Annotated in this window: 51 protein-coding genes (1 of these 51 running past the window's edge); 17 read left to right on the top strand and 34 right to left on the bottom strand. The window is 28.9% G+C overall.

The genetic code is table 11. The annotated features are described in order from the left end of the window. A protein-coding gene (locus ACY2RW_RS13565) for an AIR synthase related protein (RefSeq protein ID WP_490123273.1) crosses the window boundary here: on the top strand, window positions 1-341 show its end. It extends 838 nt beyond the left edge of the window; 341 of the gene's 1,179 nt are visible here — the last part of the coding sequence; the start codon falls outside the window, past its left edge; the stop codon is at window positions 339-341. A gap of 141 nt (window positions 342-482) precedes the next feature. Here ACY2RW_RS13565 and ACY2RW_RS13560 read toward each other — a convergent pair whose 3' ends face one another. The 3 genes from ACY2RW_RS13560 to ACY2RW_RS13550 all read right to left on the bottom strand — a co-directional run bounded on the left by ACY2RW_RS13560 (window position 483) and on the right by ACY2RW_RS13550 (window position 4,162). Then, window positions 483-1,655, bottom strand: coding sequence for a DUF2059 domain-containing protein (locus ACY2RW_RS13560; RefSeq protein WP_490123272.1), 1,173 nt, complete (start codon window positions 1,653-1,655; stop codon window positions 483-485). Window positions 1,656-1,796: 141 nt separating this feature from the next. Next, a complete protein-coding gene (locus ACY2RW_RS13555) occupies window positions 1,797-3,059 on the bottom strand; it encodes a T9SS type A sorting domain-containing protein (RefSeq protein WP_490123271.1) in 1,263 nt (420 codons plus the stop codon). Window positions 3,060-3,229: 170 nt separating this feature from the next. Beyond that, window positions 3,230-4,162, bottom strand: coding sequence for a hypothetical protein (locus ACY2RW_RS13550; RefSeq protein WP_490123270.1), 933 nt, complete (start codon window positions 4,160-4,162; stop codon window positions 3,230-3,232). A gap of 249 nt (window positions 4,163-4,411) precedes the next feature. Between ACY2RW_RS13550 and ACY2RW_RS13545 the strand changes: the two genes are divergently transcribed. The 3 genes from ACY2RW_RS13545 (at window position 4,412) to ACY2RW_RS13535 (ending at window position 8,839) form a co-directional block, all read left to right on the top strand. Then, window positions 4,412-4,918 carry a DinB family protein gene (locus tag ACY2RW_RS13545; RefSeq protein WP_490123269.1) on the top strand — a complete coding sequence of 169 codons (507 nt, stop codon included), beginning with the start codon at window positions 4,412-4,414 and terminating at the stop codon, window positions 4,916-4,918. Window positions 4,919-5,039: 121 nt separating this feature from the next. Further along, window positions 5,040-5,990 carry a serine hydrolase gene (locus ACY2RW_RS13540; protein WP_490123321.1) on the top strand — a complete coding sequence of 317 codons (951 nt, stop codon included), beginning with the start codon at window positions 5,040-5,042 and terminating at the stop codon, window positions 5,988-5,990. A 20-nt stretch (window positions 5,991-6,010) separates the two neighbouring features. Beyond that, complete coding sequence (locus ACY2RW_RS13535; protein WP_490123268.1) at window positions 6,011-8,839, top strand: NTP/NDP exchange transporter; 2,829 nt, start codon at window positions 6,011-6,013, stop codon at window positions 8,837-8,839. Here ACY2RW_RS13535 and ACY2RW_RS13530 read toward each other — a convergent pair. From ACY2RW_RS13530 to ACY2RW_RS13415, 24 genes are all read right to left on the bottom strand, one after another. Continuing rightward, window positions 8,836-10,149 (bottom strand): serine hydrolase, encoded by a 1,314-nt coding sequence (locus ACY2RW_RS13530; protein ID WP_490123267.1) that lies wholly within the window; start codon window positions 10,147-10,149, stop codon window positions 8,836-8,838. The two genes, ACY2RW_RS13535 and ACY2RW_RS13530, sit on opposite strands and share 4 nt — an antisense overlap. A gap of 3 nt (window positions 10,150-10,152) precedes the next feature. After that, entirely contained in the window at window positions 10,153-13,062 is a 2,910-nt protein-coding gene (locus ACY2RW_RS13525) for a PEP/pyruvate-binding domain-containing protein (protein ID WP_490123266.1), read from the bottom strand. 106 nt (window positions 13,063-13,168) lie between these two features. Next, window positions 13,169-14,188 carry a DUF6695 family protein gene (locus ACY2RW_RS13520; RefSeq protein WP_490123265.1) on the bottom strand — a complete coding sequence of 340 codons (1,020 nt, stop codon included), beginning with the start codon at window positions 14,186-14,188 and terminating at the stop codon, window positions 13,169-13,171. Window positions 14,189-14,193: 5 nt separating this feature from the next. Beyond that, window positions 14,194-14,436, bottom strand: a complete 243-nt coding sequence (locus ACY2RW_RS13515; protein WP_490123264.1) for a DUF6095 family protein — start codon at window positions 14,434-14,436, stop codon at window positions 14,194-14,196. Continuing rightward, on the bottom strand, window positions 14,433-15,245 hold the full coding sequence (murQ, locus tag ACY2RW_RS13510) for an N-acetylmuramic acid 6-phosphate etherase (protein ID WP_490123263.1): 813 nt from the start codon (window positions 15,243-15,245) through the stop codon (window positions 14,433-14,435). Before murQ ends, ACY2RW_RS13515 begins: the two co-directional genes overlap by 4 nt. Window positions 15,246-15,347: 102 nt before the next feature. Further along, window positions 15,348-16,178: a DUF4249 family protein gene (locus tag ACY2RW_RS13505; RefSeq protein WP_490123262.1), complete on the bottom strand. Its 831-nt coding sequence runs from the start codon at window positions 16,176-16,178 to the stop codon at window positions 15,348-15,350. A gap of 4 nt (window positions 16,179-16,182) precedes the next feature. Continuing rightward, window positions 16,183-18,561, bottom strand: a complete 2,379-nt coding sequence (locus tag ACY2RW_RS13500) for a TonB-dependent receptor (protein WP_490123261.1) — start codon at window positions 18,559-18,561, stop codon at window positions 16,183-16,185. Window positions 18,562-18,638: 77 nt separating this feature from the next. Next, window positions 18,639-20,096: a TolC family protein gene (locus ACY2RW_RS13495; RefSeq protein ID WP_490123260.1), complete on the bottom strand. Its 1,458-nt coding sequence runs from the start codon at window positions 20,094-20,096 to the stop codon at window positions 18,639-18,641. Window positions 20,097-20,099: 3 nt separating this feature from the next. Next, window positions 20,100-21,470 carry an ABC transporter permease gene (locus ACY2RW_RS13490; protein WP_490123259.1) on the bottom strand — a complete coding sequence of 457 codons (1,371 nt, stop codon included), beginning with the start codon at window positions 21,468-21,470 and terminating at the stop codon, window positions 20,100-20,102. An 8-nt stretch (window positions 21,471-21,478) separates the two neighbouring features. After that, entirely contained in the window at window positions 21,479-22,726 is a 1,248-nt protein-coding gene (locus ACY2RW_RS13485) for an efflux RND transporter periplasmic adaptor subunit (RefSeq protein WP_490123258.1), read from the bottom strand. Window positions 22,727-22,812: 86 nt separating this feature from the next. Next, entirely contained in the window at window positions 22,813-25,032 is a 2,220-nt protein-coding gene (locus tag ACY2RW_RS13480) for an NADP-dependent isocitrate dehydrogenase (protein ID WP_490123257.1), read from the bottom strand. 711 nt (window positions 25,033-25,743) lie between these two features. Further along, a complete protein-coding gene (gene rplS / locus ACY2RW_RS13475; RefSeq protein WP_490123256.1) occupies window positions 25,744-26,094 on the bottom strand; it encodes a 50S ribosomal protein L19 in 351 nt (116 codons plus the stop codon). A gap of 112 nt (window positions 26,095-26,206) precedes the next feature. Then, entirely contained in the window at window positions 26,207-27,685 is a 1,479-nt protein-coding gene (locus tag ACY2RW_RS13470; protein ID WP_490123255.1) for a glycosyltransferase family 39 protein, read from the bottom strand. Beyond that, on the bottom strand, window positions 27,678-28,358 hold the full coding sequence (trmD, locus tag ACY2RW_RS13465; protein WP_490123254.1) for a tRNA (guanosine(37)-N1)-methyltransferase TrmD: 681 nt from the start codon (window positions 28,356-28,358) through the stop codon (window positions 27,678-27,680). Before trmD ends, ACY2RW_RS13470 begins: the two co-directional genes overlap by 8 nt. A 32-nt stretch (window positions 28,359-28,390) precedes the next feature. Further along, window positions 28,391-29,839, bottom strand: coding sequence for an energy transducer TonB (locus ACY2RW_RS13460; protein ID WP_490123253.1), 1,449 nt, complete (start codon window positions 29,837-29,839; stop codon window positions 28,391-28,393). Window positions 29,840-29,844: 5 nt separating this feature from the next. Then, window positions 29,845-30,795: a succinylglutamate desuccinylase/aspartoacylase family protein gene (locus ACY2RW_RS13455; RefSeq protein WP_490123252.1), complete on the bottom strand. Its 951-nt coding sequence runs from the start codon at window positions 30,793-30,795 to the stop codon at window positions 29,845-29,847. Next, window positions 30,785-31,660, bottom strand: coding sequence for a 30S ribosomal protein S6--L-glutamate ligase (gene rimK, locus ACY2RW_RS13450; protein WP_490123251.1), 876 nt, complete (start codon window positions 31,658-31,660; stop codon window positions 30,785-30,787). The genes ACY2RW_RS13455 and rimK overlap by 11 nt, the downstream gene beginning before the upstream one ends. Beyond that, window positions 31,660-32,097, bottom strand: a complete 438-nt coding sequence (locus tag ACY2RW_RS13445) for an ATP-dependent zinc protease family protein (protein WP_490123250.1) — start codon at window positions 32,095-32,097, stop codon at window positions 31,660-31,662. Before ACY2RW_RS13445 ends, rimK begins: the two co-directional genes overlap by 1 nt. A gap of 56 nt (window positions 32,098-32,153) precedes the next feature. Further along, window positions 32,154-33,710: an NAD(P)/FAD-dependent oxidoreductase gene (locus tag ACY2RW_RS13440; RefSeq protein WP_490123249.1), complete on the bottom strand. Its 1,557-nt coding sequence runs from the start codon at window positions 33,708-33,710 to the stop codon at window positions 32,154-32,156. Window positions 33,711-33,918: 208 nt separating this feature from the next. Then, window positions 33,919-34,299 carry a lipocalin family protein gene (locus ACY2RW_RS13435; RefSeq protein WP_490123248.1) on the bottom strand — a complete coding sequence of 127 codons (381 nt, stop codon included), beginning with the start codon at window positions 34,297-34,299 and terminating at the stop codon, window positions 33,919-33,921. A 7-nt stretch (window positions 34,300-34,306) separates the two neighbouring features. After that, complete coding sequence (locus tag ACY2RW_RS13430; protein WP_490123247.1) at window positions 34,307-34,804, bottom strand: hypothetical protein; 498 nt, start codon at window positions 34,802-34,804, stop codon at window positions 34,307-34,309. 117 nt (window positions 34,805-34,921) lie between these two features. After that, on the bottom strand, window positions 34,922-35,893 hold the full coding sequence (gene prmC / locus ACY2RW_RS13425) for a peptide chain release factor N(5)-glutamine methyltransferase (RefSeq protein WP_490123246.1): 972 nt from the start codon (window positions 35,891-35,893) through the stop codon (window positions 34,922-34,924). 4 nt (window positions 35,894-35,897) lie between these two features. Next, window positions 35,898-37,322 carry a cardiolipin synthase gene (gene cls, locus ACY2RW_RS13420; RefSeq protein ID WP_490123245.1) on the bottom strand — a complete coding sequence of 475 codons (1,425 nt, stop codon included), beginning with the start codon at window positions 37,320-37,322 and terminating at the stop codon, window positions 35,898-35,900. 2 nt (window positions 37,323-37,324) lie between these two features. Continuing rightward, complete coding sequence (locus ACY2RW_RS13415; RefSeq protein WP_490123244.1) at window positions 37,325-37,819, bottom strand: GNAT family N-acetyltransferase; 495 nt, start codon at window positions 37,817-37,819, stop codon at window positions 37,325-37,327. Between the two features lie 52 nt (window positions 37,820-37,871). Here ACY2RW_RS13415 and ACY2RW_RS13410 point away from each other — a divergent pair, with 52 nt between their 5' ends. Genes ACY2RW_RS13410 through ACY2RW_RS13390 form a run of 5 tightly spaced genes read left to right on the top strand, consistent with a single transcriptional unit; the run spans window position 37,872 to window position 41,524 of the window. Then, window positions 37,872-38,330, top strand: a complete 459-nt coding sequence (locus tag ACY2RW_RS13410; protein WP_490123243.1) for an LEA type 2 family protein — start codon at window positions 37,872-37,874, stop codon at window positions 38,328-38,330. Continuing rightward, window positions 38,331-39,452, top strand: a complete 1,122-nt coding sequence (gene ribD / locus ACY2RW_RS13405; protein WP_490123242.1) for a bifunctional diaminohydroxyphosphoribosylaminopyrimidine deaminase/5-amino-6-(5-phosphoribosylamino)uracil reductase RibD — start codon at window positions 38,331-38,333, stop codon at window positions 39,450-39,452. Then, a complete protein-coding gene (locus tag ACY2RW_RS13400; RefSeq protein WP_490123241.1) occupies window positions 39,445-40,056 on the top strand; it encodes an HAD family hydrolase in 612 nt (203 codons plus the stop codon). Before ribD ends, ACY2RW_RS13400 begins: the two co-directional genes overlap by 8 nt. After that, window positions 40,053-40,916 (top strand): EamA family transporter, encoded by an 864-nt coding sequence (locus tag ACY2RW_RS13395; RefSeq protein WP_490123240.1) that lies wholly within the window; start codon window positions 40,053-40,055, stop codon window positions 40,914-40,916. Before ACY2RW_RS13400 ends, ACY2RW_RS13395 begins: the two co-directional genes overlap by 4 nt. Continuing rightward, window positions 40,916-41,524 (top strand): IMPACT family protein, encoded by a 609-nt coding sequence (locus tag ACY2RW_RS13390; protein ID WP_490123239.1) that lies wholly within the window; start codon window positions 40,916-40,918, stop codon window positions 41,522-41,524. The genes ACY2RW_RS13395 and ACY2RW_RS13390 overlap by 1 nt, the downstream gene beginning before the upstream one ends. An 86-nt stretch (window positions 41,525-41,610) precedes the next feature. On the opposite strand, the gene ACY2RW_RS13385 is transcribed toward ACY2RW_RS13390, so the two are convergent. Beyond that, the gene (locus tag ACY2RW_RS13385; protein ID WP_490123238.1) at window positions 41,611-42,009 is read right to left on the bottom strand and encodes an acyl-CoA thioesterase; all 399 of its coding nucleotides are present in this window, start codon (window positions 42,007-42,009) and stop codon (window positions 41,611-41,613) included. A 171-nt stretch (window positions 42,010-42,180) separates the two neighbouring features. Between ACY2RW_RS13385 and dnaA the strand changes: the two genes are divergently transcribed. From dnaA to ACY2RW_RS13370, 3 genes are all read left to right on the top strand, one after another. Beyond that, window positions 42,181-43,608 carry a chromosomal replication initiator protein DnaA gene (gene dnaA, locus ACY2RW_RS13380; RefSeq protein ID WP_490123237.1) on the top strand — a complete coding sequence of 476 codons (1,428 nt, stop codon included), beginning with the start codon at window positions 42,181-42,183 and terminating at the stop codon, window positions 43,606-43,608. Window positions 43,609-43,758: 150 nt separating this feature from the next. After that, complete coding sequence (locus ACY2RW_RS13375; protein ID WP_490123236.1) at window positions 43,759-44,208, top strand: low molecular weight protein-tyrosine-phosphatase; 450 nt, start codon at window positions 43,759-43,761, stop codon at window positions 44,206-44,208. 2 nt (window positions 44,209-44,210) lie between these two features. Then, complete coding sequence (locus ACY2RW_RS13370; RefSeq protein WP_490123235.1) at window positions 44,211-44,915, top strand: SAM-dependent methyltransferase; 705 nt, start codon at window positions 44,211-44,213, stop codon at window positions 44,913-44,915. Window positions 44,916-44,920: 5 nt separating this feature from the next. On the opposite strand, the gene ACY2RW_RS13365 is transcribed toward ACY2RW_RS13370, so the two are convergent. From ACY2RW_RS13365 to dapF, 5 genes are all read right to left on the bottom strand, one after another. Continuing rightward, window positions 44,921-45,463: a peptidoglycan-binding protein LysM gene (locus tag ACY2RW_RS13365; protein WP_490123320.1), complete on the bottom strand. Its 543-nt coding sequence runs from the start codon at window positions 45,461-45,463 to the stop codon at window positions 44,921-44,923. Between the two features lie 136 nt (window positions 45,464-45,599). After that, complete coding sequence (locus ACY2RW_RS13360) at window positions 45,600-46,502, bottom strand: DUF2279 domain-containing protein (RefSeq protein ID WP_490123234.1); 903 nt, start codon at window positions 46,500-46,502, stop codon at window positions 45,600-45,602. A 28-nt stretch (window positions 46,503-46,530) separates the two neighbouring features. Continuing rightward, complete coding sequence (mltG, locus tag ACY2RW_RS13355) at window positions 46,531-47,556, bottom strand: endolytic transglycosylase MltG (RefSeq protein WP_490123233.1); 1,026 nt, start codon at window positions 47,554-47,556, stop codon at window positions 46,531-46,533. A 27-nt stretch (window positions 47,557-47,583) separates the two neighbouring features. After that, on the bottom strand, window positions 47,584-48,108 hold the full coding sequence (locus ACY2RW_RS13350) for a GNAT family N-acetyltransferase (RefSeq protein WP_490123232.1): 525 nt from the start codon (window positions 48,106-48,108) through the stop codon (window positions 47,584-47,586). Next, entirely contained in the window at window positions 48,108-48,878 is a 771-nt protein-coding gene (dapF, locus tag ACY2RW_RS13345; protein WP_490123231.1) for a diaminopimelate epimerase, read from the bottom strand. The genes ACY2RW_RS13350 and dapF overlap by 1 nt, the downstream gene beginning before the upstream one ends. 130 nt (window positions 48,879-49,008) lie before the next feature. On the opposite strand from dapF, the gene ACY2RW_RS13340 reads away from it, so the two are divergent. Next, complete coding sequence (locus ACY2RW_RS13340) at window positions 49,009-50,397, top strand: S1C family serine protease (RefSeq protein ID WP_490123230.1); 1,389 nt, start codon at window positions 49,009-49,011, stop codon at window positions 50,395-50,397. A gap of 243 nt (window positions 50,398-50,640) precedes the next feature. Further along, window positions 50,641-52,083: a glyceraldehyde-3-phosphate dehydrogenase gene (locus ACY2RW_RS13335; protein ID WP_490123229.1), complete on the top strand. Its 1,443-nt coding sequence runs from the start codon at window positions 50,641-50,643 to the stop codon at window positions 52,081-52,083. A 257-nt stretch (window positions 52,084-52,340) separates the two neighbouring features. On the opposite strand, the gene ACY2RW_RS13330 is transcribed toward ACY2RW_RS13335, so the two are convergent. Next, entirely contained in the window at window positions 52,341-53,669 is a 1,329-nt protein-coding gene (locus ACY2RW_RS13330) for a glycoside hydrolase family 113 (protein WP_490123228.1), read from the bottom strand. A gap of 115 nt (window positions 53,670-53,784) precedes the next feature. Between ACY2RW_RS13330 and ACY2RW_RS13325 the strand changes: the two genes are divergently transcribed. From ACY2RW_RS13325 to ACY2RW_RS13315, 3 genes are all read left to right on the top strand, one after another. Further along, window positions 53,785-54,342, top strand: coding sequence for a hypothetical protein (locus ACY2RW_RS13325; protein ID WP_490123227.1), 558 nt, complete (start codon window positions 53,785-53,787; stop codon window positions 54,340-54,342). 16 nt (window positions 54,343-54,358) lie between these two features. Continuing rightward, on the top strand, window positions 54,359-56,359 hold the full coding sequence (gene ligA / locus ACY2RW_RS13320; protein WP_490123226.1) for an NAD-dependent DNA ligase LigA: 2,001 nt from the start codon (window positions 54,359-54,361) through the stop codon (window positions 56,357-56,359). A gap of 100 nt (window positions 56,360-56,459) precedes the next feature. Then, a complete protein-coding gene (locus ACY2RW_RS13315; RefSeq protein WP_490123225.1) occupies window positions 56,460-57,200 on the top strand; it encodes a DUF4294 domain-containing protein in 741 nt (246 codons plus the stop codon). The last annotated feature ends 471 nt before the right edge of the window (window positions 57,201-57,671 follow it).

Below are 57,671 nucleotides of genomic sequence, written 5' to 3'. Positions count from 1 at the left end.
ATGCTGCAGATAATGTTCATGGAATGATACATTGTAGTGGAGGTGCACAAACAAAAATCTTACATTTTGTTGATGATTTGCATATTGTTAAAGACAATCTATTTCCAATTCCGCCTTTATTTAAATTAATACAAGAGCAATCTAAAACCGATTGGAAAGAAATGTACCAAGTTTTTAATTGTGGGCACAGAATGGAGTTATATGTTTCTCCAGAAATTGCACAAGATATTATTGCAATTTCAAAATCTTATAATGTAGCAGCACAAATTGTGGGTAGAGTAGAGGCTTCTGATAGTAAAAAATTGACTATTAAAAGTGAGTTTGGAGTTTTTGAGTATTAGATAATTTTTGAATTTCTTTATCGTTTTTTGTTTTTAAAAAACTTCGATTTTGTATGAGAAAATTCAAAAGTATCAAAATATGCAACAACCTTTATTTAAGATAATATTACTATTTTTTTAGATACTATAAATGCATAGTTTTTATTCAATTTTTAATTCTATTGTTTCATTGGAATAATTCCTAAAATTACTTTTACTTCCTTTCGCTAAATTAACTTTCAAATTTATTTTCAAATCTTTAATATTTTGTTTCTTTAATAGCTCCTTTGAAATAATAACTCTAATTTCTATGATTTGATTTGGCTTAATTGTTTCCCTACTATAATTTAAATAAGCAACTTTTTTGTCAATTTCTATATTAGAAATGTGAAAGTCCTTTGTTCCAACATTCTTTAAAATAAATATATATGGATTTGATAATTTATTTTTTAGTTTTTTTAACTTTAATTTATTAGTAGAAATCTCATAACTTAACTTTTTTTCAGGGGCATTATATTTAACTCCTATAGGAATATTGTTTCCTTCACTAGATATTATAGTAAAAGAAGAATAGCTTTGATTTTCTGCTTGTTCTGCAATTAGAGTAATTTTTAAATCTCTTGTTTCTCCAACTTTTACAGGTTTATTACCCCAATCAAATTGGAAATCGTCATTTATTAAAAATAAAGGTTTATCAAATGTTATTTCTTTGTTTGAGTTATTCTTTACTTTTATAATTTTAGTAATATCTCTTTTTCCGTCTGTTTTACCAAAATCAACTAATAATGAACCAAAATTGTATTCTTGGTCTATAGCAAGTTCGTTTAAATTAAGTATTTGTAATCCATATTTCGATTTAAAATCATTTTTGAATTTTTCTATTTCGTCTGAACTTGATTTGTTCTTTCCTTTATTCTCAATTTCTTCTATTATGTATGAGCTTAAATTTTGTGACCACTGCATTAATGGTAGACTTAAATTTTCTAATATAATAGGTTGCTTTTCAGAAATTAATTTTCCAGTTTTTGAGTTATAAAAATTTATAAGGTTATCAATTTCAGTTTCTGAGTAGATTTTAGAATATATTGGTGTAACTATTGCTTTAAATTCAGTAAGCGATTTTGTATTAATTTTGTTAGACAAACCTTTCCAATAATGATCTGAAATTCCAGAATTACTTTGTTTTTGATATTTAATAGTTTTAGTTATTAGATTTTCTATATTGCTAATACTTCCATCTAGTTCTAACAATTTTTCAATTTTTTTGTTAAGAGTCTGAGCATTAATTTGAAAAGCAAATAGTGTAATAACAGCAAAAATTAAATTCTTTCTCATAGTTTTTTTGAATGTTTGATAATCTAATTTTGGTATCGAGTTTTAATTAACTAATTAACTAATTAAAACAAAAACGAAATTAGCTTTTTTCAAAGCTAAAAACAAACCCAATTATTACACTCTCTGTATAATTAGCCTAAATTATTTGTCAATCAAAACCTTATAAGTGTTGCTCCCCAATCTATTTGTTATTTTTAAAAACAAAATAGTGCCATTATACTCGGGTATTTTTATAGATACTTTTTGCTCATTAACGTTTATGCTTTTTTTAAACAGTTCTTTTCCATTTATATCATAAAAGAACAGTGTAGAAGCAACATTCATTTTTTCTAAAAAACGAATGTTTAAAATATCTTTAGCAGGAATAGGAAACACATTTGCAGTAACTGGTTGAGATGTTTTTTCTATGTTTAACGAAAATGCAACTGCATCAGACCAAAAATAAACCAAACGTAAATAACCTTTCCAATCATTCAAAGTTGTATTCCAATTTTGATAAATATGCTCTGTAAAATTATTATCATCGTCATATTTTCTAATTTGTTGAGCATAGTTATTCCAAACGTCACTTGTTAAACTCTTTTGTTGATGCGTGGTAATTATTTGGTTTGTAGAATAGGTGTAACTATATTTGTCTACACCACTAAAATCATTAGCACTAGCATTAAAAGAACTTGATATAGACTCCAATATTAAATCATCAGAATTGTAAGTGTAATCTATTTTTTTATAGCCAGTAGTTCCCCAAGTTTGCTTTGATACACTCCAGCCAACAGTTGTTTCTTTTAATAGTTTTCCATTTTGGTATTCGTAAATAATCTTTTCGTCATTTTCCCAAATGTTTGCCCAATCTAACCATTTTTGCACTACTTTTTCTGCTAACTGGTTACTATTGTAAATGTAAAAAATCTTTGCACTATTTACCATTGAAGTAAAAGTACTGTTGTTTTTTTGTTCTATTTCTTCAGTAAGTTTTTCTGATGTATAAGTATATTTTTTATTTAATTTTTCATTCCATTTATCTGAAAAATAGAGATACTTAAATTCGCTACTTTTTTTACTGTTTGTATAATTTATAGAGTCTTTAGAACCGTTTTTCCAATTATTAGTAGTAACATCCCAAGTTTGAAAAACTTTTTCAGTTAAATTGTTGGCAGCATTATACTTGTTTAAAGTTTGATAAAAGTTAGTCCAATTTGAATTAGAAAGGTTTAATCTGAGGTATTTTGTTTCTTTATTGCCTGAATTATCAAAAGTTAAAATTTCTCTTGTATTGTGCCTCCAATCTCCAGAATTTGTATCCCAAGAAAATAAATGAACAGAATCTAATTTTTGAACAATTTGACAGTTTATTTGCATTGAAACTGTTATCAGAAAAGATACAATAAGTAGTGTTTTTTTCATAGTTCTTTATTTCAAATTTAAAGAAAATAAAGAAGGAACATAGTAGTAATTGTATGTGTTGTAGTTATTAGTGTGTAAATAGGTTGATATGTGTGAAAAACGATGCTAAAAGCAAAAAAAGGTTTTAACTGTAAAGTCAAAACCTCTTTTTGGTATTGTAAAAATAACTTTTACAATGTTCTTCTTCTTCTATTCGTATTTTCTTTTTTTTCTGTTTTTCTAGATTTAGAAACCTTATCTCTACTTGTAGATCTATTTGGTTTTCTTACAATAGAATTGTTACTTTTTCTCTTTTCTGTAGTTACTCTTCTTCTTCTAGAATCTGTATTTGCAGGTTTTCTATTTGTAGATGTTGTGTTTCTTTTATCTTTAAAAATTGTTCTTCCAGAATTTGTTGTACTTGGTTTTCTGTAAGAATAATTACTTCTTCTATTTGTAACTGTTTTTCTTTTTGTGTTTACAGCAGCTGGCTTTCTTCTTCTAAGTATTTGACTTCTTTTACCAATTTTAGCATTTTTATTTGCTCTGTAGTAATAGTAGTTTCTGTCTTCTCTTATTTGAGAATAGTTTCTTCTAAAATCATTTCTAAAGAAATACGCATCATTATAATCACATATATCACCAATATTTAAATTAATTCTAATTCCGTTATTGTAGTAGAAATTGTCTCTTACATTTCCGTAAAAAGCAGGATAACCAGCTCTGTTATAACGTACTCTTAAATTTCCTACATTTGTTAATCTTCCTCTGTAATATCTCATAAAAACGTTTCCAATTCTTGTTACGTTTCCATATCTATCATAATTAATAAATGCGCTTCCTACTCTGTTAATTCTTCCTCTATAATCTCTGCCAATAGTAATTCCTCTATTATTTCTTATGGGTCTTCCATAATAATCATAATATATATTGTTATAATTAGTATCAAAATCGAATTCACCATTGGTAAAAATGAAAAATTCTACGCCTCGTTCTACAAAATTAACTGAGTTATCATACGAGTAATTAAACCCAAATCTGTCTGGTAAGTTGTCGCTTGTTTTCGCTTCAGCAGTAGAAACCATTACAAACATTCCTAGTAATAAAAGTAAACCTCTTTTCATAATATATGGTTTTAAGGGTTTTGCCTACTCTTTTTGCTTTTCGGCTTTCGCATTTGATTATCATATTTTCAAAGAACGTGCCAAAAAAATAAAATACTATTAGAATAAGTTATTAAATGCTGAGGATTTTATTGTATGTTTTTGATTTAAAGATGTTTACAATTCATTTGTAATTATCTTAAAAAAAATGATTTAGAACTCGTAAATTGGTCAAACTTTTAACGACAGATAAAATTCAATATAGAATTTATGATTAAAGCGATTGAAAAAAACCTACAAAGAGGCATAAAATTATTACATACAATTTCTGATGAAGAATACTCTAATAGCTCTGTAGCACCTTATTATTCAAGTATTGGTTGTCATATAAGGCATGTTTTAGACGTTTTTTCTTGTGTTTTAGATGGTTTAGAAAGCAAAACAGTTTACCTAAATAAAAGAAAAAGAAATGCAACAATAGAGTTAAAAACAGATTTCGGACTCGACTATTTTAAACATATCATAAAACAACTTAATAAAATAGAAGACTCAGAACTACAACAAGAAATAATTGTGAATGACGATTTAGGTTTAGGTGTGTCAATCAGCAATTATACTTTAGGAGCTATACTTATGCAAGCTCACAGTCATGCAATTCATCATTTTGCAAGTATTGGTTATATAATTTATCAATTAGGAATCGAGCTGCCAGATGCAGATTTTGGTTTTAATCCTACAACACCAAAAAAAGAAAAGGTTTTATCTGATAAATCTTAATAATTTGACTAAAAGCTTAGTATTAACAGGGTTTTTAGATAATCTTAACATTAAATTTTTGGTTTAAGGCATATATATTGTATCTTATATAAGAACAAAATATTAAATAAATATTATGCTTATTAAAAAACAGAAAATAATTTTTTTATCAACAATATTAATGATGGTGTCTTTATTTATGAAAGCACAAAATCCACTATTCATGTGGCAGTTTAAAAATCAGAATATTAAAAAAACGACACTTCCTATAGAGTTAAAAACGGATATAAAACCTATAAAAGAAATAGAAAATACGTCTTTACAATCTCTTTTAGAAAAAGAAATTTTTAAAAATGAAACCTGGAAAAGATTAATTAAAGGAAAACAAATGTCTATTGGGATTGTAGATTTAAGTGATACAACAAACTTTAAATACGCTGGTTTAAATGATAATTATATGATGTATGCAGCAAGCTTACCAAAAATTGCCATTTTATTAGCTGCTATGGATGCTATAGATAAAGGAGAGTTAAAAGACACTAAAGAAATTAGAACAGATCTAAGATTAATGATTAGTAAATCTAACAATAGAGCTTCTACTAGAATGATTGATAGATTAGGATACAAAAAAATAGAGCAAGTTTTAAGAGCTCCAAAACATAAACTATATGATGAAGAAGTTGGTGGAGGTCTTTGGGTAGGAAAGCGTTATGCAGCTGCTGGTAAAAGAAGTCCAGACCCAATTAAAGGTCTTAGTCATGGAGCTACTACAAGACAAGTTTGTAGTTTTTATTATCAATTGGCTTTGGGTAACCTAATTAACACAGAGAGTTCTAAGCAGATGCTAGCAATTATGAAAAACCCAGATTTACACCATAAATTTGTTAATACTTTAGATAAAGTTGCACCAAATGCAGATGTATATAGGAAATCTGGTTCTTGGAGAAATTACCATTCTGACTCTGCATTGGTTTGGGGGCCAGAAAGAAAGTATATTATTGTGGCTTTGATAGATAATGATTATGGAGAACAAATAATTAGAAATTTAGTAAGACCATTAGAAAAGGTATTAAAAAAATCACGTTCTTTATAAGAAATTTATAAAGCACAAAATTGAAAAAGATAATAGCAAAAACTTTTGGATTAAGAGATGATGAAATACGCATCTCTTTTTTAATGCTTTTATATATTTTTATAGTAATTACAGTTTTACTTATTGTAAAACCAACTGTAAATGCACTTTTTGTTTCTAAACTTGGTGCAGATAAATTACCATTTGGTTATTTAATGGTTGCAGGTATTGCAGTGTTAAGTTCTTATTTTTACAACAGAGCTATTAGAAATTTTTCTTTGGTAAAAATTACAGTAATCTCTTTATTTACTTTTAGTTTTAGTTTTTTAGTACTAAGTATTGTATTAAAATTCTCTTTGGTAAGTAGCTGGGTTCTGTATTTTTATTATGTGTTTATATCTTTATTCGCAGTTTTAGCAACCTCGCAATTTTGGCTTTTTGCAAACATGGTATTTAATGCAAGAGAAGCAAAAAGAAACTTTGGTTTTATAGGAGCAGGAGCAATTGCTGGGGGTATTTTTGGTGGATATTTAACCAGCATCATTGCCAAAAATTTTGGAAACGAATATGCTATATTTTTAGCATCTTTATTGATGTTAATTTGTATTCCCATATTAAAAAAAGTATATGATGAAAGAATACAATATTTAAATTCTTTTAAAAGAAAACAGGTAATTTCCAACCAAGATGTTATAGAAAACTCTTCTTTACGATTAATTTCAAAATCAAAACACTTAACTTACATAGCTCTTATAACTGGTGTAGCAGTTATTGTAGCAAAATTAGTAGATTTCCAGTTTAGTGATTTTGCCAATAAAGCCATACCAAATTCAGATGATTTAGCAGCTTTCTTCGGTTTTTGGTTTTCTACATTTAATGTTGTTGCTTTAGTTATTCAACTGTTTTTAACAAATAGAATTTTAACTAAAATTGGTGTTTCTTCTACTTTGTTAATTTTACCCTTAGCAATAGCATTTGGTAGTTTGTTATTTTTAACGTTTCCAGAGTTATGGGTATTGGTTTTAATTAAAGGTATAGATGGTAGTGCAAAACAATCTCTTAATAAAGCTGCATTAGAATTGTCTGTTATGCCAATTCCTATGGTTATAAAAAACCAAGCTAAATCTTATATAGATGTAGTTGTAGATAGTATTGCAACAGGTTTTGCAGGTTTTTTATTAATCTTCTTAATTAGAAAGTTAAATTTAGATACTACCTATATTACTGTTATTATTCTGTTTTTTACGTTTGTTTGGATTTTGTTTATTTATCGTTTAAGAGAAGCTTACTTTACATCTTTTAAAACAAATATTCAAAAATTTGTAAATTTTGATGAAACTAAAAACGAAAACAGAAAAAAAGAAAACACAATTTCTGAAATTAAAAATGTATTAAAAACAGGTGATGAATCATCAATACTAAATTTACTAGATCGTTTAAAAGATTATAAACAAGCTACTTTTAATAAAGAGATTATTGCACTTTTAGATCATCCTTCAAACAAAATAAAAGCACAAGCTATTGAGTGCTTAGACACTTTTGAGAATATTAATATTTTAGATAAGGTAAAAAAGTTAGTCAATGTAAAAGATGATGTGTTGGTTTATATTGTTTTAGACTACATCATTGCAAATTCGCCAATTACAGACGAATCCTTTTTTAATACTTATTTAGATCACACTAACGAGTATATTGCAAATGGAGCATTGCTGTCTTTAGCAAAACACAGTGCAAACAATGCTAACTTAAGTTTAAAATATGATTTAGAAAATAGGTTAGAGCGTAAAATGTCTTTGTTAACCTCTAAAAATTCAAAAGCAAGAGAAGAGGTTTTAGCAGGTTTGTTAATGAGTATTGCTTTTGCAAATTTAAAACCTTATTACAAATACATAAATATGTATCTTAAAAGTGATAATGCATATATTGTAAAATTTGCTACGATTGCTGCAGGTATAGCTTCTGATGAGGTTTTTATTTACGATTTGTTAGGGTTATTAGCTCAAAAAAAACATAGAAAAGATGCTATAAAAGCACTAACCAATTACGGAACTAAAATTATAGACATTCTTATAAATATTGATAAAAAGGATGAATTACCTCCCAAAATTAAAAGACATATTCCTAAAGTAATTAAATCTTTTAATAATGAGAAAGCTGTAAAAATTTTAAGCAGGTTGCTAAGAAGTAAAAATACTATAACAAGGGTTAATGCTTCTATTTCTTTAACAAAGCTAGTAAAGAAAAACCAAAATTTACAAATAAGTAGGAGGTTTGTTAAAAATCAAATTTTAAGAGAAAGTAGTTATTATAAAAATACCATAGAAATTATTTTTTCATTGCAACACCAAATAAATTTAGATTTAGAAAACACAAAATTAAAGGACAATCAAGCGCTTTATAAAGCGCGAAAAAATATAATTATTGCTTTAGAAAAACTACTTGATCAAAATTTAAAATATATTTTTAACCTTTTGCCATTGCTTTATAATGAAGAAGATATTACCATGACTTTTGCAGGAATCAAAAGCGAAATTAAAGAAGCAAGAATAAACTCTTTAGAATTTTTAGATAATATTTTACAGAAAAAAATTAAAACAATGGTGCTGCCAATTATAGAGCATTATGTTTCAGATAAAAAGTATATCCAGTCTCCTAGCATAGATTTAAATTTATTATCAGAAAAAAAATCATTGCAAAGAATTGTAAGAATGGGTAGTGCAGATATAAAAATTCTTGCTCTTAGATATTTGCAGGTATCTAAAAACAAGAATTTAACTTCTTTATTATTGCCATTAAAAAAATTTAAAAACAACAATGTTTATAAAATTGCAACAGAAACGTATCACTCAATCATTACAAACAGAGATTAGTTATCCTGCTCATCATCATCATCTTTGTAATCTTCTTCTTTAATTTTAGTTTTAATAATATTACTTTCTACGTTTATAATATCATCAATTTTACTAGCTAAATACATGTGAGCACCTGCAGAATTTTTATTTAGAACATTACTCATTAAACAAACAATGTATTTTACACCATTGTTATGTTCTACAATAATAACAGAGTTCATATAATTGAACACATTACCTGCATAACTTGAGCAATTTGGGTCTTTTTCTCGATCGCATTTATAATAACTACCTGATTTAAAATACACAGCAGCACTGTCTAATCTTCTTGATTTTGCATATCTAATTCTCCTATCTGTAAGGTATAAAAGTCGTTTCATTTCTAAACTAGAAGCTTTGTCTACCACCTTTCCTTGCTCTAATTTTACTAAAAATTTCATCAAACCTTTTGGACTTCCAATACTGCCTCCTTTTCTTCCAACGTATTTTCCTGGAGGTCTTGTAAATAACCCTCCTAATCTCCACTCGTCTTCTGTAATTCCTAAATCTCTTAAAGGTTTATTTACAACTGTATTTGCTAAGTTTGTAAGAGAATCTCTTGGAGTTTCTTTAAAATAATTCTCTGCTTTTTCGGCATCTAAGAAAAAATATTCTTGTCCAAAAGCTGCCATTAACATTGCTTCTCTATACATAATGCTTGCAGCCCCATTATTACTTACAGAAACCATGTGATCTAACCATTCAAATAAAGAAAACTCATCACTTGCAATTACTCTTCTTTTGGTTAGCCTATTTTTTTCTATGTCATAAATTGGTATGGTATGATGGTCTCCTAAGCCCCAATATCTACTTGTAACTTTTATGTTTTTTAAATAGCCAATTCTGTCCTCAAAAGAATCTGGACATAGTTTACTTAATTGGTCAAAAACTGCTAATAAAACAGCTATTTTACCTACACTTCCTGGTTGATATCCTGCATTTTCTCTATGTGCTGCGTATCTTAAATTATCTGGATTACTCATATCCATTACAGCTAAAGAGTACCTGCCTTTTGGAGTTATACGTTTTATTTTTCTTTCAAATTCTGGGTCAGAAATGAGTAAATCATTTACACTATCTGTAGTTTTATTTAAGAGGTTTAGTTTTATATCACTCCATTTTTTATAAGCTCCTGGAGGAATTCTTCGATAGCGAACACTGTCTAACTGAAATTTTCTAATTTGATACAAACGTTTTATGCCTGAATATTCATAACCATCTATTGGATACTCCATAAAACCAAAAGAGGCAATTATAAGCACTACTATTACTACGTATTTACTTTTCATATTTTATATTTTTTCTGATAAATCTATTCTTGTACTAATTTTTACTTTTGGGGTAATTGAGTTTAAGTAGTCAGAACTTTTTGCTTGTTTGTTTTCTACAAAAGGTCTTATTTGAAATAACCACAATTTATTATTTTTAAAACCAAATTCTACATCGTAAGCTTGGTTTTTTTCAGCATGATCATTACCAATTTTCTTTCTAATTGCAGAGGCTAACTCTCTGATATCCGAAACATTTTGATTGTTTAGAATTGGCTTGTTAAAAGTTGTATAGTACTTTTTTGTACTACCAGTTGCAGGTAATCTAATGTAATCTGGTTGTCTTGCTGGACTTAATAAAAAACTAGAGTTTTTTGTAATTAACCTTGTTTCTGCAGATTGTCCATCTACAGCACCTCCAGCACCTCTACTAAAAGCAACTGTTAAATCGTTTTCTGTACCTTGGTTAATTCCTTTTGTAATCATTACTCCAGAATAATCTACATCTACGCTTGGTATGATTAAAATAGATGGATACACATTTTCTGGATTCAATAAATACTTCTGCCTCCATTTAAAGCTTCTTTCTGTATAAGCAGATGCCCATACTTGTTTAATTCCTTGAATTATTTTTTCTTCTTTTAAAATATTAAAAAGTGTTAAGTTTAATCCTGCACCTGTAAATTCCTTTAAATCTTCCATATTGGTATCACTCCTTAAAAAAACAGGAACACTACCTATTTCTCCACCAAATATTGATGAAAAACTACTTTTTAAATCTTTTACAAAGGCATCATCTAAGTTGATGTTTAAAATTGATGTATGCAGTTTATGTAAAGATTTAAGTAAATATTTTTCTATTTTTTCTTCAGAAACGCCATTCTTTTTTTTCGAATCTGCATTTTTAAAAGTGTCATTTAAATATTGCCAATAGGTTTTTCCTTCATTTGGCATTTGCATGTTCATGTGAGATTTAAAAATTCCGAAAGGAATAATTAATCCTTCTACCACTTGTTCTGGAAATAAGTTTTTAAGTTCTCCTAAATTTGCTGCTTTAGGGCCACATAAAATACCAGAATCTGTAGCTTTTACATCTCTCATATTAATAATCTTAGACACATCTAATTTTAATTGATCTGTAGGAACCTTTATCATATTTTTAGTACTCTCTTTTTTATTAAACAAAGCACGCTCTTCATCAGACATGTCTTTTTCTGATTTTAAAATGACATTACCTTTACTAGAAACAGCATAAAATACATTTTGATTGTTGTATTTCTCAAGAGATTTTAAGTTTTCATTGGACAAAGCAGCATTAGGTATTCCTAAGTTTCTTGCTAAAAGTTGTACATGAGAAACTAAATTCCCTTCAGAAACAGTCATAATTCCTGCAACAGGTTTTAAATCTGATGGTGGCTTTTGAAAGATATAAATGTTGTTTGTGTTTACTTCTACTTCTTCAGGATTCCCATCAACAACTATTAATTTACCAAAGGCATAGCCAGGATTTAATCCTCTTATTGCACCTTGGTTTTGAATGCTCATTACATTGTTATTTATGTTTGATGTTTTAGCAGCATAGGTACTTAATTTACTTACTGTTTCACCTAAATTTAGTGTAATAGAATTTCTGATTCTATCATCTATAAAACTATAAGCCAAGGGTTCAAAAGCAGCATACGTATTTACATCTTCTTGATAATTTGCCTTTACTAAAGAAGTACTCCATTCTACAATTCTTCTAGCATTTGCAACTAAGGCATTTAATTCTCCTAAAGTTGTTTTTTCTTGTGCTAATGTGTTAGAAAATATAGGTCTTACAATATCATATTCCCAAGTTTCTACTAAGCCAGTTGCGTAAGAAGCACAAGCAAGAGTTTCTGCTTTTAAGATGGTTTCTTGCAATGTTTCTGTGTTCCAATTTTGTGTTTCTATTAATAATATTTTTTCAAATTGATTGGTTAAATCGAGTAACTGTAACCGATCTTTACTGTTTTTAAATTGTGTGATGTTTTTTCTTAAAAACTCTAAATTATCGGTTATATTAATGGCAATATCTTTTGGTGATAAGTCAGATTTATCTTTATTTACAAAGTACTTAAGCTGCTCTAATAAATTACGATCATCCTTAATTTTTGAAATATCTTTAGCAATTGTTTTATAATCTAATGGAGCGTAAAAAGCGTCCATTGTTTTTAAAAGTTTATCAAAAAGCTTTTTTTCTGATTTATTTATTTTAGATGCATTTTTCTTTATATAGTTTTGTACTAAATATATATCTGATTTTTGAGGATTACCATGAATTTTAATTCTCAAATCCATAAAATCAGGAATTTTCTCAGCCAATATTTTAGACTCATTTCTCATAGCTTGAGCAATGTTGCTATCTCCATTATGAGGAATATCTTTAAGAGATTGTCTAATTAAATAATAATTAGCCTCTAAAAAATCGTCATCTTTTAAAATTGTTTCAAAAAAACTTTTTCCCCAGGCTTCTTCATCTTCAGATTGTACAGAACCTCTGTAAAACTGACCTCTTTTTAGCACCCAACCATCATCTACACCTGCCAAATACTGTCCTATTTGGTATTGTTTTAATCTGCTAAAATTATGTGCTCTATCTAAAAAATCATTTTTATTTACAGCTGCTAAAATTTCTCCAAAAAAAAGGTGATTTGTTTTTCTTAAATTTAGTGCAGATTTTTTAAAGCTTGCATGTTGTATACCTCCTCCAATAGAATCTGGACAAGGGTCTTTGGGGTCTCTAATACTACCATCTTTACAAAACCATTTAATTCTGTAATAAGGACCTCTTCTATCTTTTTTATAACTTTCAACTAAATTTTTTATCTCTAAATTAGACTTTTCTTGAGAAAAAGTATAACAAGCCATAAATAAAAGAAGTAAATAAATAAATAGTATTTTTTTGTACATAGTTGTGTTTTGTTTGATTGTTTTGTAAAGCTATACTATTTATTGGTTATTGTAAAATTATAGATTTATTACAATTAACAAAAAAATGAAATGAGTCAAAAACTTTTTATTTTGTAGATTTTTGAGAAATTTTCTCTACTCTATTTAAACAAAAGGTTTTAGAGTTTTGTACAAGATGTATTTCTTTACAAGTTGTTGGGTAGGTAATATGATAAGGTTGGTTGTAATTAAAATCTTTATTAGAATTAATAAATAAACCTTCAAAATCTTTGATTCCTGTAGCAGTAAATCTTGTAACTTTATAAATGTTATTTTTTATGTGTTTTTCCATTTTAAACCAAGCACCACTTCCAATTCCACCAAGCCAAGTGCCATCTTTTAATTCAAAAAGTGTTGTATTTGGCAACTCTGTGCCTATTAAATTGGGTTCGTTATCAAACCTGTTTAAAAAAGATTCTTTGTATTCTTTAAGAATAGATCTGTTTTTATAAAATGATACTTTTTGATTTTCTATGTTGTAAATTTTATTGGTTGATGTGCCTTTTATTACGTTACCAATAGGACTTGGTGTAAATAAGTTAGAGTTTTTTAAATGAGATTTTATTTTTTTATTTGTTGTTGATGCTATAATTACATCTGTTACAAAACGTGCACAATTAGTTCCTTTTTTTATAAAAGCTCCGTAAGGAATTTCTCTTAAATTTATTAAAGTACTTATAAAATAGGATGCTTTTGCATAATTAACTTGCGTGTTGATTGTAGCAACCAATCTACCATCTCCATGAGTTTTTTCTGGATTTTTATCTAACCATAATAAAATTTCCTCTACGTTACTAAGCGCATCATTGCAAAACTTAGCACTAATAGGAATAACCAATTCTGGGTCGGTTTCTTTAGAGCGTACACGTCCATTGCCATAACTGGTAATATACCTTCCAAAATCGAAATAATTAATTTCTGGTGTTCCTTTTTTTATCAATAATAATGCAGCATGACCAGCTTGTACAGCATGCTTACCACCAATACCAAGTAAAGGCCAAATTTTACTAGAGCGTTCCCAATATGCAGGTCTTACAATAGTATCTGGATAAGAAAGGATGATGATAATTCCGTCAGAATTTTGCATTCTTTTTAATTGTTGAAGAGTGCTTTTAATACTATTTTAAAGGTTTTAAATGCGAAAAAAATGGTAAAAATCATCAGCAAAGCTGCAAACACTAAAATTATATAAGATAAAAATTCATTAGAAGTATTATCAAATTTTTTTAAGGCTTTAAAGCCCATAGTTAGTGCAATTGGAGATGCAATAAAAAGTAAAATTAAAAACCCTAAATATTTTAAACCTTTTCCTAATAAATTTAAATTTGTGCTCATTTTTTATGATTTTTTATAGCATTTCTTACACTCCCAAATTTTTGTAGCAATTCATTTGCTAATTTTTGGTCGATATTTAATTCTTTTGCTAACATTTTTTGACCTCTTTCTACTAATTTATTATTAGACAATTGCATATCTACCATTTTGTTGCCTTTTACTTTGCCAAGTTGAATCATGGTAGTAGTAGAAATCATATTTAATACTAATTTTTGAGCAGTTCCTGCTTTCATTCTAGAGCTACCAGTAACAAATTCTGGCCCTACAACTACTTCTATAGGAAACTGAGAAACTTTTGCTAAAGGACTATTTTTATTGCAGGTAATACAACCAGTTATAATATTGTTTTCATTGCATTTTTCTAAAGCAGCAATAACATAAGGTGTTGTGCCAGAAGCAGCAATACCAATAACTACATCATTCTTGTCTATTTTATATGCTTGTAAATCTAACCAACCTTGTTTGGTAGAATCTTCTGCAAATTCTACAGCTTTTCTAATAGCAACGTCTCCACCTGCAATTAAACCAACAACTAATTCATGAGGAACTCCAAAAGTTGGAGGGCATTCAGATGCATCTAAAATACCTAATCTACCAGAAGTGCCTGCACCTATATAAAAAAGACGACCGCCTTTTTTAAAATTTAAAATTACTTGATTTGTAATTTTTTCTATTTGTGGTAAAGCTTTTTCTACAGCTAAAGCCACAGTTTTGTCTTCTTTATTAATGTTGGTTAAAAGTTCTATAACACTCATCTTTTCTAGATGATTGTAATTCGAATCTTGTTCTGTAGTTTTTGTAAAATCCATCGTTCAAAAATACTGTTTTTTTGTATTCTTTTTCAAGGTTTTAAAAAACCTTGTGGATGTTAATGAGTTTTTTATTAAATGGATTTTATAAAATTTTTTTTGCTAATTTTTTTCTACAAGCTTTACATTGTATGTGCTTGTTTCAGAAATATGAAAATAACCTAAAGGAAAATTTTCTTCTTTAGAAGTGTTTATCATATTACCTAATAAAGATGAAGGAACTGTTTGAAAAGGTCCACCTGCATTTTGACCACTTTGATCTATTAAAACTCTAAAATAAGTATAGTATTCTTTAGATATTCCAGACATTTTTATAGTAACAGTTGTTGGCAGTTCTATTTCATCTTCTTGATAAAAAAATGAAAAATTATAGTTAGAGCCATTAAAAAAACGATCTTCTATAGCTAAATATAGAGTATTTGTAAAATCGAAAATATAAAAATCTTCTCTAGTTCCATCATCAGGAAACTCTACTATTAATTCAGTTTCTTTACCAGAAAACAATGTTTTATCTCCTTGAGATACTTTTGTTAATGGCTCAGATTTTATCCTTTTTGCTTTTCCTTTATAGGTCTGGTTTTCATATACAACAGTTAATTCGTATTCTGTATTATCTTTTGGTAAAAAAGAACTTACTGGAGTGTAATTTCCATTGCCTAAAAAATCATTAAAATTTATGATAGAATTATCAGATAAATCTGTGATAAAAACGGTTGCATTGGTAACTGCAGGAATAGTTTCATTAAAATAATCTGCAGATTTTCTAAGTTTAACAACTGTATTTGCAACTACAGGATTTTGATTAAAATATACTTCAAAAGCAGCATCAATAATAAGTTTTGGCTCTGTAGAAGGTACATTAACATCAATTACTTTTTCACAATTTGCAAAAAAGAAACAGATTAAAATAGGAAGTATGTATATCTTTTTCATCGAATTAAAATTTGAAATTGTAAGTTACAGAAGGCACTAAACCAAAGATAGATGTTTGTACTGCTTCATTTCTCATTGTTTCTCTGTTCTGTAAAAAATTGATGGAAGCCGCATTTTGGCGTCCATACACATTATAAATACCAAAAACCCATTCTCCTTGCCATTTTCTGTTTTTGTTTTTTCTTGGAGTTAAGGTTGCAGAAAGATCTAATCTGTGATAGGCAGGTAATCTGTCTGCATTCCTTCTATTATCATCATAAATAGGAACATTTAAGCCTTGCACTTCATATTGTCCAACAGGATAATTGGTGGGTTGCCCAGTTTGAAAAACAAAATTAGAGTTGAATTTCCATTTTTCGTTTAACTCATAACTTGCATTTATAGAAAAATCATGTGTTTTATCAAAAGGAGTGCTGTACCAATTTCCTTGATTAATTCCAGCTTCACTAGCATTTCTTCCAGCTGTTAATTGCTCAGATCTAGATAGTGTATATGCTAACCAACCTTTTAATTTGCCTTCATTTTTTTTAAATAAAACCTCTAAACCATAAGCTCTGGCTTTACCATTTAAAATTACGGTTTCTATTTCATTGTTAGCAATTAAATTGGCTCCATTTATATAGTCTATTCTATTTTGAATGTCTTTATAAAAAAACTCTGTTTCTAGAGTATAATCGCTATCTTTTATAGATTTAAAATAACCCACTGCAAATTGGTCTAAAAGCTGAGGTTTGATATATTTTCCACTAGGAGTCCAAACATCTAATGGAGTAGGAGAGGCAGTATTAGAAAGTAAGTGAAGATACTGAGCCATCCTATTGTAACTTGCTTTAAAAGAAGTATTATCATTTAAAATATAGGACATAGAAAGACGTGGTTCTAAGTTGTTAAAACTTGCAATAACATCACTTCTTTTAAAAGATTCTGTACCTGTAGCTACTGCAGATTTGTATTTTTTAAATTCGCTATCGTAAATTACGGCTTGGTTATTTTGATAGGTGTTTAACTCATCTTGACCTAATCTTGTAAAATTGCTAAAACGAACTCCATATTGCAAACGCAGTTTATCGCTAATTTTATGCTCTGCATCTATGTAAGCAGCAAATTCGTTGGCATATTTATCTATCAATTTTTCTGCAACAATACCAGAATCGTCTCTATTTGGAATAATTTTTCCAGGATTAAATTTTATGTAGATATTATTTATACCATAGCTTAATTTGAATTTATTGTTGATGTAATGTTTAAAATCATATTTTAGATTGAAATTTGTGATTCCAGAATCCCATTCAAAACCAACAAAATCAAGTGTTAATCCGTAAAAATAATCAGAGTAGATTAAGGATAAATTAGAAAATAATTTATCAGAAAACAGGTGATTCCAACGAAGGTTTACAACCGAATTTCCATAGGTATTTACAAAACTATCGTTTATACCAAATACATCTTTACCAAAATAAGTGGATAAGAAAAGGTTGTTTCTATCATTTAAACGATAATTAATTTTACTATTTAAATCATAAAAATAGGCTTTGTTATCATTATCAAACAAGGGCAAAAATAAATGTGCATAAGAAGCTCTACCACCTATTAAAAAAGAACTTTTCTCTTTTTCTATTGGGCCTTCTGCTAATAATCTGCTAGAAACTAAACCAATACCTCCAGTTAGTTTAAACTCTTTACTGTTTCCTTCTTTTTGATAAATATCTAAAACTGATGACAATCTTCCTCCGTATTTTGCAGGAATTCCACCTTTATATAAACGAACATCTTTAATTACATCTGGATTAAAAACGGAAAAAAATCCAAATACATGTGATGAGTTAAAAACAATTGCTTCATCTAATAATATTAAATTTTGATCTGCTGCACCACCTCTAACATTAAATCCAGAAGCACCTTCACCAGCACTAGTAACACCAGGTAATAATATAAGAGATTTAATAATATCTGCTTCACCTAAAACCACAGGAATCTGCTTTATAGTTGCTGAGGTTAGTTTGTTTACACTCATTTGAGGGGTTCTCAAATTTAAATTTTCGATATTACTTTCTATAATAATTTCATCTAAGCTTTCTGTTTCTTCTTTTAGCTTAAAGTTTTTTGTGAGTTTTTTAGTTAATTCTATAGTTTCTAGAAGTGTTGTAAAACCCAAATAGCTAACTTGAACTTTATAAGTACCTTTTGGTATGGTTACAGAGTAAAAACCGTATTCATTAGTAGTTGTTCCAGAATTTAATTCAGGAAAATAGATAGAAACTCCAATAAGAGTTTCATTATTGCTATTATCGTAAACAGTACCACTTATGGTTACTTTTTCTTGACTAAAGATAGTTGTAGAAAGAAAGAGGAACAGCAATAACAACTTTTTGTGTAACATCATTTTTTGTTTAATGATTTTAATTTTATTGTAAACAAAAATACAATTCTAAACTATAAGAAAAAGTTAAAAAAAGACTTTTAATTATATATAATGTCTTCTACTTCTATTTTTTTGTTTTCTATAAAATCATAAAGTGTTAAACGTCTAAGTGTGTAGTAATCTACCCAGAATTTTTCTAAAGAATTTAAATATTGTAACACAGATCTGTCTTTTTCTTGCAAAGCGATGTTTAAATCTGTGATAGTAATTTTACCCAAAACAAATCTTTTTTTTGTGATTTCATATCTTTTAATAGAAATTTCTTGTGCTTTTTTTGCAGTTTCTAAAAAATTACGCTGGTTTTGCCAATTTAAAACATGCAGATAAATTTCTTGCTCAAACTCTTGTTCATCCTGTTCTATGTTGGTGTTTACCAAATCTTTATTTGCTTCAACTAATTTTCTTCTAGATTTAGAAACTCCCCAGTCTAAAATAGGAATTCCTAAAGATAAAGTTACATTTTGTTGCTGATTATAGTTTTGAAACAAATCATTAAATACTGCACCTTGTTGAGATATACCAAAGTTGGCTCTTAAACTCATCTGCAATCTGTTGTTTCCTTTAACTTCTGCAACATCCTGCTGTGCTTGTAAACGTTTTCTTCTAAATTCTATCACTGCTTTTCTATTGGCTTTGGCTTCTTCTAATGCTTTTTTTACAGTTACAGAGAATAAAGACAATTCTTTAGGAACACTTAAAAGAATATCTTCTGTGTTTAAAGACAAGTATCTAGATAAATTTTGCGAAGACCTTTTAAAATTTATTTCGTTTGTAGTAACACCATTTTTAGAATTTAAGACAGAAAGTTCTATTTGTAACAAATCGTTTTCGGCTATTTTTCCCATCTTAAATCTTCCTTTAGAGATTTGATAGAGTGTGTCTTGGTTAGATAAATTAGACTTGGCAATTCTTGATTGAACCTGAGCTTTTAACAAAGCAAAATATCTTCTAGCAGTATTTAGAGAAATCTGTTCCATATTTTCTATAAATTCTCTTTTAGCCTCTTCATATAATAATGGTTCAATTTTTTTATCCCATTTAAATTGATTGTAAAAAAGAGAATTTTGCCTGTAATTGATAGAAAATGGTATTACAGAAAAACCTGTAGATTTATTAGGCTCAAAACGATCTACTCTTTCTAATTGAGAACTTATTGAAAAAGTACCACCTGTTAATGCTATATTTTGATTTACGGATAAAGTACCGTCAAAACGAATTTGATTAGATCTTCTGAAATCGTCAGAACCATCATCTAAAGTAATCCTATTTACAGAGTTTCTATATTGTGGTAAAGTTGCATCTAAACGCAATTGAGGTAAAAAACTTGCTTGATAATTTCTAAACCTCCAATAACTAGCTTGATTTTGATTTAAAAGTGTTTTGTAATCTGGAGAATTTTTTTGAGCAATTGAAATTGCCTCATTTAATGTAATTTGTCTTTGACTATAGATAGATACTGATAGTAAAAAGAAAAATAATAATATTGTTTTTTTCATGGCTTATTCGTGTCTAATGGCTTCAATAGGGCTTTTACTTGCAGCAGATCTTGCAGGAGCAATTCCAAAAATTAAACCAATTAAGGTAGCTACAAAGAACGAAAGTAAAATGGAGCTTAATGATAAAATAGTTTCAATACCTGTGGTAATTTCTAAAATATAGGAGGCAAAAATACCTAGGAAAATTCCTATAATTCCACCACCAATACTAACTAAAACAGATTCTGTTAAAAACTGAAGAATTACATCTTCTTGTGTAGCACCTATGGCTCTAATAATTCCGATTTCTTTTGTACGTTCTAAGACAGAAGCTAGCATAATATTCATAATTCCAATACCACCAATAAGTAAAGAAATTCCAGCAATAATACTTAGTACAATATTAAAAATCTGTTTGGTTTTTTGTTGTTGTTTAAGTAGTTGTATAGGAATAGAAATTTCAAAATCAACCATTCCATTATGTCTTCTTTTTAACATTCTACTTAGTACATCTGCAGTTGCATTTAATTCTGAAGATTTATTTACTTGCACAACTAACTTGTCTATTTGATGATAATTTCCTCTTGGTATTTTCTTTTTGGGACCTTGTTGATTGCCACTAATAAAAACAACTCCACCTCCAGTATCTATAGGTTTATCACTAATAATTTTACGGTCTTTGTAACGAACTAAAAAAGTTTTTACAGGTATGTAAACATCCCAATTCATATCTCTTATACCTAAATTTTCTTGGGCATTTTCTGAGATGAATTTTTCTTCGATAACACCAATTACTTGGAGCCAAACATCTTTTACTTTTATTTGTTTGCCAATTGCACTTTGTCCAGTAAAAAGTTTTTTCTCAATTTTTTTTCCTATGATGCAAACAGAAAGTGAGTTTTCTAATTGTGCTTTAGAAAAGTTTTTACCACTTTCTATAGCAATATTAGAAGTTGCAAAATAATCTGTAGTAACTCCAATTAATTTTACGGGACTTTGTCTCCCTTTTTTAATTACGTAGGTTTCTAAAATTATTTCTGGGCTTGCCGTTTTTACAGAGGGTATGTTTTTTTTAATGCTATTAACATCCAACATATCTAATCCTTTAGAAAAACGTTTTACAGTAATTCCTCCTTCATCAGCTTCTTCTTCGTTTTCATTTTCTTTTTCATCTGGAATAGGAGTAATAACAATATTGTTTACACCAACTAATTCTAATTGTGCTAAAATTTCTTTTTCTGCTCCATTACCAATAGCTAACATTGTAATTACTGCAGCTACACCAAAAATAATTCCTAAAGAAGTTAGTAAAGTTCTTACTTTATTTGTTAAAATAACACGAACAGCTTCTGTAAAATTAGACTTTAATTTTTCAATATAGATTTTGTCTATCATAAGAAAAACTAATTTAATTTTGCAATTTGTTCTTTTTCATAGCCTTCTGGTTTGTTTAAATAAATGACATCGTTTTCATTTAAACCTTTGGTAATGATAACAGCGTCATTGTTAGAATCACCAATTTCTACTTGATTTTTAATTATTGAAAAACCAGATTTTTTATAAACATACGTAATAGAATCTTTAGAAAATATTGCTTCTAGAGGGACACTTAAAACATCTTTTCTTTCAAAAGTAAGAATCTTGTTAGAGGTTGTCATTCCAGGCCTAATGTTGTTATTAGAGCCATTTAACTTAATTAAAACTTGAAAAACTTTTATATCAGAACCTCTTTTTTTCTCACCAACATTGGCAACACTGGTAACTACACCTTCCATTTCTATATCAGGAAAAGCATCAAAACCAACTTTTACAGGCAGTCCTTTTTTTATCTTTCTAATGTCTACTTCGTTGGCATAGGTTTTAGATTCCATTTTGGTTAAATCTGGCAAACTTGCAATTGTAGGATTCCAAGGACTAATATTGGAACCTACTTTTTTCTTGCTTCCATCCCAGTTTTTATCATACGTTATCATTCCATCTCCATCAGAAAAAATGGTAAAAGCTTTTAATAAGTTTAAAAGATCATTTAGTTTTTTATTAATTTTAGAAACTTGTGTGCCAACTTCTACCATTTTAGCATTGGCTTGCCTCTTTTTTATTTTATAGTTTTCTAGTTTCTCTTTTAAACCTCTTTCTGCTTTTTCTAAATTAATTTCTAGCTTTTTAATAGTTGCAGGAGGTTCATAAATAGATTGTTTAAGCTCTAGTCTGGTTTCTTCCATACTAAAACGTAAATCTTTAATTGCATTTCTTTCTTGTTTTAAAGATAAAGTAGTGTCTAGTTGTTGTTGGGTATATTTAGATTGTGCAGTTTCTAGGTTTAAACGTGCATCAAGAATTTGTTCATTTACACTGCTTGGGTCTAGTCTACCTACATAATCTCCTTTTTTTACAATGGTACCTTCTGCAACTAAATCTTGAATTTTAATGTTGTTAAGTCTAAATTTTCTTAAATTACTTGGGCCATTTATTTTTTTTAGACTTGTAGATTGAGCTTCTCCAGAAGTAATAACTTCACTAATAAAATCTCCTTTTTTTACTTTTGATGTGAGATAAACTTTATCATCTGAAGATGGAGAAAAATAGCTGTATATAAAGTAGATAGCGATTAATGTTGCTACAGAAATAATAGCAATTTTTTTCTTATTCATCGGGTTTGGATTGATTATTAAAAACCAAATCTAATAAAAAAAGAGTGCTAAAAAGCACTCTAATTTGTTAATGTTTTGAGAAAAAATTACCCTAAAATAGTATTTAAAGTATTGTTTGGTCTCATAGCAGCATTTGCTAAAATATCATTTGGTTGATAATAACCTCCTATATTTACAGAATTTCCTTGAATTTCATTTAATTCTGTAACAATTTTATTTTCATTTGCCTTTAAATCTGTAGCAATTTTTGTGAATTGAGCTTTTAAATCTGCATCTTTATTTTGATTAGCCAAACCTTCTGCCCAATACATTGCCAAGTAAAAATGAGCACCTCTATTGTCTAACTCACCTACTTTTCTTGATGGAGATTTGTCATTGTCTAAAAATTTATCTGTGGCATCATCTAGAGTTTCTGCTAAAATTAAAGCTTTAGAATTGTTTGTTGTATTACCTAAATGTTCTAAAGAAACTGCTAAAGCTAAGAATTCTCCTAAAGAATCCCAACGCAAATGGTTTTCTTCTATAAATTGTTGTACATGTTTTGGTGCAGAACCTCCAGCACCAGTTTCAAACAAACCACCACCATTCATTAATGGTACAATAGATAACATTTTTGCAGAAGTACCTACCTCTAAAATTGGGAATAAATCTGTTAAGTAATCACGTAAAACGTTTCCAGAAACAGAAATTGTATCTTCTCCTTTTACAATTCTCTCTAAAGTAAATTCAGTTGCTTTTATTGGCGATAATATTCTGATATCTAAACCAGAAGTATCGTGATTTGGTAAATAGGTGTTCACTTTTTTGATGATTTCTGCATCGTGAGCTCTATTCTCATCCAACCAAAAAACAGCAGGAGTTTGAGAAGCTCTAGCTCTAGTAACTGCTAATTTTACCCAATCTTGAATTGGTAAATCTTTAGTTTGGCACATTCTCCAAATATCTCCTTCTTCTACAATATGCTCTGTTAATATATGATTATTGGCATCAACCACCACAACTTTTCCAGCACTAGCAATTTCAAAAGTTTTATCATGAGAACCATATTCTTCTGCTTTTTGAGCCATTAAACCAACATTTGGTACTGTACCCATTGTTGTTGGATCAAAAGCGCCATTCTTTTTACAGAAATCTATTGTTGCTGCGTAAATACCTGCATAAGAACTATCAGGAATAATTGCTTTTGTATCTTGTAATTCTCCTTTTGCATTCCACATTTTTCCAGAAGTTCTAATCATAGCTGGCATAGAAGCATCTATAATAACGTCTGAAGTAACATGTAAATTGGTGATTCCTTTGTCAGAATTTACCATAGCCAAAGCTGGTCTTTTTTTATAAATATCTGCAATGTCTAATAAAATTTCTGCTTTCTTTTCTTCAGAAACCTCGTCTAAGTTACTCAGCACATTTGCAAAACCAACATTTGGGTTTACACCAATTTTATCAAATGTTTCTCCATGTTTTTCGAATAATTCTTTGTAAAAAACCTTTACAGCATGACCAAAAATAATTGGATCAGAAACTTTCATCATTGTACCTTTCATGTGCAGAGAAAGTAGTACATCTTGTTTTTTTGCATCTGCTACTTGAGCTTCTAAAAAGGTAATTAAAGCTTTTTTACTCATTACAGTTGCATCGATAATTTCTCCATCTAACAAAGAAATTGATTCTTTTAAAATGGTTTCAGAACCATTATTAGCAATATGTTTTATGGTTACAGATGTAGCTTTAGAAACTGTTACAGATTTTTCGTTATGAGCAAAATCATCAGCACTCATAGTTGCAACATGTGTTTTAGAATCTGCAGTCCAAGCACCCATAGAGTGTGGGTTTTTACGAGCATAATTCTTAATTGCTTTTGGTGCTCTCCTGTCTGAATTTCCTTCACGTAAAACTGGGTTTACAGCAGAACCTTTTACTTTGTTATAACGTGCTAAAATTGATTTTTCTTCCTCAGTTTGTGCATCTTCAGGAAAATCTGGAATTTCATAGCCCAATGCTTGCAACTCTTCTATTGCAGCTGTTAATTGAGAAACAGAAGCACTAATATTTGGTAATTTTATAATATTTGCTTCTGGTTTTTTAGCTAAATCACCTAAAATAGCTAAGGCATCTTCAACTTTTTGTTCTTCAGTTAAAAAATCAGAAAAATTAGCTAAAATTCTTGCAGCTAAAGAAATATCTTTCACCTCAATTTCTATATTAGAAGTTTTTGTAAAAGCTTTTACAATGGGTAAAAAAGATCTTGTTGCTAAAGCTGGAGCTTCGTCTGTTTTTGTGTATACAATTTTAGCTGTTTTACTCATTTTTTTATTTTTTTTTAAGTAATTCTTTTGTGTGAAAAATTCATAAAACAACATTTAGTTTTATGAAAGCCAGCAAATTTAAGAATTAAAGACGAGATTTTTAATGGTAAAATGCTATTAATTAGGGGCATTTATTGTGATTTTAATAATTTTTGAAATCGATTTCGTAGAAGTTAAAAATAAAAGCCATATCGTACAATTTCTTGTAATGATATGGCTTCTTTGAAATAGTTTTTTACACTGTTTTGTATTGCTACAAAAATCAAATAAAAGTTGCCTTTTATTTTTCTTTAATAAAAGAAATTATGTTTCGCTATTTCAGTGGTTGAAACATCCTTAATTATAAAAAAGCATGTTACTTTTTGTCTAATTTTTATTAATGTTTCAGATTGTTATCCTAAATATTACAATTTTAAAAGAAAACTTTTTACAGTTATATATCTATAAAAATTAGATGTATTTGAGATGAACAATATATAAAGAACGTTACTTTATGTATTTACTCTTAATTTAATAATATTAGTTTTTGAAGACTGATAATTTGAATTAGTTCGTAAATTCTTTTGTAAATATATATGTGATTTCTATTTTTTCAAAATTTTTAACTAATTAGAAGTCAACACACTATTAACCATGGTTATTAACATTTGTTCATTAAAAAAGCGCTGTGATAATTCACAACGCTTTTTTAAATATTTTTGGTAAAAGAACTTATCTTCTTTTTTCAGTAATTCTTGCTTTTTTACCAGTAAGACCTCTAAAGTAAAAGATTCTTGCTCTTCTAACTTTACCTCTTTTATTAACTTCAATTTTTTGAATAGAAGGTAAGTTTACAGGAAAAATTCTTTCTACACCAACTGTACCAGACATTTTTCTGATAGTAAATGTTTCTGAAAGACCAGTTCCTCTTCTTTGTAGTACAACTCCTCTAAAAAACTGAGTTCTTACTTTTTCACCCTCTTTAATTTCGTAGAATACAGTAATTGTATCTCCAGCAGCAAATTCTGCAAATTCTTTTTTTGTTACAAATTCGTCTTGAACAAATTTTATTAAAGATTCCATATCTTATAATTTAATTGGTTTTGTAAAGCAACATTCACGATTTCTTCGTCAGAGGTTAATTTAGCGGTTGCAAAAATAATACTTTTTTTTAGTTGATAAAATTAAATGTCAATTATTTTTTTGGCTGATAGTCAGTACAATAGAAAATCCAGAATTTTCTGCTTTGCCAACTATTAATTTTTATGATAATTGGTTCTAATTCAGTTACATTTTTAAAATGTTTCTTTAGTAAAGGATTGATTTTTCCTAACTTTTTATCATTGTTAAAACGTTTGTCAGAATTTATAAAAATGGCATTTTTTCCTTTTAAGGTAGATAAATCATCACCTAAATAATCAAAATGTAATGCAGGTAAGCCTATGATGTTTTGAGCATACACTTTTTCATCCATAAAAAAGTTTAAACAAGCAGATGTTTTGTAATTATCGTTAGAAAAAACAAAAGTATTTACTTGTTTTTCTTTTAAATTATCTATTTCTACAGCTAATTCTTTCCAGCCAACCCAAGTATCATCACTTTTAATAGGTATTAAGTAAAACAAAATCTGAATGCTTAATAAAAGGTGAATTGTAATTGAAAAAATAATTTGAACCTTTAATAATTTTTTACTGATAAACATACCAGCAATAATAATTCCTGTAATATAAGAAGGCATCATCCAATTTAGTTTTACCCAATAAATAGGTGTTAAAAGGAAAAAACCAACAAAAGTGGGTACAAAAAAAGCTAATAAAAATAAGGTTTTTGCTTTTGGAATTCTTAATTTTAATAGTGCTCTTTTTATATATTTAAAGGTAAACGTGATAAAGATTATAAATAAAACTGGCAACAATAAAAACATTTGATGACCAATGGCACCAAAGAAATTTTTTGGCGAAATTTTAAATTCTGAAATAGAACTGGTTCTTTCTGAAGATTGAAAAGCAAATGAGGCAAATTCGTTTTGGTAATTCCAATACCAAACAGGAAATGTAACAGCAAGAGAAATAATTATCGAAAACCAAAACCAAGGAGAAAAGAACAATTTTCTGTGCTTGTTAGAAAAAGCAAGAAAAGCAATTAATCCTATTTGTAATAAAAGTGCTGTGTATTTGCTGTTAAAAGCTAAACCCATTGCAATTCCTCCTAGAATCCAATACCATTTTTTGTCTTCAAAAATAGCCTTATACAAGCAAATTAAACTCAATGTCCAGAATAATAATAAAGGTACATCTGGTGTGGAATTAAATGAAAGTATAGAGACAAAAATGGTAGATGCTAATAAAATGATGGCTCTTTGTAATTTTTGTTTTGATAGGAAGTAAGAAGCTAGCTTATAGAAACTTAGAATTGTTAAAGAAGTAATTATAAAATCTGTAAATTTGATAACAAATACAGATTGCCCAAATATTTCTGAAAAAAATCTTAACAAGTACCCAATCATTCCTGGATGATCGAAATAAGATAAAGACAAGTTTTGCCCATATAAATAATAATAGGCGTCTTGTGGCATTAATCCCATAAATGGGAGTAAAACCAATCGAAATAATTGAAATCCTAAAACCCAAGAAATGGCTTTATTATTTTTTATGATAGATAAAAATTTACTCATTATTTAACAAGTCAGGTCTTATTTTAGCTGTTCTTTCATAAGCTTTTTCGCTTCTCCAATCTTCAATTTTAGGAAAATTTCCAGACAATAAAATATCTGGAACTTTCATTCCTTCAAAATCTGCGGGTCTTGTATATACAGGAGGTGATAACAAATTATCTTGAAAAGAATCTGTTAAGGCAGATTGTTCATCACCAATAACCCCAGGAATTAATCGTACAATTGCATCTACTAAAACAGCAGCAGCTAGCTCTCCACCTGTTAAAACATAATCACCAATAGATATTTCTTTAGTAATGAATAGATCTCTAATTCTTTGATCTACACCTTTATAATGGCCAGTTAAAATAAGTATATTTTCTTTTAAAGAGAGCGTATTTGCAGTAGATTGGTTGAGTGTTTTTGCATCTGGAGTCATATAAATAACTTCGTCATAAGCTCTTTCTGAGTGTAGTTTTTTGATGCAATTTGCAATGGGTTCAATCATTAGTACCATTCCTGCACCACCACCAAATTGCGTGTCATCTATTTGTTTGTAATTACCTAAACCATATTTGCGTAAATCATGAATTACAATTTCTGCTAAACCTTTGTCTTGCGCACGTTTTACTATAGAATGACTAAATGGACTTTCTAATAAATTGGGTGCTACTGAAATAATATCTATTCGCATTTTGCAAATGTAGGATTTCTTTTTATGTTTATCTATTCTACAATTAAAGTAAAGAGGATGCTATATTTTACATTTACTTTTTTACCACCTTGCAAACCTGGTTTTACTTTTGGGAGTCTTTGCATAACACTTATTACTTCTTCTTTAATTTTAGGATGTGGTGCTCTAACTTTTAGATCAGCAATTTTTCCTTTTGTATTTATTTTAAAATTGATAAGTATTTTTTTTCTTCCTGTACTCAAGCCTAGTTTGTTTGGTAAGCTAGTATTAAATTTTTTAGCAAAGTGCATTTGTACACCTCTACTAAAACAGTTCTTTGCATCAAACACGTTTTTAGATTTTTCGCAACCAGGATAAATAGGTACAGTTTCAGAACTTATTATAGAATTTGTTTCTACAACAGGTAAGTTATCTTTTAAAGACAAGATTTGAGTAAAATAGATACTAAGATTATTTATTTGTTGAAATTTTAAACTATCTATTGGATAATTTTTAAATGAATTAATAATCAAATTATTTAATGTATTTGAACGAGCAGTGGTTTTAATATTGATAGGTTTGTGCTTTTTGTCTAGCTCAAACCTTAAAGATATCGTGTTTTTAATTCTACTTAAATTAGCTTTTTCTAAATCATTAGTAGTTATTTTTTCTTTGAGAAAAAGAGCAAAACTATTTGTAGAATTTCTATCAAATATAGAGTCGTAATTGATTTTCTTTTTCTTAAATGGAGGTATATTGTTTTTGTTAAATTTAAAACTTGCATTGTATTTCCAATAGGTAGCTATTGAGTTAAGTGTTGCAGGTTTTTTAAATTTAGGAAAACTGTCTATTGCATTCTCAATAGGCTTTTGAAATAATTTTGATGATTTTAATTTATTTAAAACAAGCATTCCTTTGTTATTAACTATCATTTCTAAGCTAACATTAAAATCTCTAACTTGTTTAAAACGTTTTACAATTGAAAAATCAATATTTTCAAAAAAATAGTCTTTTATTTTTCTTTGAATACAAGTTTTAATATCTGGATAATACTCTAAGTCACTACAGGAATTACAGTTTGGTAGGGTTTTTCTGTTAATTTTTTCGCTGCAATCAAAAATATTTCTGTTTTTTCTTCCTGAAATTATCTGTAAATAATAAATACTTTTTTTACTTATAGTATCTAAATTTAATTTTGCTAAGGGATATTTTTTAAATGCCTCAATAATTTTTTTGTCAACCTCAGATTTAGAAAATGTATTTAATTTAATACTGTAAGGTTCGTTTTCTTTATTAATTAAAAAAGACATATTTACAGATTTATAGTTGTTGCTATAACGAATTTTTTTTAATAGTTTTTTAGAGATTGTTTTATTAAAATATTTAGAAAGCTCATTATTTGGATTGGTATTCGTAAAATCTGTAAATGTGAGTTCTGTATTAGATTGGCAAAAATTAATGCTACTAGTTAGAAATATAAGGGTTATGATTATTTTTTTCATAATATTTATTCCTCAATACTTAAATGAAACAAAGCATCTCCTTTATTAACAATAGGAGTTTGATTAACACAGAAAATATGACAATTTTCTGGCGCATAAATTTTCTTTTTAAATTCACCAAATGGATCTTGAATAACGCCTAAAACTTCTTTTTTCTTTACAAATGCACCATTTCTAACTCTAATTTGAAACATTCCAGAGTGCTGTGATCTTAACCATTTTGCCTTTTTAACATAAACAGGTGTCGCTCTTACACTTATTTCTCCTTCAATTAAACCTAAGTGAATTAATACATTTTTAGTTCCGTTTACGCCTTCATTTATCACAGTTGGGTTTAATTCTTTCGATTTTCCTCCTTCAAAAAGTAAAATGGTTTTGCCCATTTTGTGTAAAGTATCTCTTAAAGATTTTGCAATGTTGTTAGAAAAAACAATCATTGGCGGATTGAAAACCTTGGCTAATTCTAGCGCTTTTTCATCATCTTTATTACAGCGAATTTGCGAAATATTATCACGTTCTCCACCTCCAGTATGAAAATCGATTACATAATCTACATGAGGTGCAATTTCTTTGGTAAATTGATAGGCAAATTGGCTCGCTAAAGAACCTGTTGCAGATCCTGGAAACATTCTGTTTAAATCTCTACCATCAGGAAACTCTCTTGTTTGAATTAAATACCCGAAAATATTAAAAACAGGAATACAAATAATGGTTCCGTTTTTTGGTTTGTTTATTTTTTGGCTGATGATTTCTCTAATAATTCCAACACCATTGGTTTCATCACCATGAATACCTGCCAATAACAAAACTACAGGGCCAGGATTGGTAGAACGTTCTATAATAACAGGTACGTTTACAGTAGTTCTTGTGTGTAATTTGGCAACTTTTAAATCTAAAATAGTTCGTTTTCCTTCAGGAATTTCTTTTCCTAAAAGTAAAAAAGGTTTATTCGACATGAATTTCTAAATAACGGATAATTTCTTTTGCAATATTCTTTCCTGTAGCAATTTCTATACCTTCTAAACCAGGAGAAGAATTTACCTCTAAAACCAAAGGTCCTTTAGAAGATTGTAGCATATCTACACCTGCAACACCTAAACCTAAAGCTTTGGTTGCTTTTAAGGCAGTTTTTTCTTCTTCATCTGTTAGTTCTATCACAGTTGCATTACCACCTCTGTGTAAGTTAGACCTAAATTCGCCTTCTTTTCCTTGACGTTTCATGGCACCAATTACTTTACCATCAACCACAAAAGCTCTAATATCTGCACCACCAGCTTCTTTTATAAATTCTTGAGCTATAACTCTGGCACCTAGCCCATTAAAAGCTTCTAAAACAGAAGTTGCAGCATTCTTTGTTTCTGCCAAAACAACTCCCAAACCTTGTGTGCCTTCAAGTAATTTTAAAACCAAAGGAGCTCCTCCAACAGAGGCAACTACGTGTTCTACATCTTTAGTGTAATTGGTAAAAACCGTTTTTGGCAAACCTACACCAGCTCTAGCTAAAATTTGTAAACTGCTTAATTTATCTCTAGATCTAGTAAGTGCAATAGAGCTTACAGAAGTAAATACCTTCATCATTTCAAATTGACGAATTACAGCTGTACCATAAAATGTTACAGAAGCACCAATTCTTGGGATAATGGCATCTACATTTTCTAAATATTCTCCTTTATAGAAAATTTTTGGCGATTTTTTTTCGATTTCTATGTTGCATTTTAAATGATCTACTACTATAATTTCGTGACCTCTTTTTTCTGCAGCTTCTACAAGTCTTTTGGTTGAGTATAGTTTTGGATTTCTAGATAGAATTACAATTCTCATTAGTTTTTATATTTTAATTTATGTGATAAGTCTTTTTTAGCGGTATCTATCACAAATTTTTTATTTAAAAATTTTCTTCCCAATAATACAGGAAATTTCATGTCTTTACGCTCACTTAATGTTAAATAAATAGAAAATGTAGTATGAAATAGTATAATTTTTGTTTGAATCATAAATCTTCTTTCTGCAATTCCATTAGAGCTTTTAACTACTTTAGAAGCGTAATTTTTTGTAGAAAAAACTTTATTATTATAAAATGGATGCTCTGGGTCTAGTAATGTAAACTCTATAAAAGGTACACCATCTTTGTCTATTTCTTTAATATTTGTGCAGTGTATTGAAGATGTGTATGCACCAGAATCTATTTTTATATCAATATCCTCTAAAGACAATTCTGGAAAATCTGCCTTATCTTTTCTACCAATTGTAATTTTCATTTAATAGTATTTCTGGTAAAGTTATTGATACTTGTTCAAATAGTCTTATAAATCTTCTACAAATTTGCAATTGCAGCTTCTGCACATCTTTCTCCATCCATAGCTGCAGAAACAATTCCTCCTGCATAACCACCACCTTCACCACAAGGAAACAGTCCTTTAATTTCTGTATGTTCTAAATTTTCTTTTCTGGGAATATTTACTGGTGATGATGTTCTAGACTCTACACCTATAATATTAGCTTCATTAGTATAATAACCATGCATTTTTTGTCCGAAAGCAGCAAATCCTTTTCGCAATCTACTACCTATAATTTTTGGTAAAAGTGAGTGTAGTGGAGCAGATTTTAAGCCAGGTTGATAAGAACAATCATTCAAATTAGGAGATTGTTTACCATCTACAAAATCTACCAACCTTTGTGCTGGTGCAGTTTGAGTTCTTCCTCCTGCATAAAAAGCAATTTTTTCTAAGTCTTTTTGAAATTCTAAACCTTTTAAAGGACCTAAGTGTTCGTATTTTTTAAAATCTTTATCAATGTCTAATTCTACAACAATTCCAGAATTGGCAAACTTATTATTTCTTCTGCTTGGCGACATTCCATTTACAACAACTTCGCCATTTGCTGTAGCTGCTGGTACAATAAAACCTCCAGGACACATACAAAAAGAATAAACGCCTCTATTGTTTACTTGATGTACCAAACTGTATGCAGCAGCTGGTAATAATTCGTCTCTCTGCCCAGAACAATGATACTGAATCTGATCTATAATTTCTTGTGGATGTTCTACACGAACGCCCATTGCAAAAGACTTTGCTTTTAAGGCAATGTCTTTTTTGTGTAGCAATTCATAAATATCTCTGGCAGAATGACCAGTTGCCAAAATAACCGAATTTACAGTCATTTCTTCTCCATTTTGCAATTGAATGGATTGTAGTTTCTTGTTTTTTACAATAAAATCGGTAACTCTGGTTTCAAAATGGATTTCGCCACCAAATTTTAAGATGGTTGAACGAATATTTTGAATGATTTTTGGCAACTTATTCGTTCCAATATGAGGATGTGCATCAATTAATATTTGCTCTGTAGCACCATGAAAAACTAAGTTTTCGAAAATTCTACGAACATCACCACGTTTTAAACTTCTAGTATAGAGCTTACCATCAGAATAGGTTCCTGCTCCACCTTCACCAAAACAGTAGTTAGAATCTTCGTTTACAAAATGTTCTTGATTGATAGCGCGTAAATCTCTACGTCTATCTTGAACGTTTTTTCCACGTTCTAAAACTACAGGTTTGTAACCCAATTCTATGCAACGCAAAGCTGCATACATTCCTGCAGGTCCAAAACCAATAATATGAACTTCTTTGGCTTTTGAAACACCTTTATACTCAAAAATATAATCCGATTTTTCTGGAATGGATTCATTAATGTAAACCGCAACTTTGTAATTAAAGATGATGTCTTTTTTACGAGCATCAATCGATTTACGTAATACTTTTACAGCAGATATTTCGTTTTTATCAACCTCTAATTGCTTAGAAGCTTTGTAAAGTAAAATATTTTCTTTGCGTTCTTCTATTAAATTGACACGAAGTTGAATTTCTTTAACCATTTTGCAAAAGTAATTAAATTAAAGATTGAGTATTGATGATAATTCAATAGAATTTTCTGCAAGATTCGCTAACGTTGTTGTATAAGCTTTGTTGCATGGTTTAAGCAGTGAAGTTAATAAATAAAACACAAACCAAGAAAGTCCGCGAGGACTTTCGCAAGTAGGCAAAAAGCCAGCAATAAAGTTTATACGGTGTTGTAAGTAGTTTTTATTCCTTAATTTTCTTTAATAAGAATTCACCAAGTCCTAATTTTAGAATTAGTTCATCTTTCGTTGATTTTAAAATTTTAAATTCTTTTAAACCACCTTCAATTCCTGTTAAGATTATGTTTTTAGAATCCGAACTTAATTTCCATTCTCCTGTTGCTTTTTCTCTCATCATAAAGGTTTCAAACTTTCCATTCGATTTAAAGACAAATTTCCACTTATCTATAACTTCTGCTTTCATAAAAGCCAATCCAACTTTATCTACTTCTTTGTTCAGTGCTTTTTTAAAAATCCATTTTCCGACTATTAAATCTGTTTTTTGTGCGTTAATATTCGTTGCAATAAATAAAAATAATAACGTGTATAATATTCTCTTTTTCATATAGTTTTTATTCAGATATTCTCTTATAAATTAATAAATAATCTTTTAGACGTTCAACTTTCATTTCAGAACCTGTTATAGAAATTATTTTTTCCTTAATTTTTTCTGTATAATTTCCCTTTCCGTCTTTTTTCCACCTGTTTTTAACGAATTTTTGAGTTTGTTTAATTAATTTTCCACCTCTTGAATTCATTGGTGTTAGTAGTTCGTATTCAATTTCTGTATCTGATAATATTCTCCAATTTCCTAAATCTGTATTTTCTTCGTTAAATTTCTTTTTATAAGTTCCGTCTGCATTAATAATAATGTCAGGTCCGCTTGCAACAATTTTCATTTCTTTTCCATTAGGATATTTTCGCATTATGAATTTGACAGTTTTGTCTTCTTTGTCAACGGTTTTTATATATTCCCATTTTCCGATAAAATTGTCTTTCATTTTTTTATTTTCTTGTCCATTAGAATTTATGAAGAACAATAATGATAATGTTAAAATTAAGTATCTCATTTTCATTTTTTAATTACTTACAACGTTAAAACGAATATGCAACGTTTCAATGTTTTATATTCGTAGTTAGCGAAGTTATCAGAAAATAAGTTTACAGAAAATAAGTTTAGAAACAAACTAAATTATACTCGCTTTTACCATTCTATCATTTCCAAATAAATCTTTTTTAAGAACAATATTTTTAAAACCTTTTTCCTGTAACATTGCAACAGTTTCATTGCCTAAGTATTGGTTAATTTCAAAAAATAACAGACCATTTTTAGTAAGATGTTGTTTGGCTAAATGGGCTATTTTTTTATAAAAAATAAGTGGGTTTTTATCATCTACAAATAAAGCTAAATGAGGTTCGTTTTTTAAAACATTGTTTTTTATTTCTACTTTTTCCAACTCTCTAACATAAGGTGGATTGGAAACAATAATTTCAAATTTTGTATGCTGAACTTGTTTCAGTATCTCATTATTATGCTCTCTATTTTTATTTAAATGGTTTCTCGACTTCGCTCGAACTGACAAATTATTTAAATTTTTTGCTTTTAAAATATCCAGTTTAAAAAAATCAACATTAACATTATTTAAAATTGTATTTTTCTTCGCAATTTTTATGGCTTCTGATGAAATATCTATTCCAGAAATCTGTACATTTTGTAAGTTTTTTGCTAAAGAAATAGGAATACAACCTGTTCCTGTGCCAATATCTAAAATCGAAAGAGATTTCTCACTATCATTCGAAATGATATCTTTACTTTTTTTTCTTTTTTCTTTACTTTCATTTACAATCCACTCCACCAATTCTTCAGTCTCTGGTCTTGGTATTAGCGTATTTTTATCAACTAAAAAGGGCAACCCATAAAATTCTGTTTTCCCTAAAATGTATTGAATGGGTTCTTCTTTTTGAAGCCGATCTATTATTTTTTTTAACTCTGAAAGTATTTTTTTATTAATAAAAAAATCTGGTTTTAAAACAGTGTCAACTCTTTGTAGATTCAGTTTTTCCTCGATTAAAATAAAGAAAAAACTCTCTATTTCTGTCTTAGGATAGATTTGCGAAAGTGCATCAAAAAAGAAAAGTTTAAACTCTTTTAAGGTCATAAAATTATAGTAAAGGGCTAAAAAAACGACACAAACGTTCTAAGGTTTTTTGTTTTTTAGAGCGGTTTAAAAAAGTTTCTAAATCAATTTTATTGGCTTTTTTGATTCTTTTTTCGAACTCTGTTTTAATTTCTGCAGTTTTATCATCATCAAAAATAATGGCATTTAACTCGTAATTGTGCTCAAAACTTCTGCAATCAAAATTTGTAGAGCCAATTGAGGCAATTTCATCATCAATAAAAATAACTTTACTATGAGAAAAATCGTCTCTTAAATAGATTTCTACACCTGCTTTTAACAAACTTACAAAATAGGAGTACATGCTGTAAGTTGCTACTCTAGAATCTCCTTTTTTGGGTAATAAAAGCTTAACTTTTACGCCACTTAAAGCTGCTACTTTAAAAGCTTCGAGTATAGAAAATGTGGGTATAAAATAAGGATTCATCACACAAATGCTTTTTTCTGCTAAGTTTATAAAGCTAAGATATTGCTGCATTACTACAGATTGGTTGTAATCTGGGCCACTAGAAACAATTTGTAATTTTGTGTCTTCTTTTACTTTATAAGTAGTTGTGTATTTTTCTTTTTTACTTAAATCTTTATCGGTTGCATAAAAATAATCTTTCATAAAAGATTTATGTAAATTGCCAACAGCATCTCCTTCAATTTTTACGTGTGCATCTTGCCAAATACCTAGTTCTGTGTCTTCTGTAATATATTCATCAGAAATATTAACACCACCTGTAAAACCAATTTTATTGTCTATTACTGCAATTTTTCTATGATTTCTAAAATTTAAGGTAAACAGAAATGTTCCGAATTTAAGAGCCATTTCTGGGTGAATTTCACATCCAGCTGCTTTTAATTCTTTTTTTGTGCTTTTGTTTAGGTGAAAACTTCCAATAGCATCATATAAAATACGCACTTCTACATTTTCTTTTCTTTTCTTTAACAACAGTTCTTTAATTCTGCTAAAAATTTCACCATTTTCGATAATATAATATTGAAGGTGAATAAAATTTTCGGCATTATTGATAGCTTCACAAAGTACATCAAAAGTTTCTTTACCATTTTTTAAAACAGTAACCTTATTGTTAATATTTAAAGGAATATTTGTGTTGTTGTAAATTAAATTAGAAATTTTTTTCGATTTGATATTTGCTAACTCATTTAAATGTGGGTTTTCTTTATTGTTAAAAGAAGACTTGATGTAGTTTTTTCTTTTTTTGGTTTCTTTTAGCTCGAAAAATTTTAAACGTCTTCTATTAATTCCGAAAATGATAAAAGCAAAGACCCCTAAAAATGGGAAGAAAAATGTAATAAGAATCCAACTTAAAGATTTTGCAGGTTTTACACCAAAATATAAGATATTGTAAAACGCCCAACTAAATAGTAGGATGTGAATTGCGCTAAGTATGTAATAAATCAATATTAGTTAATTTTTTTAATCATCCAAACATTACAATTATAATGGCATGTGTTTCCCATAGGTTTTTCTAAATTGGTAAAACCATATTTTTTATAGAGTTTAACTGCGGCTTTCATGTAAGGCAAGGTTTCTAAATAACAGCTTTCAAAACCAAATTCTTTGGCTTTTTCTAAACAAATAGAAATGAGTTTTGTACCCAAACCTTTACCTCTAGCTACAGGTAAAAAATACATTTTTTGTAGTTCGCAAGTGTTTCCATCATAATTATCTAATTGTGCAATTCCAGCACCACCAACCACTTTATTTTTGTACTCTAAAACAAAATAAGCAGCTTTTTCTTTTTGGTAGGTTTCAAACATTTGGTCTGTAGCTTTATCTTGGTAAGCAGTCCCTACTTTTGGGGCTCCCATTTCTAAAATAACCTCTCTAATTACAACTGCCATTTCTGGATTGTCTTCAGGTTTTATTTCTCTTATGATAAAATCTTGAGTTGTCATTTAATACTGTATTTTTGCAAGAGCAATTTACCTAAATTTTTAATGATTTCTTATGAAAAAGCTCATCTATTTTACGTTTTTGTTTTTAATGATAGCAAGTTGTTCTGTAAATAAACCACCTGTTTTTGTTAAAGTTGATCATATTAAGGTACTAAGTGTAGCTGCAGATACCATACGTTTAAAAGCCGAAGCTTTTTTTACAAACCCTAATGATGTTGGTGGTAAAATTTCTACAGATGAAATTAAAGTAATTATTAATGGTGCAGAGGTTGCACAGGTTTCTTCAGATGAGTTTAAAGTACCTGCAAGAAAAGAATTTACAATTCCGCTAAAAGTGGTGATACCTGCAAAGAGAGTTTATCAGAATAACAAAGAGGGTATTTTAGGAAGTTTAATCAATTCTGTTTTAAACAAATCTATTAAAGTGCAGTTTAAAGGGACTTTAAAATATCGATTTTTAGGACTTAAAAGAGATTTTATAGTTGATGAAATTCAAGAAATAAAGCTGTAATTGAATCACAAGAAATACATAAAACGTTGTTTGCAAATTGCTAAGAATGGAATTGGATCTTCAAGACCAAATCCTTCTGTTGGCGCTGTTATTGTGTTAGGTGATAAAATTATTGGCGAGGGTTTTACCTCTTTTTATGGAGGAAATCATGCAGAAGTTAATGCTATTAATTCTGTAAAAGAAAAATCGCTTTTAAAAGATGCCACTATTTATGTAACATTAGAGCCTTGTTCGCATTTTGGAAAAACTCCACCTTGTGCAGATTTAATAGTAAAACATCAATTTAAAAAAGCAGTAATTGGTTGTGTAGATACAAATAGTTTAGTTGCTGGTAAAGGAATTGAGCGATTAAAAAATGCAGGAATAGAAGTGGTTGTTGGAGTGTTAGAAGATGAATGTAGAAAACATCACAAACGTTTTTTTACAGTTCAAGAGAAAAAAAGACCTTATATTATTTTAAAATGGGCAGCAACCAAAGATGGTTTTATTTATCCTGAACTTGTTTCAGGATCTCAAGAATTGCTGTCAAAACTTGAAAATAAAAAGATGCTGAAACAAGTTCAGCATAGAAAACCAGTTTGGATTTCTAATAAATACTCGCAACAATTGGTACATAAATGGAGAGCAGAAGAACATGCGATTTTGGTAGGTACCAATACAGTTATTGTAGATAATCCTAAGCTAAATGTAAGAAGTTGGTCTGGAGAAAACCCAGTTAGAATTGTATTGGATAAAAATTTAAGAATTCCTAAAAACACAAATGTTTTTGATGATAGTGTTAAGACAATTGTTATTACAGAATCAAGAAGCCTAAAGAATAAAAATGCCATTTCAAGCGAAGTCGAGAAATCTAGACTAATTTATGAAGAGATTGATTTTACTAAAAAAATAGCTTCTCAAATTTGTGAAGTTTTACAAAAACACCAAATTCAATCTGTAATTATAGAAGGAGGAACTCAAACCTTGCAAACTTTTATAGATGCAAATTTGTGGGACGAAGCTAGGGTTTTTGTTGGTGATAGTAAGTTTGGAGCAGGAGTTAAGTCTCCAATTTTTAATAAAACAGTTTTAGAAGAGAAAAACATTAAAAGTGATGTTTTAAAAAGATATACAAATGATTAAAAATATCATTTTTGATTTTGGGGATGTTTTTATCAATTTAGATAAAAAAAAGTTTGCAGAAGAGCTCACTAAATTAGGAATTGAAGAAAGTATCCCAAAAATAAAATCAGTTTTAAATCAGTATGAAATGGGATTGATTTCTACTGAAGAATTTTTGTTTTTTTTTAATAAAAATTTAAAAATACCTAAAGAAGACTTGATTTTTGCTTGGAACTCAATTTTACTAGATTTTCCAATAAATAGATTGCAGTTTTTAAAAGATTTGTCAAATAGTAAAAAATACAGACTGTTTTTGTTGAGTAACACAAACGATTTACACATTTCTTGGATTCAAGAAAACTGGGGAATGGAATTGTATAATGAGTTTAAAAAATGTTTTGAGCAGTTTTATTTATCGCATGAAATTCATTTTAGAAAACCCTATTTAGATATTTATGAGTTTGTTTTAAAAGAAAATAATCTAATTGCAGAAGAGTCAATTTTTATAGATGATACTAAAGAAAATACAGATGCTGCCAATCAACTAGGTATGCATGTTTGGAACTTAGTCCCTAATAAAAATAATGTGGTAGAGCTATTCACGATAAAAGAAGATTTATTTTGATTTATTTATTATTAAGCATCCTTTTTTCAACTGGTTTATTCGTCATTTTTAAATATTTTGGTATTTATAAGGTTGATGTTTTAAAAGCAATTGTAATTAATTACATTGTTGCTTTTGCAATTGGTTTTGCATCTGCAGAAAAAGAAATTGCTATTACAGAAATACCAAATCAGTCTTGGTTTTTAGGAGCTTTATTTTTAGGAGCATTGTTTGTGTCAATCTTCTTTGTAATGGCTATGACTGCTCAGAAAAACGGAGTTTCTGTAACCTCAGTAGCAGGTAAGATGTCTGTGGTAATTCCTGTATTATTTGGGCTTTTTTTATACAATGAGTCTGTAACTTTTTTAAAAGTAATCGGAATTATAATCGCATTAATTGCAGTGTATTTAGCATCTGTAAAAGAAGAGAAAAATAATAGAGAAAAAGCAGGATTATTATTTCCAATATTATTGTTTTTTGGTTCTGGAATAATAGATACCACTTTAAAATATGTTGAAGTAAATTTTGTGCCAAAACAAGAAGTCGCTATTTTTTCTGGAAGTTTATTTGCAATTGCAGCCTTTTTTGGACTGCTAATTTTAGGATTTAAAACTATTAAAAAAAGAGAATCTTTTGGAGTAAAAAACTTAATTGCTGGTATTGTTTTAGGAGTCCCAAACTACTATTCAATCGTGTTTTTAATAAAAGCTTTACAAGTAGAAGGTTTTGAAAGCTCAGCATTGTTTACCATAAATAATGTAGGAATTGTAATAGTTTCTACTTTGGTAGGATTGTTTTTATTTAAAGAACACTTTAGCACTAAAAATAAAATTGGTGTCTTTTTAGCAATTGTAGGAATCATTTTAGTAACGATTGCGTAATGTTAGAAGACGTTTATAAAACTATAAAAAAACCATCAAAAGAAACTCTTTTTAAAGAAAAAGGAAGTAAGTTTTTTGGGTATACTTTTCCAGTATCATCAGAAGATGATGTAAAAATTTGCTTAGAAGAGTTGCGAAAACTACATCATACTGCACGTCATTTTTGCTATGCTTATCAAATAGGAATTGAAAAAATAAGATTCAGAGCAAATGATGATGGAGAGCCTAATAACTCTGCAGGTTTGCCAATTTATGGGCAAATTCAGTCTTTTAAAGTTACCAATATTTTAGTGGTTTCTGTACGTTATTTTGGAGGGACAAAATTAGGTGTAGGTGGTTTAATTTCTGCTTATAAAACATCTGCGCAATTGGCTTTAGAGGCATCAGAAATTTTAGAAAAAACCATAGATGTTCATTATCAATTAAAATTCAACTACGATTTGATGAATGCTGTACAAAGAATCATCAAAGAAAAAAATATTGAAATTATCCATCAGAAATTAGAAATGGATTGTGAGTATGTGATTTCTGTTCGTAAAAATGATGCAGAAATGATTTTTGAGATTTTTAATAATTTGTATAAGTTTGCAATAAAAGAGTTGGAGTAATATTTAATGATTTTTAGAATAGTAGCAATGAGTTAGTCAGATGAATAAAAAAAACAAAGCCAATTTGTAGGTTTTAATAAATTTTTCTAAAACCCCAAACCTTCCAATAAGTAATCTGGACAACGTTCTGGTTTCATTGTTTTTCTGTTCATAAATGCCAAAACTGTATTTCCTGTACAAATTAACTCTTTATTTTGGTTTGTAATTTCGTAGTCAAACTCAATTTTTACCATTGGTTTTTTTACGAGTATAGTTTTTATAGTTAATACATCATCATACAAGGCAGATTTAATAAAATTACATTTTAACGAAATTACAGGAAGCATTATTCCGTTGATTTCCATATCTTTGTAAGTAACTCCTAAAGAACGAAGCCATTCTGTGCGTCCAAGTTCAAAAAACTGTGCGTAGTTTCCGTGATAAACGACGCCCATTTGATCAGTTTCAGAGTATCGAATTCTTGTTTTTGTTGATGATTTTTTCAATTGATATAGACAAAATTTATTTTACCATTTTACGTAAAAAATAATTAATAATCAATAGCAAATTCATTTTTTTATACTGTTTTTTATTCACACTTTTGTACAACCTAAAATAAAGGGATATAAATCCCGTTTTTAACCAAATTATTAACTTAAAAAATTTACTATAATTAAATGACTGTAACTGCTGACTCAGTTTGGAATGAATGTTTGACCTTCATAAAGGACAATATTAAGCCACAAGCCTACAAAACTTGGTTCGAACCAATAAAGCCAGTAAAACTATCAGGAGAAGCATTAACAATACAAGTGCCTAGTAAATTTTTTTATGAATGGTTAGAAGAACATTACATTAAATTATTAAGAGTTGCATTGGTAAGACAATTAGGTAATGATGTCAAATTGATTTACGATGTAAAAATGGAAAACAATTACAGTTCTAACAGACCACAAATTGTTAAAATTCCGAGCTCTAATAGAGACCCTTTAAAACCGCAAAAAGTTACAGTTCCTTTAGACTCTAGTAAAAGAGAACTAAGAAATCCTTTTATAATTCCTGGTTTACAAAAAGTTAAAATTGAGTCTCAATTAAACCCTAATTATAGCTTTGTAAATTTTGTAGAAGGAGATTCTAATAGATTAGCACGTTCTGCTGGGATGGCTGTTGCCAACAAACCAGGAGGTACTTCTTTTAATCCATTATTAATTTATGGTGGAGTTGGTTTAGGTAAAACACACTTGGCACACGCAATTGGCGTAGATATTAAAGATAAATATCCAGATAAAACAGTTTTGTATATTTCTTCAGAAAAATTTACACAACAATTTATAGATTCTGTAAAATCGAATACCAGAAACGATTTTATTCATTTTTATCAAATGATAGATGTGTTAATTATTGATGATGTGCAGTTCTTATCTGGTAAAGCTGGTACACAAGATGTATTCTTCCATATTTTTAATCATTTACATCAAAATGGAAAACAGGTAATTTTAACTTCAGATAAAGCACCTGTAGATATGCAAGATATTGAACAACGTTTGTTATCTCGTTTTAAATGGGGATTATCTGCGGAATTACAAGCACCAGATTATGAAACTAGAATTTCAATTCTACAGAATAAATTGTATAGAGATGGTGTAGAAATGCCAGAAGATATTGTAGAATATATTGCAAAAAATATAAAATCTAATGTTAGAGAATTAGAAGGTGTAATTATTTCTATGATTGCCCAAGCTTCATTTAACAGAAGAGAATTTTCTTTAGAGTTGGCAAAACAAATTGTAGATAAATTTGTTAAAAACACCAAAAAAGAAGTGTCTATAGATTACATCCAAAAAGAAGTGTCTAAGTATTTTGATATGGATGTTGCTACTTTGCAGTCTAAAACACGTAAACGTCATATTGTACAAGCAAGACAGTTAGCAATGTTCTTTGCAAAGAGATTAACAAAAACTTCTTTGGCAAGTATTGGAAATCAAATTGGGCAAAGAGATCATGCAACAGTATTACACGCTTGTAAAACCGTTGATAACTTAACAGAAACAGACAAACAATTTAGAAAATATGTTGACGATTTAACAAAAAAGTTAACTTTCTAAAACGCTAATTATTTGTTATTTAGAGTAAAGTCTAGAACTATCAATTTTATAATTTCTTTAATTTTTTAATTCCTGTAAAAACAGGAATTTATTTTTATTAAACTTTTTAAGACAGAATTAGTTTCTTATTTTTAACCAAAGTTATTTTTAATGAAAAAAATATTAATGGTTTGTTTGGGTAATATTTGTAGGTCTCCATTAGCAGAAGGTATTCTACAATCTAAAGTAAATCCAGATGCAGTTTTTGTAGATTCTGCTGGTACTGCTGCTTATCATGTAGGAAATAAGCCAGACAAACGTTCTATTGATGTTGCTGCTAACTATGGATTAAACATCAGAAATCAAAGAGCAAGAAAATTTACAGTAACTGATTTTGATGAATTTGATGTAATTTACGCTATGGATGAAAGTAATTATCAAAACATACTATCTTTAGCAAGAAATGATGCAGATAAACAAAAAGTAAAAATGATTTTAAACGAAACAACTCCTAATAAAAACTTAAGTGTTCCAGATCCTTATTATGGAGGAAATCAAGGTTTTGAAAACGTCTATGAAATGTTGGATGAAGCTTGTAATATTATTGCCAAAAAATTATAAATATGCTTGGAAAACTCTATTTAATTCCCACAACTTTAGGAGAAACAGAACCTTTAGAAGTTATGCCTTTATCTGTAAAAAAGGTAGTTGAGCAAATTGATTATTATATTGTTGAAAATGAGAAATCTGCAAGAAGGTTTATCAAAAAAATATCACCCAAAAAATCGCAACCCTCATTACAACTAATGTTGTTAGATAAATATGCAGAAGAGATTGAAACTACCAAGTATTTAGACGTTTGTAAAGAAGGAATAAATGTTGGTTTGCTCTCTGAAGCTGGAGTTCCTGCAGTTGCAGATCCTGGAGCAAGTATTGTAAAAATGGCACATCAAAATAATATTCAGGTAGTTCCTTTGGTTGGTCCAAGCTCTATTTTGATGGCAATAATGAGCTCTGGAATGAATGGGCAAAATTTTGCTTTTAATGGGTATTTACCTATTGATAAAGGAGAAAGAAAAAAAGCAATTAAAGATTTAGAAAAATTATCAAAAGATAAAAATCAGTCCCAAATTTTTATTGAAACTCCTTACAGAAACGAGAAAATGTTTGTAGATTTAAAAGCAGCTTTAACTCCAACTACCAATTTATGCATTGCTGCAGATATAACTTTGCCAACAGAATACATAAAAACTATGGAGATAAAAGATTGGAAACATCAACAGCCAGATTTACATAAAAAACCAGCTATTTTTATAATTCACAAGTAAAAGAATTAAACCTTCGCTTTTCTATCTGCTTTGATGTTAGAAACATCATAACCACCAAACTTTTTTAAATAAGATTGTATTGTAGCACCATAAGCATCAGAAAAACATTCAGTTCCATTACTTCGTAAAAATTTTTTTACATTACCAGCACCACTTAAATGAGCAGCTGCTAAAATTCCAGATTCAGTAATTTTTATTCCATTTATAGTTTTTCCTACAGAACGTTTAATGTCTTTTCTTAAAATCCATTTATTTACTTTACATAAAGCTATAAAAGCTTTTTCTTGTAATTCTGGATTGTTTAAAAAAGTTGTAGTGTTATAAATTCTAAACCTATGCAAGGTTGTTCTTCCAAATTGATATTTGCCTAAATAACCTAAAGTATTTACAACTGTATATTTTCCTTGAGACTCTTTAAAAGCCAAAGCTTCTTTAAAGCCAACAAAATCTTTTTGTAAATAAGGAATATCGTAATCTATATGTTTTGGAAATGAGTTGGACTCAGTAATGTTTGTACTAGAGTTTGCAGTATTTGTTTTTTTATCAATGGTTGTTGCGTTGATAAAACTTAAAAACAAGACGACTAAAATTAAAAACTTTTTGATATGGTTTATCTTTCTGTTTTGCGAGTGCAAAAATACAACCTAATTTTAATACGGCTGATTATCAATATGTTAAAGTTTGCTAAAAATACAAATAATGGAATTTTACTTGACCTTTCGTATTAATTTCTAAGGTTGGAGCAGGAATTTTTATGAAGTTGATAACAGAAAAGACAGATTTTAAGAATTTTGATTTTGTAGGAATCTTTACTAAATCGATATCGAAGCTTAAATAAAATTGTCTGTACGGATTTTGAAGCGAAGAATTGGCAGAATTCTGCGTTCCAAAGAGCATACCATCTGCTCCATAACCAACTGCAACATTTAACCATTTAGGAATATTACTTTTTTTATTAAAAGACCAAATATTTGCAGAAAGCCAATAGGTTTGTCCATTATAATCTTTTAAAGCTTGTTGTAAATAATTTTGTCCTAAAGTATTGGGTCTTTGCTTTGCAAAATCTGTTTGATGAAAAGAGTATTTTACAGTAATCCTTTGCTCGTTCCACAATAATTCTTGACCAATTAATAATCCTGCTCCAGCAGCATTTGCTAAAATATCTCCAGGAGAAGCTCCCCATTCTTTAGAAAATCCGTCTAAAATTTCTACAGCAGTTAAAAAAGCAAAACCGTAAGTAGCACCATAAATTAATTGATTTTTTTTAGAAACACCAGCCCAATTTAGAGCGTCCATACCAATTTTACCCACATAATAAGATGTCATAAAATGCCCTATCTTATCCATTTGCTTCCAATCATTATTGTCATTTTTAAAATGAAAGGAAGAACGAGGGTAACCTTTATACCAAAGTTCATTTAATGCAATTAAAGCTCCACCAGCTAAAGCAGTTTTGGTAATGATAACAGCATTTCTTCTTTTTTTATTTAAGGTATCAGATTTTTTATAAAACGAAGCGTTTTGTGCTTGACAGAAAGTAGTTAGCAAAAAGCATAAAATAAAAAATAAAGGTTTGTTTCTTTTCAAAATAAAAAATTACTTAAACTTCCAACTTTTACCTATTAATCTTCTGTTTGTTTAACCACCTATGGTATTTAGCTGCGTTTCTATTATGCTGAGCTAATGTTTTTGCAAAAGAATGATATCCTAATTTATCTACATTAACACACATATAATAGTAATTATGTTTTTGAGCATTTAAAACCCCATCAATAGCAGAAATATCTGGCATTGCTATAAGAGTAGGAGGTAAGCCTCTATTTTTATAAGTGTTGTAGGGTGAGTTAATTTCTAAATCTGCAGTCAATACTCTTTTAACAACATAATCTTGTCCTTTTACTTCTTTTACACAATAAATAATGGTGGGATCTGCTTGTAAAGGCATTCCTTTTTCAAGTCTGTTTAAATACAAACCAGCAACTATTGGTCTTTCTATATTTTTAGCAGTTTCTTTTTGTACGATTGAGGCTAGAGTAATGACTTCATCTTTTGTTAAATTTAAAGCTTCAGCTTTTTTTAATCTATCTTCATTCCAAAATCTTTTATAAGCCACCAACATTTTTGTTCTGAATTTCTCAGGAGTCACTGTCCAATAAACTTCATAAGTATTAGGCATAAAAATTTGTAAGACAGATTTTTTAGTAAAATTATTTTTTGATAAAAATTCTTTATCAGTAAAAGCAGTTAGCAGAGCAATAGAATCTGCTGCTATTTGTTGTGCAATTCTACCTGCAAGTTTTTCTAATGTGTCTTGATTGTTAAAAGATATTTTTAAGGGAGTTTGTCTCCCACTTCTTAACATATTTACCAAGTCGTTATTAGACATACCTTCTTTTAATACGTATCTACCAACTTTTGGTTTTGAGAAGTCTTTTTTTGCAGCAACCCAAAGAAAAGTATTGGGGTTTTTAGAAAAATCTTCTAATTTGGTTTTAATATCTACTAAATTATCTGTAGCGTTTACAAACAAAATTGTTTCTTCTGTAATTGCTTTTCCAAATATTTTTTGATAATAATTATATCCTAAAACACCTCCTAATACTACAAAAAAGAGTAGTATGTATATTATTTTTTTACTCAATGAAATTATTTTTAATGAATTACAAAATTAGGCTTTTATCAGTTGAAATAAAATTTCATCTTTAAATTTTCCTTCAGATAGAATCCAATCTTTTTTTATGCCTACTTTTTTGAAGTAATGTTTAGAGAAAAGTGAAATGCTTTTTTCATTATCTGAAGTAATATTTGCATACAACTGATGTAAGTTTAAATGAGAAAAACAATATTGAATTAATAAAGACAATGCTTCAAATGCAAATCCTTTTTGTTGAAAATTAGGATGAATTAAAATCCCAATCCCTGCTCTTTGATGTTGTGGATTAAAATCAAATAAATCAATCATTCCTATTTGTTTTTTTGTTGATTTTTCTTCGATTAACAAGCGTAATTGTTTGGCTTCAAAAATGTCTAAATGTGCATTTTCTAAGTATTGTTTAAGAATATATTTAGAAAAAGGAGTTTGTGTATGGCTTACTTCCCAAAAGGATTCATCGTTTTCTATTTGATATAGAAAGTCTAAATCTTCGGGTTCTAAAGCACGTAAATTAATATGTTCTCCTTGTAAATTCTCCATTAAATAGTTATGCTACCTTTAAAAACAAATTGAGCAGGTCCTTTTAAAAAAACATTTGTGTAAATACCACTTTCCTCAGTAAAAGAGACTTCTAAATTACCACCTTCTACAGGTAATGCAATTAAATTACTACTTGTTTTATTTGTTTTATGCATTGCAATGGCTACAGCTGTTACTCCAGTTCCACAAGCTAAAGTTTCGTTTTCTACTCCTTTTTCGTAAGTTCTTACTCTAAAAGTAGTGTCGTTAATTTGCTGTACAAAATTTACATTACTTCCAGGATTTTTATAAGAGTTTCTAATTTTTTTTCCGTTTTCAAAAACAGGATAGTTGTCTAAATCATCAACCAATTCTACATGATGTTGTGTTCCTGTATAAGCAAAAACAGCGTTATTTTTAATTTTAATATCATCAACATCAATCATTTTTAAAGAAACAATTCCATTTTCAATTTCTGCAAAATGAGGTCCATCAACAGCTATAAAATTAGTGTTTGTCTCAATAATTTTTAAATATTTAGCAAAGGCAACAGCACATCTTCCTCCATTTCCACAAAAGGTTTGGCTACCATCTGCATTAAAATATATCATCTTAAAATCAAAATGCTCATCATTTTCAATTAAGATTATGCCATCTGCACCAATTCCAAAATGCCTGTCACATAATTGTGAAATTTTGTCAGTATTTTCTTTTGGAAAGATTTTTGTTCTGTTATCTATCATCACAAAATCGTTTCCAGTTCCTTGATATTTATAAAAAGCTAAATTCATTGGAGCAAAGGTAAGTATTTAATGACTAAAAAAACACTGTTAAAAAGCGGTTAAAGTCAGTTAAAAACAAGTTAAACAGATTTTTTGAAAATGTTAAAATTGTATATTTGAAGTATTAAAAATTAAGATTATGAAGAAATTTTTAGGATTTTTAGGAATGGCAGTTTTAGGAGGAGCACTTACTTTAGGTGGTTATAAAATGCTATTTAATGAACAAGCAATTGTTAAAGAAACTACGTTAGAGCCTATAAAAACTGTTCAAGCTAATTATGTGCCATCTTATAAGCACATAAATTCTGTAGAAACTGCTACAGATTTTACTGTGGCTGCAGAAAAAACGGTACACTCTGTAGTGCATGTAAAAAATACAGCTGTTAGAACCCAAACAAATCCTTGGGCAGAGCTTTTTTATGGCAATGGAAATGGAACAAGAAAATATGAACAAGTAGGTACTGGAAGTGGAGTAATTATTTCTGCAGATGGTTATATTGTTACTAATAACCACGTTATTGATAATGCAACCAATATTGAAATTACGTTAAACAATCAAAAAAAATATCCTGCAGAATTAATTGGTACAGACCCAAGTAATGATATAGCATTGCTAAAAATTGATGCAGATATGGATTTACCTTACACGCCTTTTGCAAATTCAGATTCTGTAAAAGTGGGAGAATGGGTTTTGGCTGTTGGTAATCCTTACAACTTAACATCTACTGTAACTGCAGGTATTGTATCTGCAAAAGGTAGAGATTTAGAGGGGAATAGAAATATAGAATCTTTTATACAAACAGATGCTGCTGTAAATCCTGGAAATAGTGGTGGAGCATTGGTAAATACTAGAGGAGAATTAATAGGTATAAATACTGCAATTTCTTCTAGAACAGGTTCTTTTATTGGATATTCTTTTGCAGTGCCTTCTAACATTGCTAAAAAAATTATTGATGATATTTTAGAATTTGGAAAAGTACAACAAGCCATTTTAGGTATTAATGTAGATGTTAATTTTAAAGAAGAAGGTGTAAAAGTAGCTGGTGTTTCAGAAGAAACCGAAAATGCTAAAAAATCTGGTTTACAAGCTGGTGATGTTATAAAGAAAATTAATAATGTAAAAATTTCAAAATTTTCTGACTTAAAAGGACAGCTAACTGCTAAAAGACCTGGAGAATATGTAGATGTAACTATTGATAGAGATGGAGAAACTTTTATAAAAAAAGTAAAACTATCTAAATCTATAGAAAGATTTATTACCTCAGTTTTTCAATGGGAGTTAAAAGACTTAACTAAAAAAGAATTGAAAAAATTAGATTTAAGTACTGGTGTAAAAATTATTAGAACAGGAAAAGATAATCAAGAAGAAAACCTTAAAAATTACATCATTACAAAAGTGAATGATAAAAAAGTAAAAGATGCTAGAGAAACAGCAATTCTTTTAGATAGGTTAGGGGCAAATAATTTCAGAATTTCTTTAGAAATGATAAACCCTAAAGGAGAAAAAGAGCGATATACTTATAGATAAATACACTAATTTTTAGTATTAAAGAGGCTGTCTGAAAAGTCAAGAAATTAACTACTTGTCATATTGAGCTTGTCGAAATATAATTGATAATCAATGAATTATAAAACTTCGACAAGCTCAGTTTGACATACTTAATTACTTTTCAGACAGCCTCTTTTTTATTTACGAAAATTTTACGAAATCGATTTCGTATATTCAAAAAAAGAAATACTTTTGCAAAAATTTTAAAAGAGTTACACAACTATGTCAACAATCTTAAATTACGAAGAAGAAGTTTTATCACAAGCTCAAAATAGAAGAGCTACTGTAGAATTTATTAATATTGTAAATGATTTATGGTATGATAAATCTATAGAACTAGTACTATTTAGAAATCCTTTAGTAGACAAAAGAGCTAGTGAGGTTTTAAATCTAATTAACTACGCAAAAGAATTTGTTAGCAAACCAATTTCTATTCAAGATGCTTTAGAAATTGCCAAAGCCATTCAACAATTAGATTTGCCATCATCAAAATTAGATATTGGTAAATTGGCTTACGAGTGTCATTTAAGTGCCAAAAAGTGCGATGACAAAGTAGCTTTTGTAAAAAACAAGTTAAAAGGAGCAACAGCATCAAAAAATATAGAACCAAAAGATGTGGTTTTATATGGTTTTGGTAGAATTGGTCGTTTGTTGGCAAGAGAATTAATGACTAAAATGGGTAAAGGCTCTCAACTTAGGTTAAGAGCAGTTGTAACTCGTGGCGAAATAAATAAAACCGTTTTAGAAAAAAGAGCTTCATTGTTAAGTGTAGACTCTGTTCATGGAGATTTTTTAGGAACCGTTCAAATAGACGAAGAAAACGATTCTTTAATTATTAACGGAACAACAGTGCGTATGATTTCTGCTAACAATCCAGAAGACATAGATTATACAAAATACGGCATTAAACAAGCTTTAATTATAGATAACACAGGTGCATTTAGAGACGATGTTGCTTTGAGCAGACATTTAAAAGCAAAAGGAGCAAGTAAAGTTTTATTAACTGCACCAGGAAAAGGAATTCCTAACATTGTACATGGAGTAAATCATAAAAAACACAATCCAGATACTGTAGATATTTTCTCTGCAGCCTCTTGTACAACCAATGCAATTACTCCAATTTTAAAGGTTTTAGAAGATAATTTCGGAATTAAAAAAGGACATTTAGAAACCATTCATGCCTACACAAATGACCAAAATTTAGTAGACAATATGCATAGCAAATACAGAAGAGGTAGAGCTGCAGCATTAAATATGGTTATTACAGAAACTGGTGCAGGAGCAGCAGTTTCTAAAGCAATACCAGCTTTAAAAGGCAAATTAACTTCTAACGCAATTAGAGTTCCTGTACCTAATGGGTCTTTGGCAATTTTAAACCTACAATTAGGTACCATTGTTTCTAAAGAACGCATCAATTCTATCATAAAAAAATATGCTTTAGAAGGTGATTTGGTAGAGCAAATTAAATATTCTTTAGACAATGAGTTGGTTTCTTCAGACATTATTGGTACAACAGCACCATCAATTTTTGATAGCAAAGCAACAATTGTAGATGGAGAAACTATTGTTATTTATGTTTGGTATGATAATGAGTATGGGTATTCGCATCAAGTAATGCGTTTGGCAAAGCATATTGCAAAAGTGAGAAGATTTACGTATTATTAAAATACTCTTAGTGCAAATTCATTCAATTGAATATTGAATGTAGAAACCCGATTCATTTTTTGTTTCGGGTTTTGTTTTTAGAAGCTATTTCACGCTTTCCATTATATCTTTTTATGAATGCCGAATTTATTTCAGCATCTCTTTACAGAAAAAACATTTTACTATAAAAATAAAACACTGAATCTAGTTTAACATAAAAAGGATGCCATTTCAATCGTGGCTAAACTTATCTGCCAACTTTAATTAAAATTTATCAATTATTTCGCATACCAAATAGCAATCATGTTTTGAGCAGGTTTTTTATAAATAGGAAAATCAGAACTGTTCCATTCCCAAGGAAAAGTTCCAGCAAACCAAGGTTTGTCCCAAAGTTTTTCATACAAAGCTTGGTAAGCAAGTACTTGAGTTTTGTCAGATTTTTTAACATAAAAACGCTCAAAAAAAGAACCCCAAGCCCAAGGTTTTATGGTAGCAGAAGCGTCATTTCTATATCCAATTTCTGTAAAAATTATTTTTTTATTCAAGGTTTCCGAAATCGATTTTAATTTACGCAAATGCACATCCCAACCTTCTTTAATATCCATCAAACTCGGGTTTTTATTTTCTGTTAAAGGATAATAAGCTTGAATACCTATGTAATCTAAAGAATTCCAAAATTCAGTAAACTCAAAAGAATCATCCCAGTTTGCAGCATAAGTTAACTTGCCATTGTAAATACTTTTTATTTCTTTAATCAAAGCAAGCCATTGTTTAGGAGCTTCTTTTAAAGAGCTTCTTAATTCTGTGCCAATACAAAACAAATCAACATTCGTTTTTTGAGCCAATAGAGCAAAATGAATTATATTTTTTCTGTAATGAGCAAACCAGGAATTCCAATTCTTTTTATCATCAAAATTAATATTAGAACGCCATCCAGAATTCATCCATAAATGCGGTTTTAACATTACAAACAAGCCTTTTTTATGTAGTTTATGAATGTCGTTTATAAAAAGCGAATCTCTCCTAGACCAAATTCCCAAAGAATCTGGAGTGTTTATTTTTTTAGAATTTTCATTCTCTTGATAAAAATATGGGAGCACAGAAACCCATTCTACATTCGATTTTATGAGTTCGTCTATCGTTTTTTTAGTATTCCTTCTTCTTCCAATGCTATAAACGTTCATTCCTCTAATCTTATCATCTTTTAAAAATTGTTTTTTAGCAATTTTAGTAGTATTCTCAACTGTAGTATTCCAATTATATTTAAAATCTTCTTGGTTGTTCTTGTAAATCAAAAATTTTAAACCATAAACAATCAGTAAAACAGGAATAATAAGTCTTGTAATAAACTGTTTTAAGAAAGCTTTAAAACCATTCTTTTTGTAAACGCTTATAAAATAGTTGATAATTAATAAAAAAATAAAGAAAACTACAAACAGAGAATGAATAAGAATTAGCCCAGATTTTGAAGTAGAAAAACTAAAAAAAGAAGTAATAATTTTTAATAAATTTGATGTATTCTTAATTGTAAGAATTACATAAAAACCAGCTGCAAAAAGCCAAGTAAACAAATAGGTGTATAGAAAAAGTTTTGCTAATCTTTTCAAAAATAAATATTTGATAAAGTATAAATTTAGCCAAAAAGAATTAATAAAGTAGAAATGATTTTTATAATCTATCTTACTTCTATTATTTTAGTATTTTTAGACAAAATTTAGAGTAATGAAAATAATTACATTTTTAGTCTTTTTTACCTTTTCGTTTACAATGCTTTCACAAGAAAAATTACCTTATTATCAAATTCCAGAGGCAGCAAAAGAGTTTACACCAGGAACAACAGCAAGTAGAATGATAGATGGTTTAGGATTTCGATATTATTGGGCAACAGAAGGTTTAACAGAAAAAGATTTAGCATTTAAACCAAATGCAGATGCAAGAACTACAGCAGAAACTATAGATCATATTTTAGGATTGTCTCAAGTAGTTTTAAATGCAACTTTAAAAGTGCCAAATGGAGAAAAGCAACCCAAAATGACATTTGCAGAAAAACGAAGAAAAACCTTAGAAAACTTACAACAAGCCAGTAAGATTTTAAGAGAAAGTAAAGATATTTCTCAATATAAAATGATTTTCGGTAAAACAGAATTCCCTTTTTGGAATGTAATTAACGGTCCAATTGCAGATGCAATTTGGCACGTTGGTCAAGTAGTTTCTTTTAGACGTTCTTCTGGAAACCCATTTCCAAAAGGAGTGAGTGTGTTAAGGGGAACTAAAAGCTAGTAATTATTCTTTTTTTATGACAATCCAACAAAAAATACAATCCCTCAGAGATGAGCTAAATCAACACAATTACAATTACTATGTGTTAGATAATGCCTCAATTTCTGACTTTGATTTTGATATCAAACTCAAAGAATTAGAAAAATTAGAACAAGAAAATCCTGAATTTTTTGATACAAATTCGCCAACACAAAGAGTAGGAGGTACAATTACCAAAAACTTTAATACAATTACACACAAAAACAGAATGTACTCTTTAGACAATTCGTATTCTAAAGAAGACCTGTTAGATTGGGAAAAAAGAATTCAAAAGGTTTTAGGAACTACAGAAACCGAATATACTTGCGAGCTTAAATTTGATGGAGCTTCCATCAACTTAACCTACGAAAATGGTCAGTTTATAAAAGCGGTAACCAGAGGTGATGGTTTTCAGGGTGATGAGGTTACATCTAATATAAAAACAATTCGTTCCATTCCATTATCAATTAAAAAAGATTTTGTTTCTAATTTTGAAATGCGTGGAGAAATTATTTTACCTCTAGATGGTTTCGCAAAAATGAATAAAGAAAGGTTAGAAAATAATGAAGAAGCTTATAGAAACCCAAGAAATACTGCAAGCGGAAGCTTAAAATTACAAGACAGTACAGAGGTTGCAAAACGTCCTTTAGATTGTTTGTTGTATCAAGTAGTTACAGAAGAACGCAAATACAAAACACATTTTGAAAGCCTTGAAGAAGCTAGAAAAGTAGGGTTTAAGGTTCCAAAAACAATCAAATTAGCAAAATCTATTGATGAGGTTTTTGAGTTTGTAAATCATTGGGATTCTAAAAGACACGATTTACCTTACGAAACTGATGGTGTAGTTATTAAAGTAAACAATCTGCAGCAACAAGAAGAATTAGGGTTCACATCAAAAGCGCCAAGATGGGCAATTGCCTATAAGTTTAAAGCAGAACAAGTTTCAACAGTTTTAAATGAAATTACCTATCAAGTAGGAAGAACAGGTGCAATTACGCCTGTGGCAAATTTAGAACCTGTACAATTAGCAGGAACAACAGTAAAACGAGCTTCTTTGCACAATGCAGATCAAATAGAAAAATTAGATATTAGAGAAGGAGATACTGTTTTTGTAGAAAAAGGAGGGGAGATTATTCCTAAAATAATTGGGGTAGATTTTACAAAACGCCCAATAAATTCACAACCCACAATTTATGCAACCAATTGTCCAGAATGCAATACAGAATTAGTAAGGACTGATGGAGATGCAAAACATTATTGTCCGAACCAATTTGGTTGTGCTCCTCAAATTACAGGAAGAATCCAGCATTTTATCAGTAGAAAAGCTATGGATATAGATGGTTTGGGTGGAGAAACTGTAGATTTATTACGTAAAGAAGGGCTCATTCAGAATTACGCAGATTTATACGATTTAAAAGTAGAGCAAATAATTCCGTTAGAAAGGATGGCAGAAAAATCTGCTCAAAATATGATTAATGGAATCAAAAAATCAAAAGAAATTCCGTTTGAAAAAGTATTATTTGCACTCGGAATTCGTTTTGTTGGAGAAACTGTCGCTAAAAAATTAGCAAAACATTTTAAATCGATAGACAATTTAATGACAGCAACTTTTGAAGAACTCATAAATGTTGATGAAATTGGAGATAGAATTGCACAAAGTATTATCGATTTTTCATCAGATTTAGGAAACATCCAATTAATAAATAGACTCAAACAAGTTGGAGTACAATTAGAAGTTTCTGCAGAAAGTTTAGAAAACCAAACCAATAAATTACAGGGACAAATATTTGTAGTTTCAGGTGTTTTTCATCAAATGAGTAGAAATGAACTCAAAAAAGCAATCGAAGATAATGGAGGTAAAGTAAGTTCATCCATTTCTAAAAAAACAAACTTTATAGTTGCAGGAGATAATATGGGGCCATCAAAACTTACAAAAGCACAAGATTTAGGAATAGAAATTATTTCAGAACAAGATTTTATAAACAAAATTGCTAACTAATATATCTTGGCAACCTTTTTGTTAATTACTTATAAAGTTAAAATGTTAGTTCAAGTAATTTTAAAAAAATGAAAAAATTGTATCGAGAACAAATTAAAATTTGAAAACACTACTATACATATATATATTATTAAATTCAATCATTTCTTTAGCCCAAGTAAAAGAAAAAGATTCTCTACCTATTAACATAGACGATTATATTTTTGTAAAACCTGGAGATACTTTAACAGTAAAACTCAATGAGTTTGCGTTGTTGCCAAAACATAAATTCAAATCTAGAAATGATATTCGTTACTATTTGTGGTTTCGTAGAAAAGTATTCAAGGCATATCCTTTTGCTCAATTAGCCTCAAAAAGATTAGATACCTTAAAAGTAAGATTAGATAAAATTAAATCTAAAAATAAACGAAGAAAATACACAAAATTAGTACAAAAGTATATAGAAGGGGAGTTTACAGATCAAATTAAAAAAATGACTACTACAGAAGGCAGAATCCTTATTAAGTTAATTCATCGTCAAACAGGCAAAACCGCTTTCCAAAACATTAAATCATTAAGAAGTGGGTGGAAAGCTTTTTGGTACAATGCAACTGCTAACATTTTTAAACTCTCTTTAAAGACAGAGTACCATCCAGAATCAGAAAATGAAGACTTTCTAATAGAAGATGTTTTACAACGAGCTTTTCTAGACGATAAATTAAAACCTCAGAAATCAAAACTTACTTTCGATTTTGCCAAAATCATTGCAGATAAAAAAGCAGAAGTAAATGTAGAAGTTTACAAAAAGATGTTTGCCAAAATGAGAAAAAAGAAAAAACCAAGAAAGAAAAATATAAAATAGTTTTTTTTATGGTGTTCCCACGCGAAAATGCGTGGTCGGGCTTTTCACTATATCTTTTTATGCTGAATTTAGTTTAGCATTTGTTCTTTTAAAAAAAGAAATTGAATATAAAAACTATTAATCTCTATTAAATTAAGCATAAAAAGGATGTCGTTTCAATCCCTAACACAAGCCATCTAACTGTTTTTTTTAACCATCAATAGAGCTAAATCAACTAATCAGATGCTTTAAAAACTTTAAAATTGGCTCTCCAACAGGTTTAATATTTAATATTTCTATAATTTAATAATGTTCTATTTAAGGTATTTTTTTGGTTAGGGTAAAAAAAGATTAATTTTTTTTGTGATGTAAAACCTTTATTATAAGGGTATTAATTTTGGGTGATATAAAAAACAAAAAATACTTTAAAAAAACAGTTGTGAGATTCAAAAGAGGGTGTATATTTGCACCCGCTAAGCGAAAACACAAAGC

This window comes from Polaribacter sp. 2305UL8-11, from assembly GCF_058147165.1.
The sequence above is the reverse complement of the archived record's forward strand: the minus strand, read 5'-3'. Positions and strand labels throughout refer to the sequence as shown.

What these genes read in the sequence shown, in the direction of transcription:
- ACY2RW_RS13390 (WP_490123239.1), top strand. Translation starts at nt 40,916, where the DNA reads ATGTTAGAAGACGTTTATAAAACTATAAAAAAACCATCAAAAGAAACT.
- ACY2RW_RS13530 (WP_490123267.1), bottom strand. Translation starts at nt 10,149, where the DNA reads ATGAAAAGTAAATACGTAGTAATAGTAGTGCTTATAATTGCCTCTTTT.
- ACY2RW_RS13460 (WP_490123253.1), bottom strand. Translation starts at nt 29,839, where the DNA reads ATGAAAAAAATAATCATAACCCTTATATTTCTAACTAGTAGCATTAAT.
- ACY2RW_RS13485 (WP_490123258.1), bottom strand. Translation starts at nt 22,726, where the DNA reads ATGAATAAGAAAAAAATTGCTATTATTTCTGTAGCAACATTAATCGCT.
- ACY2RW_RS13455 (WP_490123252.1), bottom strand. Translation starts at nt 30,795, where the DNA reads ATGTCGAATAAACCTTTTTTACTTTTAGGAAAAGAAATTCCTGAAGGA.
- prmC (WP_490123246.1), bottom strand. Translation starts at nt 35,893, where the DNA reads ATGACCTTAAAAGAGTTTAAACTTTTCTTTTTTGATGCACTTTCGCAA.
- trmD (WP_490123254.1), bottom strand. Translation starts at nt 28,358, where the DNA reads ATGCGAATAGATATTATTTCAGTAGCACCCAATTTATTAGAAAGTCCA.
- rplS (WP_490123256.1), bottom strand. Translation starts at nt 26,094, where the DNA reads ATGGAATCTTTAATAAAATTTGTTCAAGACGAATTTGTAACAAAAAAA.
- ACY2RW_RS13550 (WP_490123270.1), bottom strand. Translation starts at nt 4,162, where the DNA reads ATGAAAAGAGGTTTACTTTTATTACTAGGAATGTTTGTAATGGTTTCT.
- ACY2RW_RS13340 (WP_490123230.1), top strand. Translation starts at nt 49,009, where the DNA reads ATGAAGAAATTTTTAGGATTTTTAGGAATGGCAGTTTTAGGAGGAGCA.
- ACY2RW_RS13560 (WP_490123272.1), bottom strand. Translation starts at nt 1,655, where the DNA reads ATGAGAAAGAATTTAATTTTTGCTGTTATTACACTATTTGCTTTTCAA.
- ACY2RW_RS13325 (WP_490123227.1), top strand. Translation starts at nt 53,785, where the DNA reads ATGAAAATAATTACATTTTTAGTCTTTTTTACCTTTTCGTTTACAATG.
- ACY2RW_RS13435 (WP_490123248.1), bottom strand. Translation starts at nt 34,299, where the DNA reads ATGAAAAAGAGAATATTATACACGTTATTATTTTTATTTATTGCAACG.
- ACY2RW_RS13375 (WP_490123236.1), top strand. Translation starts at nt 43,759, where the DNA reads ATGAAAAAAATATTAATGGTTTGTTTGGGTAATATTTGTAGGTCTCCA.
- ACY2RW_RS13480 (WP_490123257.1), bottom strand. Translation starts at nt 25,032, where the DNA reads ATGAGTAAAACAGCTAAAATTGTATACACAAAAACAGACGAAGCTCCA.
- dnaA (WP_490123237.1), top strand. Translation starts at nt 42,181, where the DNA reads ATGACTGTAACTGCTGACTCAGTTTGGAATGAATGTTTGACCTTCATA.
- ACY2RW_RS13525 (WP_490123266.1), bottom strand. Translation starts at nt 13,062, where the DNA reads ATGTACAAAAAAATACTATTTATTTATTTACTTCTTTTATTTATGGCT.
- ACY2RW_RS13520 (WP_490123265.1), bottom strand. Translation starts at nt 14,188, where the DNA reads ATGCAAAATTCTGACGGAATTATCATCATCCTTTCTTATCCAGATACT.
- ACY2RW_RS13490 (WP_490123259.1), bottom strand. Translation starts at nt 21,470, where the DNA reads ATGATAGACAAAATCTATATTGAAAAATTAAAGTCTAATTTTACAGAA.
- ACY2RW_RS13335 (WP_490123229.1), top strand. Translation starts at nt 50,641, where the DNA reads ATGTCAACAATCTTAAATTACGAAGAAGAAGTTTTATCACAAGCTCAA.
- rimK (WP_490123251.1), bottom strand. Translation starts at nt 31,660, where the DNA reads ATGAGAATTGTAATTCTATCTAGAAATCCAAAACTATACTCAACCAAA.
- ACY2RW_RS13370 (WP_490123235.1), top strand. Translation starts at nt 44,211, where the DNA reads ATGCTTGGAAAACTCTATTTAATTCCCACAACTTTAGGAGAAACAGAA.
- ACY2RW_RS13555 (WP_490123271.1), bottom strand. Translation starts at nt 3,059, where the DNA reads ATGAAAAAAACACTACTTATTGTATCTTTTCTGATAACAGTTTCAATG.
- ACY2RW_RS13440 (WP_490123249.1), bottom strand. Translation starts at nt 33,710, where the DNA reads ATGGTTAAAGAAATTCAACTTCGTGTCAATTTAATAGAAGAACGCAAA.
- ACY2RW_RS13430 (WP_490123247.1), bottom strand. Translation starts at nt 34,804, where the DNA reads ATGAGATACTTAATTTTAACATTATCATTATTGTTCTTCATAAATTCT.
- dapF (WP_490123231.1), bottom strand. Translation starts at nt 48,878, where the DNA reads ATGAATTTAGCTTTTTATAAATATCAAGGAACTGGAAACGATTTTGTG.
- ACY2RW_RS13515 (WP_490123264.1), bottom strand. Translation starts at nt 14,436, where the DNA reads ATGAGCACAAATTTAAATTTATTAGGAAAAGGTTTAAAATATTTAGGG.
- ACY2RW_RS13400 (WP_490123241.1), top strand. Translation starts at nt 39,445, where the DNA reads ATGATTAAAAATATCATTTTTGATTTTGGGGATGTTTTTATCAATTTA.
- ACY2RW_RS13545 (WP_490123269.1), top strand. Translation starts at nt 4,412, where the DNA reads ATGATTAAAGCGATTGAAAAAAACCTACAAAGAGGCATAAAATTATTA.
- ACY2RW_RS13470 (WP_490123255.1), bottom strand. Translation starts at nt 27,685, where the DNA reads ATGAGTAAATTTTTATCTATCATAAAAAATAATAAAGCCATTTCTTGG.
- ACY2RW_RS13410 (WP_490123243.1), top strand. Translation starts at nt 37,872, where the DNA reads ATGAAAAAGCTCATCTATTTTACGTTTTTGTTTTTAATGATAGCAAGT.
- murQ (WP_490123263.1), bottom strand. Translation starts at nt 15,245, where the DNA reads ATGGATTTTACAAAAACTACAGAACAAGATTCGAATTACAATCATCTA.
- ACY2RW_RS13415 (WP_490123244.1), bottom strand. Translation starts at nt 37,819, where the DNA reads ATGACAACTCAAGATTTTATCATAAGAGAAATAAAACCTGAAGACAAT.
- ACY2RW_RS13445 (WP_490123250.1), bottom strand. Translation starts at nt 32,097, where the DNA reads ATGAAAATTACAATTGGTAGAAAAGATAAGGCAGATTTTCCAGAATTG.
- ACY2RW_RS13350 (WP_490123232.1), bottom strand. Translation starts at nt 48,108, where the DNA reads ATGGAGAATTTACAAGGAGAACATATTAATTTACGTGCTTTAGAACCC.
- ligA (WP_490123226.1), top strand. Translation starts at nt 54,359, where the DNA reads ATGACAATCCAACAAAAAATACAATCCCTCAGAGATGAGCTAAATCAA.
- ACY2RW_RS13505 (WP_490123262.1), bottom strand. Translation starts at nt 16,178, where the DNA reads ATGAAAAAGATATACATACTTCCTATTTTAATCTGTTTCTTTTTTGCA.
- ACY2RW_RS13495 (WP_490123260.1), bottom strand. Translation starts at nt 20,096, where the DNA reads ATGAAAAAAACAATATTATTATTTTTCTTTTTACTATCAGTATCTATC.
- ACY2RW_RS13500 (WP_490123261.1), bottom strand. Translation starts at nt 18,561, where the DNA reads ATGATGTTACACAAAAAGTTGTTATTGCTGTTCCTCTTTCTTTCTACA.